55 protein-coding genes and 2 pseudogenes (1 of these 57 only partly in view) are annotated in these 55590 nt (G+C 66.2%); 30 read left to right on the top strand and 27 right to left on the bottom strand.

The annotated features are described in order from the left end of the window. From G3N96_RS09295 to G3N96_RS09285, 3 genes are all read right to left on the bottom strand, one after another. Positions 1-438, bottom strand: the 5' portion of a protein-coding gene (locus G3N96_RS09295; protein WP_124495879.1) for a TlpA disulfide reductase family protein. Its footprint begins 372 nt before the window's first position; 438 of the gene's 810 nt are visible here — the first part of the coding sequence; it begins with the start codon at positions 436-438; its stop codon lies off the left edge, out of view. Positions 439-1005: 567 nt separating this feature from the next. Then, positions 1006-1596, bottom strand: coding sequence for a DUF4410 domain-containing protein (locus tag G3N96_RS09290; protein WP_047851953.1), 591 nt, complete (start codon positions 1594-1596; stop codon positions 1006-1008). Positions 1597-1819: 223 nt separating this feature from the next. Next, positions 1820-2827 (bottom strand): hypothetical protein, encoded by a 1008-nt coding sequence (locus G3N96_RS09285; RefSeq protein WP_206137019.1) that lies wholly within the window; start codon positions 2825-2827, stop codon positions 1820-1822. 193 nt (positions 2828-3020) lie between these two features. Between G3N96_RS09285 and G3N96_RS09280 the strand changes: the two genes are divergently transcribed. Further along, positions 3021-3746 (top strand): class I SAM-dependent methyltransferase, encoded by a 726-nt coding sequence (locus G3N96_RS09280; protein WP_047851951.1) that lies wholly within the window; start codon positions 3021-3023, stop codon positions 3744-3746. Between the two features lie 158 nt (positions 3747-3904). Here the strand turns inward: G3N96_RS09280 and G3N96_RS09275 are convergent, their stop codons facing one another. From G3N96_RS09275 to G3N96_RS09265, 3 genes are all read right to left on the bottom strand, one after another. Continuing rightward, a complete protein-coding gene (locus tag G3N96_RS09275; protein WP_175866956.1) occupies positions 3905-4381 on the bottom strand; it encodes a GNAT family N-acetyltransferase in 477 nt (158 codons plus the stop codon). A gap of 286 nt (positions 4382-4667) precedes the next feature. After that, positions 4668-5669, bottom strand: coding sequence for a zinc-dependent alcohol dehydrogenase family protein (locus G3N96_RS09270; protein ID WP_175018803.1), 1002 nt, complete (start codon positions 5667-5669; stop codon positions 4668-4670). A 62-nt stretch (positions 5670-5731) separates the two neighbouring features. Next, positions 5732-6034, bottom strand: coding sequence for a metalloregulator ArsR/SmtB family transcription factor (locus G3N96_RS09265; protein WP_089428545.1), 303 nt, complete (start codon positions 6032-6034; stop codon positions 5732-5734). A 164-nt stretch (positions 6035-6198) separates the two neighbouring features. Between G3N96_RS09265 and G3N96_RS09260 the strand changes: the two genes are divergently transcribed. The 10 genes and pseudogenes from G3N96_RS09260 to G3N96_RS09215 all read left to right on the top strand — a co-directional run bounded on the left by G3N96_RS09260 (position 6199) and on the right by G3N96_RS09215 (position 17440). Next, positions 6199-7113, top strand: a complete 915-nt coding sequence (locus tag G3N96_RS09260) for an RES family NAD+ phosphorylase (RefSeq protein WP_206137018.1) — start codon at positions 6199-6201, stop codon at positions 7111-7113. A 287-nt stretch (positions 7114-7400) separates the two neighbouring features. Further along, a pseudogene (locus G3N96_RS09255) lies at positions 7401-7787 on the top strand (ShlB/FhaC/HecB family hemolysin secretion/activation protein); the annotation flags it as partial. A 274-nt stretch (positions 7788-8061) separates the two neighbouring features. Then, positions 8062-8361 carry a metalloregulator ArsR/SmtB family transcription factor gene (locus G3N96_RS09250; protein ID WP_034181860.1) on the top strand — a complete coding sequence of 100 codons (300 nt, stop codon included), beginning with the start codon at positions 8062-8064 and terminating at the stop codon, positions 8359-8361. A gap of 20 nt (positions 8362-8381) precedes the next feature. Continuing rightward, complete coding sequence (locus G3N96_RS09245; protein ID WP_206137017.1) at positions 8382-9734, top strand: pyridoxal-dependent decarboxylase; 1353 nt, start codon at positions 8382-8384, stop codon at positions 9732-9734. Positions 9735-9845: 111 nt separating this feature from the next. After that, positions 9846-10274, top strand: a complete 429-nt coding sequence (locus tag G3N96_RS09240) for a hypothetical protein (protein WP_206137016.1) — start codon at positions 9846-9848, stop codon at positions 10272-10274. Next, the gene (locus tag G3N96_RS09235; protein ID WP_206137015.1) at positions 10244-10711 is read left to right on the top strand and encodes a cupin domain-containing protein; all 468 of its coding nucleotides are present in this window, start codon (positions 10244-10246) and stop codon (positions 10709-10711) included. Before G3N96_RS09240 ends, G3N96_RS09235 begins: the two co-directional genes overlap by 31 nt. 328 nt (positions 10712-11039) lie before the next feature. Beyond that, positions 11040-13511, top strand: coding sequence for a GH92 family glycosyl hydrolase (locus G3N96_RS09230; protein WP_206137014.1), 2472 nt, complete (start codon positions 11040-11042; stop codon positions 13509-13511). A 67-nt stretch (positions 13512-13578) separates the two neighbouring features. Further along, entirely contained in the window at positions 13579-16245 is a 2667-nt protein-coding gene (locus tag G3N96_RS09225) for a GH92 family glycosyl hydrolase (protein ID WP_206137013.1), read from the top strand. Between the two features lie 188 nt (positions 16246-16433). Next, positions 16434-16604, top strand: a complete 171-nt coding sequence (locus G3N96_RS09220) for a hypothetical protein (RefSeq protein ID WP_206137012.1) — start codon at positions 16434-16436, stop codon at positions 16602-16604. 14 nt (positions 16605-16618) lie between these two features. Then, positions 16619-17440, top strand: a complete 822-nt coding sequence (locus tag G3N96_RS09215) for an SDR family oxidoreductase (RefSeq protein WP_206137011.1) — start codon at positions 16619-16621, stop codon at positions 17438-17440. Between the two features lie 222 nt (positions 17441-17662). On the opposite strand, the gene surE is transcribed toward G3N96_RS09215, so the two are convergent. From surE to G3N96_RS09200, 3 genes are all read right to left on the bottom strand, one after another. Continuing rightward, complete coding sequence (gene surE, locus G3N96_RS09210; protein WP_206137010.1) at positions 17663-18442, bottom strand: 5'/3'-nucleotidase SurE; 780 nt, start codon at positions 18440-18442, stop codon at positions 17663-17665. 180 nt (positions 18443-18622) lie between these two features. After that, the gene (locus tag G3N96_RS09205; RefSeq protein WP_175010822.1) at positions 18623-18931 is read right to left on the bottom strand and encodes an AzlD family protein; all 309 of its coding nucleotides are present in this window, start codon (positions 18929-18931) and stop codon (positions 18623-18625) included. Then, complete coding sequence (locus G3N96_RS09200) at positions 18924-19658, bottom strand: AzlC family ABC transporter permease (RefSeq protein ID WP_206137009.1); 735 nt, start codon at positions 19656-19658, stop codon at positions 18924-18926. Before G3N96_RS09200 ends, G3N96_RS09205 begins: the two co-directional genes overlap by 8 nt. 124 nt (positions 19659-19782) lie before the next feature. Here G3N96_RS09200 and G3N96_RS09195 point away from each other — a divergent pair, with 124 nt between their 5' ends. The 3 genes from G3N96_RS09195 (at position 19783) to G3N96_RS09185 (ending at position 21880) form a co-directional block, all read left to right on the top strand. Then, positions 19783-20241 carry an Lrp/AsnC family transcriptional regulator gene (locus G3N96_RS09195; protein ID WP_012365188.1) on the top strand — a complete coding sequence of 153 codons (459 nt, stop codon included), beginning with the start codon at positions 19783-19785 and terminating at the stop codon, positions 20239-20241. Between the two features lie 231 nt (positions 20242-20472). Next, on the top strand, positions 20473-21042 hold the full coding sequence (locus G3N96_RS09190; protein ID WP_069252831.1) for a hypothetical protein: 570 nt from the start codon (positions 20473-20475) through the stop codon (positions 21040-21042). Positions 21043-21178: 136 nt separating this feature from the next. Continuing rightward, the gene (locus G3N96_RS09185) at positions 21179-21880 is read left to right on the top strand and encodes a YebB family permuted papain-like enzyme (RefSeq protein ID WP_206137008.1); all 702 of its coding nucleotides are present in this window, start codon (positions 21179-21181) and stop codon (positions 21878-21880) included. A 103-nt stretch (positions 21881-21983) separates the two neighbouring features. On the opposite strand, the gene G3N96_RS39170 is transcribed toward G3N96_RS09185, so the two are convergent. The 5 genes from G3N96_RS39170 to G3N96_RS09160 all read right to left on the bottom strand — a co-directional run bounded on the left by G3N96_RS39170 (position 21984) and on the right by G3N96_RS09160 (position 25258). Continuing rightward, on the bottom strand, positions 21984-22220 hold the full coding sequence (locus G3N96_RS39170; protein ID WP_241022559.1) for a hypothetical protein: 237 nt from the start codon (positions 22218-22220) through the stop codon (positions 21984-21986). 2 nt (positions 22221-22222) lie between these two features. After that, positions 22223-22855, bottom strand: coding sequence for a LysE family translocator (locus G3N96_RS09175; protein WP_206137007.1), 633 nt, complete (start codon positions 22853-22855; stop codon positions 22223-22225). Between the two features lie 210 nt (positions 22856-23065). Next, positions 23066-23935: a hypothetical protein gene (locus G3N96_RS09170; protein ID WP_206137006.1), complete on the bottom strand. Its 870-nt coding sequence runs from the start codon at positions 23933-23935 to the stop codon at positions 23066-23068. 108 nt (positions 23936-24043) lie between these two features. Then, positions 24044-24376, bottom strand: a complete 333-nt coding sequence (locus G3N96_RS09165) for a DUF2322 family protein (protein WP_206137005.1) — start codon at positions 24374-24376, stop codon at positions 24044-24046. A 180-nt stretch (positions 24377-24556) separates the two neighbouring features. Then, the gene (locus G3N96_RS09160; protein ID WP_206137004.1) at positions 24557-25258 is read right to left on the bottom strand and encodes a flavin reductase family protein; all 702 of its coding nucleotides are present in this window, start codon (positions 25256-25258) and stop codon (positions 24557-24559) included. A 226-nt stretch (positions 25259-25484) separates the two neighbouring features. On the opposite strand from G3N96_RS09160, the gene G3N96_RS09155 reads away from it, so the two are divergent. After that, a complete protein-coding gene (locus G3N96_RS09155; protein ID WP_039369742.1) occupies positions 25485-25811 on the top strand; it encodes a thioredoxin family protein in 327 nt (108 codons plus the stop codon). A 10-nt stretch (positions 25812-25821) separates the two neighbouring features. After that, positions 25822-26241 (top strand): secondary thiamine-phosphate synthase enzyme YjbQ, encoded by a 420-nt coding sequence (locus tag G3N96_RS09150; RefSeq protein WP_124580541.1) that lies wholly within the window; start codon positions 25822-25824, stop codon positions 26239-26241. A 53-nt stretch (positions 26242-26294) separates the two neighbouring features. On the opposite strand, the gene atsR is transcribed toward G3N96_RS09150, so the two are convergent. Genes atsR through G3N96_RS09135 form a run of 3 tightly spaced genes read right to left on the bottom strand, consistent with a single transcriptional unit; the run spans position 26295 to position 29536 of the window. After that, positions 26295-28115, bottom strand: coding sequence for a hybrid sensor histidine kinase/response regulator AtsR (gene atsR / locus G3N96_RS09145; RefSeq protein WP_206137003.1), 1821 nt, complete (start codon positions 28113-28115; stop codon positions 26295-26297). Continuing rightward, positions 28112-28615, bottom strand: a complete 504-nt coding sequence (locus tag G3N96_RS09140) for a molybdopterin-dependent oxidoreductase (RefSeq protein WP_089446952.1) — start codon at positions 28613-28615, stop codon at positions 28112-28114. The genes atsR and G3N96_RS09140 overlap by 4 nt, the downstream gene beginning before the upstream one ends. Positions 28616-28657: 42 nt before the next feature. Next, positions 28658-29536, bottom strand: a complete 879-nt coding sequence (locus G3N96_RS09135; RefSeq protein WP_206137002.1) for a helix-turn-helix domain-containing protein — start codon at positions 29534-29536, stop codon at positions 28658-28660. Between the two features lie 360 nt (positions 29537-29896). Between G3N96_RS09135 and G3N96_RS09130 the strand changes: the two genes are divergently transcribed. The 3 genes and pseudogenes from G3N96_RS09130 to G3N96_RS09120 all read left to right on the top strand — a co-directional run. Next, entirely contained in the window at positions 29897-30484 is a 588-nt protein-coding gene (locus G3N96_RS09130) for an SEL1-like repeat protein (protein ID WP_089457440.1), read from the top strand. A gap of 121 nt (positions 30485-30605) precedes the next feature. Then, on the top strand, positions 30606-31433 hold the full coding sequence (locus tag G3N96_RS09125; RefSeq protein WP_124580549.1) for a hypothetical protein: 828 nt from the start codon (positions 30606-30608) through the stop codon (positions 31431-31433). 129 nt (positions 31434-31562) lie between these two features. Then, a pseudogene (locus tag G3N96_RS09120) lies at positions 31563-32051 on the top strand (hypothetical protein); the annotation flags it as partial. 526 nt (positions 32052-32577) lie between these two features. On the opposite strand, the gene G3N96_RS09115 reads toward G3N96_RS09120, so the two are convergent. Next, entirely contained in the window at positions 32578-33594 is a 1017-nt protein-coding gene (locus tag G3N96_RS09115; protein ID WP_124580583.1) for a 1-aminocyclopropane-1-carboxylate deaminase, read from the bottom strand. Positions 33595-33791: 197 nt separating this feature from the next. On the opposite strand from G3N96_RS09115, the gene G3N96_RS09110 reads away from it, so the two are divergent. The 8 genes from G3N96_RS09110 to G3N96_RS09075 all read left to right on the top strand — a co-directional run bounded on the left by G3N96_RS09110 (position 33792) and on the right by G3N96_RS09075 (position 41300). Continuing rightward, positions 33792-34292, top strand: coding sequence for an Lrp/AsnC family transcriptional regulator (locus G3N96_RS09110; RefSeq protein ID WP_124580585.1), 501 nt, complete (start codon positions 33792-33794; stop codon positions 34290-34292). A 243-nt stretch (positions 34293-34535) separates the two neighbouring features. Beyond that, positions 34536-36257 (top strand): ubiquinone-dependent pyruvate dehydrogenase, encoded by a 1722-nt coding sequence (gene poxB, locus G3N96_RS09105; RefSeq protein ID WP_089473991.1) that lies wholly within the window; start codon positions 34536-34538, stop codon positions 36255-36257. A gap of 105 nt (positions 36258-36362) precedes the next feature. Beyond that, on the top strand, positions 36363-36575 hold the full coding sequence (locus G3N96_RS09100; RefSeq protein ID WP_206137001.1) for a hypothetical protein: 213 nt from the start codon (positions 36363-36365) through the stop codon (positions 36573-36575). Then, complete coding sequence (locus G3N96_RS39685) at positions 36562-36690, top strand: hypothetical protein (protein ID WP_277399435.1); 129 nt, start codon at positions 36562-36564, stop codon at positions 36688-36690. The genes G3N96_RS09100 and G3N96_RS39685 overlap by 14 nt, the downstream gene beginning before the upstream one ends. A 230-nt stretch (positions 36691-36920) precedes the next feature. Then, a complete protein-coding gene (locus tag G3N96_RS09090) occupies positions 36921-37511 on the top strand; it encodes a methyltransferase domain-containing protein (protein ID WP_206137000.1) in 591 nt (196 codons plus the stop codon). Between the two features lie 154 nt (positions 37512-37665). Next, positions 37666-39099, top strand: a complete 1434-nt coding sequence (locus G3N96_RS09085) for an alkaline phosphatase (RefSeq protein WP_206136999.1) — start codon at positions 37666-37668, stop codon at positions 39097-39099. 32 nt (positions 39100-39131) lie between these two features. Next, a complete protein-coding gene (locus tag G3N96_RS09080; protein WP_206136998.1) occupies positions 39132-40523 on the top strand; it encodes an alkaline phosphatase in 1392 nt (463 codons plus the stop codon). A 33-nt stretch (positions 40524-40556) separates the two neighbouring features. Further along, complete coding sequence (locus G3N96_RS09075; RefSeq protein WP_206136997.1) at positions 40557-41300, top strand: hypothetical protein; 744 nt, start codon at positions 40557-40559, stop codon at positions 41298-41300. Positions 41301-41427: 127 nt separating this feature from the next. Here the strand turns inward: G3N96_RS09075 and G3N96_RS09070 are convergent, their stop codons facing one another. The 3 genes from G3N96_RS09070 to G3N96_RS09060 form a co-directional block, all read right to left on the bottom strand. Next, complete coding sequence (locus G3N96_RS09070) at positions 41428-42567, bottom strand: acyltransferase (protein ID WP_206136996.1); 1140 nt, start codon at positions 42565-42567, stop codon at positions 41428-41430. Further along, positions 42564-43373: an OXA-1043 family class D beta-lactamase gene (gene blaOXA, locus G3N96_RS09065; RefSeq protein ID WP_206136995.1), complete on the bottom strand. Its 810-nt coding sequence runs from the start codon at positions 43371-43373 to the stop codon at positions 42564-42566. Before blaOXA ends, G3N96_RS09070 begins: the two co-directional genes overlap by 4 nt. 319 nt (positions 43374-43692) lie before the next feature. After that, positions 43693-44844 (bottom strand): porin, encoded by a 1152-nt coding sequence (locus G3N96_RS09060; protein WP_206136994.1) that lies wholly within the window; start codon positions 44842-44844, stop codon positions 43693-43695. Positions 44845-45416: 572 nt separating this feature from the next. Here G3N96_RS09060 and G3N96_RS09055 point away from each other — a divergent pair. The 3 genes from G3N96_RS09055 to G3N96_RS09045 all read left to right on the top strand — a co-directional run bounded on the left by G3N96_RS09055 (position 45417) and on the right by G3N96_RS09045 (position 48326). Further along, positions 45417-46454 carry an ABC transporter substrate-binding protein gene (locus G3N96_RS09055; protein WP_089497872.1) on the top strand — a complete coding sequence of 346 codons (1038 nt, stop codon included), beginning with the start codon at positions 45417-45419 and terminating at the stop codon, positions 46452-46454. 70 nt (positions 46455-46524) lie between these two features. Then, entirely contained in the window at positions 46525-47490 is a 966-nt protein-coding gene (locus G3N96_RS09050) for a proline/glycine betaine ABC transporter permease (RefSeq protein WP_089457454.1), read from the top strand. A gap of 14 nt (positions 47491-47504) precedes the next feature. Then, a complete protein-coding gene (locus tag G3N96_RS09045) occupies positions 47505-48326 on the top strand; it encodes a betaine/proline/choline family ABC transporter ATP-binding protein (RefSeq protein ID WP_124580603.1) in 822 nt (273 codons plus the stop codon). Positions 48327-48471: 145 nt separating this feature from the next. On the opposite strand, the gene G3N96_RS09040 is transcribed toward G3N96_RS09045, so the two are convergent. The 6 genes from G3N96_RS09040 to G3N96_RS09015 all read right to left on the bottom strand — a co-directional run. Further along, on the bottom strand, positions 48472-49404 hold the full coding sequence (locus G3N96_RS09040; protein WP_089428486.1) for an MBL fold metallo-hydrolase: 933 nt from the start codon (positions 49402-49404) through the stop codon (positions 48472-48474). 261 nt (positions 49405-49665) lie between these two features. Continuing rightward, positions 49666-49872 (bottom strand): hypothetical protein, encoded by a 207-nt coding sequence (locus G3N96_RS09035; protein ID WP_206136993.1) that lies wholly within the window; start codon positions 49870-49872, stop codon positions 49666-49668. A 79-nt stretch (positions 49873-49951) separates the two neighbouring features. After that, positions 49952-51619 (bottom strand): GMC family oxidoreductase N-terminal domain-containing protein, encoded by a 1668-nt coding sequence (locus G3N96_RS09030; RefSeq protein WP_206136992.1) that lies wholly within the window; start codon positions 51617-51619, stop codon positions 49952-49954. Positions 51620-51634: 15 nt separating this feature from the next. Next, positions 51635-52852, bottom strand: a complete 1218-nt coding sequence (locus G3N96_RS09025; protein WP_124580609.1) for a mandelate racemase/muconate lactonizing enzyme family protein — start codon at positions 52850-52852, stop codon at positions 51635-51637. Then, positions 52849-54180: an MFS transporter gene (locus G3N96_RS09020; RefSeq protein ID WP_206136991.1), complete on the bottom strand. Its 1332-nt coding sequence runs from the start codon at positions 54178-54180 to the stop codon at positions 52849-52851. The genes G3N96_RS09025 and G3N96_RS09020 overlap by 4 nt, the downstream gene beginning before the upstream one ends. Before the next feature lie 134 nt (positions 54181-54314). After that, positions 54315-55590: aldehyde dehydrogenase (locus G3N96_RS09015; protein ID WP_206136990.1), on the bottom strand; the 1276-nt coding region annotated here is incomplete at its 5' end.

Genomic DNA, 55590 nt, shown 5'->3' with positions numbered 1-55590 from the left:
ATCGAGCGCTTCGAGCTGCAACGCGGCGAGCGGCGGCGCGCCATGCTGCAACGTGGCGAGCGTGCCTTGCGCGATCCCCCATGCGGCCACACCGGCGAGCATCCCGGCCATCACCGGGCGACGCAGCGCGGGCAGGCGGCGCAGGCGCCAGCCCGCGAACACGATTCCCGCTGCGAGGCCGATGCGCCAGTCGAAGCCGCCGTCGCCGAGCGCGATGATCGAGCGCGGCGCGGCGGCGTATTCGTGCCACCACTGCGCGACGTAGCCGATACGCGCGGCGAGCAGGCCGAACAGCAACGCATCGAGGATCAGGCTCGGTGCGGTCTTGTGATGTCCGTCCGGCGGGCGGCGCTGGATGAAGCGTGCGACGAGCCACGCCAACAGCGCGGCGACGGCTACCGCGACGACTCGGATCGAGAAGGGACCAATGCTCAGCATGAAAGGGGGAACGTGATCGAGCGGGGCTGGAGAGGGGATTGTCCGCCACGGCGATGAAGCCGTCGACGGTCGTGCGGCGATTCGACAGGTTGCCGCGGATGGGGGTTCCCGTCGAGAACGTAACGGCGCGTTGCGGATTCGATGGAGGAGGCAGGCTCAGGACGCCGCGATTTTCAGGCGGGCAGGCCGTCTGAAAATCAGACCAGTCTGATGGTCAGCGGAATGGCGTTCATCAACAATATTCAGGCCGGTGTGGTGTGGTGTCCTCCGGTATCCCGAACAGGGATCTCTCCTTGACGGCCGCTCTGCTCCCCCGGAGCGGCCGATTTTTTATCGTCGCGCGTGCGGGCGTGAATGCCCGGTGGCGGCCGGTGGGCGCGGCCGCGATCCGATCATATCGGCTGATTCAACGGAATAGGACCGCTGCCAGATGCGAGCACCGGGCATTCACTCGCGCATTGCATGACGCTTGGTTCGCGACCGACGAGACCATTCGCTGGCGGTGGCATGTGATTCACGGCCGTTGCCCGACGGACCGCGGATCCGTGATCCGTCGGGCGGCGGGTCTTACAGCTTCTTCGATGCTGCCGGTGCCGCGTCGGCCTGTGTGGCCGCGGCCGCCGGATCGAGCGTCGCGAGCGTCTTCTCGGTGAATTTCTCGTACAGCCAGTCCAGGCGCAGGCTGTCGATGCCGGCGATGCCGCCGAGCGCATACGACGCCGACACCTTGAAGCGGTCGACCGGGTGATTGTCGGCGTCGGTGAGCGTCACGGTGCCGTTAACGTGATCGTTGCCCGCCATGAAGCCGAACATTACCGCCGTGAAGCTCGAGCGCACGCGAATGTCGTTGACTTCGACGTTCAGGTGCATCGCATCGGTCGAACCGGCCGTTGCCAGCAGCTTGCGTGCCGCCAGTGCGCTTTCGATTTTCCCTTTCAGATTCTCGGGGCTGAATTTCAGATTGTCTTTCAGCGCTTCCTGGGCGGCATGGTCGAGCGTGACTTGCACGATCACGGGTTTCGAGCCGAATTTGGGCATCGATGCCGTCGCGATGGCCCCTGCCTGATCGCCGGCGTCGCGTGTCACGCTGCTCGCGCAGCCTGAGAGGAAGCCGATCGTCACCAATGCCAGAGCGGCATGACGGAATACAGATTTCATGATTTGGTCTTTTTTAGTTCGGGTTATTGGAGATGGCTCTGTGGCCGGGCGGAAATCTAACACCGGGCGCATCAATTCAAAACGTCGAATAAATCGGCGATCGAGTCGGCATGGCTTCATCGCCGCGTTTGGCGTGCATGAAATTAGCCGGCGACTGCGTGGCGAAAGATTTCTCACACCCGCGAGCGGGGCTTGCCGTCGCGGCGCGAGCCGCCGCGGCCACTCATTGCCCGGTACCGGACACCGCCCCGCCGAGCCGATAGGCAGTGAAGAACTCGTACCACGGCGAGCCTTGTGCAGCCGGCACGTCGAGCGCCGCTGTCCGCCGCTTCAACGCCCCGAACACGTCGTTGATCCGCGCCGTCTGCCCCGCATCGTTGAACGGATAAGGCCGCGCCCGGCCAGCCGCGAATGCGCCATACGCGATCGCGAGCAGGCGCGTGGTGTCGTCGGTCGACGCAATCGAGCCGTTGATCATTTCCGTGAAGCGCGGCCGGTCTTCGGCGCGTGATCCGGCGAGGCACAGGAACACGATCGCCGACAGCTCGTGCAGATCTTTCACCCGCAGCAGCCCCGGCAGCCTCGCGACGATTCGCTCTACCGGTTCATCGCGCAGTGCATCGCTTAAGTCGAGCACGGCGGTCATCGGATTCGCGTCCGCTTTCAGTCGATCGAGCGCCGACGATACGGCCGACGCGCTCGCCACGCCCGGCGACGCTGTCGGAGCCACCCGCAGCGCATCGGCCACCTGCTGCGTCCATTCCGGAAAGATCATCCGCACGTTGCCGAACTGCTCGCCGCCTTCCGCGGCCGGATTCCATCGATACACGATCGTGCCGCCGCGAATGAACGGCGAATACAGGTGCTCGGGCGTTTGCGGCAGCGGCCGCCGGTTGATCGGCAGCCACGCGAGCGTCAGCCAGTCGTAGCGGCCGGTGGCGGGCACGGAAGGGCTCGAACTCGCGACGACCTGCCACGTGCCGCGATTCACATAGCGGCGTCGCGCGTCGGGCACCGGGACGGCCTGGCCTTTCGCGGTGTCGAAGTAGGTCGTGCCGGTCACGTTCGTGCCGCTGTCCGCGGCCGGCGTGACGGTGGAGATGACCCACGACACGCCGTCTGCCGCACGGTAGTCGGACGGCTTCAGCGTCGCGACGTCATGCACCATGCGCGTTTCGGCCGCGACGGGGCTCGGGGGGAGGTTGGCGGGCGCGGCCAGGATGCTCGGCATGGGATGTCCTCGGAATCGGGTGCGCATCGTCGAGCGGCAGCGACGCGCGGCGGCGCGGATTGTTTTATGTCACTGTAGAACGTCGCCGCCGTAAACGGAAACCGGCCGCGCGGCGCACCCCGCTCACGCGTTTGGCCGCTTCGGCTTACCATGCGCATCCTGAGCCAACGACGCACACCGGGCGGGACCGCACATGACCGACACGAAAGCCATCACGGAGCACTGGACACAGGTCGCCGACCAATGGATCGGCTGGGCCGGCAAGCCGGGGCACGACGCGTTCTGGAAATACCGCGCGGGGCTCGCCGCCTATATCGGCCGCGACACCGGCCGCGCACTGGAAATCGGCTGCGGCGAAGGCCGCGTGAGCCGCGAGCTGAAGGCGCTCGGCTACGACGTGACCGCGACCGACGTGGTGCCCGCGATGCTCGACGCCGCGCGTCACGCGGATTCCGCGCATCGCTACGAGCTGGCCGATGCGGCGTCGCTGCCGTTCGACGCGGCCAGCTTCGATCTCGTGATGGCGTACAACGTGCTGATGGATCTCGACGACATGCAGCGTGCGTTGAACGAGGCGCGCCGCGTGCTGAAGCCGGGCGGGACGCTGTTCATCTCGCTCGTCCATCCGTTCCGCGATCGCGGCGGCTTCGCGGGGCCGCAACCCGATGCGCCGTTCGTGCTGAAGGGCAGCTATTTCGGGCGCGAGCATTTCGATGGCGTGGAAACGCGCGACGGGCTGTCGATGCACTTCGCGGGCTGGTCGCTGCCGCTGCAGGCATACATGGAGGCGCTGGAAGCGGCCGGGTTCGCGATCGTGTCGCTGCGCGAGCCCCCGCCTGACCAGGCCGATACGGACCAGTTGAAGCAGTGGGCGCGCGTGCCGCTGTTTCTTTGGATCAAGGCGCGGCCGGTAGCGTGAATTGGTCGCCCCGAGGACACACAAATCGACCGAAAGGATGAACTTGTATCCCCGGGGCTACCGGATTTGCCGAAACGGCTGTTCCCGAACGGGATCACGGCCTTCAATCGGGTAGCGCAATCCACGAGATGGCACTTGCCCGCCTCTCGCCGTTCCGCTCAGCGCGACAACTCCTTCCGATAAAGCACAGCCCCCGGCTTTGCCGCGACGGTGTCATAGAGCCGCATCGCCGTGTGGTTCGTCTCGTGAGTCTGCCAGTACACGCGTTCGGCGCGATGCGCGCGCGCGGCGTCGTACACGGCTTCGATCAGCGCGCGGCCGACGCCTTTGCCGCGCTCGCTGTCGAGCGTGAACAGGTCCTGCAGGTAGCAGGTCGGCCCGATATGTGTCGTGCTGCGGTGATACAGGAAATGCACGAGTCCGACGAGCCTGCCGGCGCGCTCCGCGACGAGCGCGTGCACGGGTTCGTAACCGTCGAAGAAGCGCGACCACGTGAGCTGCGTGACCCGCAGCGGCAGGGCCGTGTCGTCGAAGCGGCCGTAGAAGCGGTTGTAGCCGTCCCACAGCGGCAGCCACTGGTCGTAGTCGTTTTCCGTGACCGCGCGTACGGTCAGTCCGGTGTCGTTGGCATTCATGTTGGCGGACCTGTCGAGGAGAGGAGGGCGCGCCGCCGTTCCGGCCGGCGCGTCGCAGGTCTCCACGATAGGAAGCTCACGGCTCCATGGGTAGGCCCATGATGACGGCATTTCATGGTGCCACGATCAGCACGATTCTTGCGATGTTGACCGTCAGCCAAAGCCAGCGGCGAATCACGTCGGCTGCGCTCGGGTCTGTGAGGTTCAGCTCAGTGCATCCTTGAGCCGCGGGCCCATATCACCGCGAATTCCGCGCCACTCCCTACGGTCAACATGCAAGAAAAAGTCACGCCTCTTGGGAGCCGGCACCACGTTCGGAATGAGCCGACGGCTCGACCGCAATCGCGATTTTTCCTCGAACACCGTTGTTGGGACGCTCCAGCAGGGCATGCGCGAGCGGAACGTCGGCAAGGGAATAGACGGCACCAACGTGTGGCCGCAGCTGTCCACGCTCGATCAAGGCGCTCAATTCATCAAGCTTGCCGCGGTTTTGTCGCGTGAACACGAAGTGATAACTCGCGTTCTTGCCCCAGGCCTGAATGACGTTTTGCGGCTGGGCGATGTCCACGATCGTGACGACGCGGCCAAGCTGGGCGAGCGCATCGGGGCTGCGCGACAGGGTGTTGCCGCCGATGGTGTCGAACACGACATCGACGCCGCGGCCACCGGTGTCTCGCATGACGGCGTCGACGTAATCGTCCTTTTCGTAGTCGATGACCCTATCGGCACCCAGGCTTCGGGCGAACTCGGCGTTTGCTTCGCGCACGGTCGTGAACACCCTTGCGCCGATGGCTTTGGCGAGCTGGATCGCCACATGGCCGACGCCTCCCGCGCCGCCGTGTACCAGAATGCTCTCCCCCACGCGCAGCGCCGCACGCACGACCAGTGCTTCCCAAACGGTCCCGCCAACCAGCGTCAGGCTTGCCGCTTCGAGATGGCTCAGCGACGGTGGCTTCTTCCCGACGATGCTGTCGGCAGCCACGTGGTACTCGGCATAGCTGCCAGGCCCGTTGAAGATTTGCGGGGTGTACCAGACCTCGTCTCCTGGAGAGAAGGCCGTCACACCCGGCCCGACGGCTTCGACCACGCCGGATACGTCGTGTCCGGTAATGGCCGGAAGTGGCACCAGGTCCGGATAGTCGCCCCGTCGGACCTGGTAATCCAATGGGTTGATGGAGGTGGCATGTACCCGGACCAGGACTTGTCCCGCGTGTGGCACCGGCTTGGGCACGTCGCCCAGTTCGAATGATTCCGGGCCGCCAAATGACTTGAGCAACAGCGCTTTCATTGCAGATCCTTGTTTCGATAAAAAGGGATATCGGGAATTATCGATTTAATGGGGCAAAAAAATTACAGATCTTTCCCGATGGCCTTGGCCAGCGCACTGATGGCTGCTTCGTTACGCTTGTAGTAGGTCCACTGGCCGATACGCCTGACTTCCACCAGGCCGGCTCGTTGCAGCGTCGCAAGGTAGTCGGACACCGTGGACTGCGATAGCCCGACGCCTTCCTGAATACTGCTGACGCAGACGCCCACCGTGTGAACGTCCCCTTCATCCTGCGGCGGGAAGTTCTTCACGGGGTCCTTCAAACCCTGCAGGATTTCAAGGCGAGTCCGGTTCGAGAGGGCTTTGAAGATATCGAGCAATTCCATGGGGGGCGAGTATATCGAGATTTACCGATATGTCAATGTGATCGACCGCCGCCGTTTTGTCGAGTCTGGATGGTTCCGGGGCAACGCTCGAATTTGCAAGCCTCCCGTGAAAAGGGAGGCCGTCGGCGCTCAACGTTCCGGACAATGACCCGAATAAGGCCGCGTTGCAAAAGATTCAAAACGACGGCGCGCAGTACACGTACGAAAAAAATGTGCTGAAGAAAGCCGGTGCATTCGACGGCTATGGAGACCTGGACCGCTTATCCGATACCTACGATCGAAACCAGGTCTCCAATCGTCTTGTGGGTGCCGTTCAGGGCGTTGGAAGCGTGGCGGTTGCGGCAGGCGCAGTGACGGGCGGATGCGCGTCAGTGGCAGGCTGTGCGCTCGGTGCGGCCATTGCGGTAGGCGCGGTCGACTATGCAAAGTCAGGCTTCACCCAGATGATGTCGGTCAATTTGACGCCGACCTATGGCGAGCAAGCCTTGCAAAGCCTCGGTATGAGCCCGACGGGGGCAGCACTGGTCTATGGCGCGCTTAACCTCGGAGGCGCTGCGGTTCAAACGGTAATCGCTGGCCGTGCAATTGATGCAACTGCTGCCGCGAACGCTTGGGCGAAGGGGACGTATACTGGTTCAAGTAGCGCAGAATATTCGGGGCCTCTATATCGTTATCAGTTGCCAAAGTATGCTGATGATACATGGAATCTCTTTGATGGAAGCGTAGATTTAAATCACTGCTATTCACCTAAAGGGGTTGGTGCGGTTTATACATCGACTTCACAGCAGGCTGCATATAATGAGGTTGCTAGTTATGCCCCGCTAAATGGGAAGGTGCTTGTAACCAAGAATTTTGTAATTAACAACGTGCTGGATCTGACCGATCCAGCCGCACGTCAAGCATTAGGGGTGACCCTGGATCAGATTACGCAGCCGAGTCACGGAGGTACTTCTTATGATGCGACACAAGCTATCAGCAATTGGGCGCGGCAGCAAGGTTATCAGGCAATTTTGGCACCGTCTGCTCAAAATCCTGGGGGTGTCAACCTGGTTTCGTTCCAGTCGTTGGGAAAGCACTGAGATGGAAGATTTTCCGAAAGGATGGGAGGATGTCGTTAAGTTCATGAGGACCAAATGGATTGATAACGACATAACGAGAGAGCTTTCTCGTCGCGTTTCAGATCCGGAAATTGCAGTTGTTATTTGGGGGTGTATGGAAGACGATTCACTTCCGTGGTTGGATTACAAGATGCCAGCGGCAGGGCGAAAAAAGCCGATCGATCTTCTGAAATCGGAGAAAGGAAGGGCGGAGATTCGATGGATACTAATATCCAATCCATGGTGGCCGGCGTTGGGAAAGCGAAGCGACCTTCCACGGACAATACACGGGTAACACGCTGTACTACATCGACGACCTGACGATCGGCAGCCGTTACACGGTGCGCGGATTCGACGGGGAAACCATGCTGGCCGCCTCCCGCGGCTTTTACTGGCGCAACGAACTGCAGGCGCCGATCGGCCAAGCCGGGCAGGCGGTATATGCGGGCATCGACTACGGCCGCGTGTGGGGCCCGCAGCCGGTCACACTCGTCGGCACGCAACTGGCCGGTGCCGTGATCGGCGTGAAGGGCAGCGTCGCGACCCGATTGGGCGCCTACGGTTACGACCTGTTTGCCGGCACGCCGATCTACAAGCCATCGGGATTCCCGACGGTACGAGTGACAGTGGGTTTTCAGGTCACGGCACAGTTCTGATGACGGAGTAAACGCCGATACCCGGCCCGCTATCGGTTGAGATGGCACTGGCCGGGATCGTCGCGATCTTGATCTGCGTCGTTGCTTTTTTCAGGTAGCCTGCCTGGCACTGGAGTATCAGCGCCCCAGAACTGTCGTAGTCGCTGAAGCGTAAAAGAGTAACTATCGATGGCAGGGGGGCGTTGCGGCCGTCGTGAAAATCCCCCGCCAAACCGATTGCACACATTTCGTCATTTAGCTAATATTCGAAACGTTAATCGAGCTCCGCACTCTCATGGACGACGTCACCCGCATCAGCGCACTGGCCAACGAAAGCCGCCTGGCCGTGATGCGCTGGCTCAAGCAGCCGCGCAAGCATTTCCCGCCGCAGCCGCACGGCGATTTCGACGAACTCGGCGTGTGCTGCACGTACATCACCGAGAAGCTCGGCATCGCGCCGGCCACGACCACGCGCCACATGCGCATCCTCGCGGATGCCGGGCTCGTGCAGGCGACCCGCGTCGGCAAGTTCACGTACTACAAGCGGATCGACGGCGCGCTGCAGCAGCTCGGCCGCGATCTCTCGCAACTCTGATTCTCCACGAGGCAACCGACATGGACGAACTTGCATTGCTGGCCGACGCCGACCGGCGCGCGCACGCGTATCTGGCCGCGACGAACGAGCGGCGCGCGTTTCCCGACGCGGCGGCATTGGCCGGCCTGGCGGCGTTCGACGAGCCGCTGCCCGATACGGGCCGCCCGGCCGACGACGTGCTGCGCCTGCTCGACGAGCGCGGCACGCCTGCGACCGTCGCGTCGAACGGCCCGAACTACTTCGGCTTCGTGATCGGCGCCACGTTGCCGGCCGCGGCGGCGGCCGAGCGGTTGATGCTCGCGTGGGACCAGTGCGCGTCGTCATATGCGAATTCACCGGTGGCCGCGACGATCGAGCGCCAGGCCGCGCGCTGGGTCGTCGACGTGCTCGGGTTGCCCGAAGGCAGCGCGGTCGGTTTCGGTACGAGCGCGACGGCCTGCACGCTCGTCGCGCTGGTAGCTGCGCGTCGCGCGCTGCTTGCGCGCAAGGGCTGGGACATCGACGCGGATGGCCTGATCGGTGCACCCGAAGTGAAGGTCGTGATCTCCGAGCTGGCGCACATCACGGTGAAGAAGGCGCTGCGCGTGCTCGGTTTCGGGATGAAGCGCCTCATCGTCGCGCCGGTCGACGTGCACGGCCGGATCGACCCGGCGCAGTTGCCGCCGCTCGACGACATGACGATCCTCTGCGTGCAGGCCGGCGAAGTGAACACCGGCGAGTTCGATCCGTTCGCGGCGCTGATTCCGCCCGCGAAGGCGGCCGGTGCGTGGGTGCACGTCGACGGCGCGTTCGGCCTGTGGGCCCGCGCATCGTCGAAGCGCGCGCTGACGGACGGCATCGACGATGCGGACAGCTGGACCACCGACGGCCACAAGTGGCTCAACACGCCGTACGACGGCGCGATGGTGATCTGCCGCGACGCGGCCGCGCTCGCGACCGCGATGAACAGCGACGCCGTGTACCTGAGCGGCGCGCAGGACGCGCAGAAGAACCTGAACCTCGAGTTCTCGCGGCGTGCGCGCGGCATTCCCGTGTGGGCTGCATTGCGTTCGCTCGGCCGCGCCGGTGTGGCCACGATGGTCGAGCGGCATTGCGCGCAGGCGGCGCGGGTTGCGGACGGCCTGCGTGCCGCCGGCTACGACGTGCTGAACCGCGTCGTGCTGAACCAGGTGCTCGTGCGCGCCGGAACCGACGACGAAACGGCGGCGATCCTCGCGGCCGCGCAGGCGTCGGGTGACGTGTGGTTCGGCGCGACGGTGTGGCAGGGGCGGCCGGCGTTCCGGATCAGCGTGTCGTCGTGGCGCACCGAGGATGCGCACATCGATCGTCTCGTGGCCTTGCTGACGGAGCTACGCGGCGTGCACGTGCGCTGAGCGGAAACGGCAGCGGCAGCGGCAGCGGCGCGCGGAGGCTCACTCACGCGCGCCGCGTTCATCGGGAAGCCGCAGCCGGCGCGGATGATGCGGCGCGCGGCCGCGACCGGCGTGCTTACGGCCGCAAACGGCGTCGTGTTGCTGTACTGGGGGCGGTTGCTGGGCGGCCCGACCGCGATCACGTCGTCCGGCGGGACGCCGTTTCAGATGAACGGCGTGTTCGAACTGTTCTTCGCGGTGCTGCTGCTGTGGGGCGTGATGCGTGAGCGCCATGCGCTCGTCAAGGAGTGGAGCCTGTTCGCCGTGCTCTGCGTGCTGGCGACGTTCGAAGCAGAGGTGAAGAGCGGGCAACGTGGCGGTGCGTCCCGATCACGACGTACCGCCTGTCATTGTTCCGTCGAACCGCGCCCTTGCGCGCAGGAAAATATCGGACAATGGCGGGCACGTGCGCCACGCCGGCTTGGGTGGCTCGCTCGATCGAAGCATGACGCCAACGAGAGAACTCCCCCATGTCGACCTATTCCCCCCGGGAACTGCTGAAGGCCGCGGATATCGCGAAGATGGAACCGACGCGCGCGGTGCATTCGCTGAATCCCAATGCCGTTCGCTTCAAGCGACAACTCAGCGACCTGACCGGCCTGACGCAATTCGGTGTCCACCTGCTCACGCTGATGCCCGGTCACGAATCGGCCGAGTATCACCGTCACCTGTACGAAGAAGAGTTCGTGTACGTGCTGTCCGGCACGGGCGCGGTCACCATCGGCGAGTGCACCGAGGCAATCGGCCCCGGCGATTTCCTGGGCTTTCCGCGCGGCGGTGAAGCGCATACGGTGCAGAACACCGGCGATGCGCCGCTGGAGCTGCTCGTGGGCGGGCAGAGGCTCGAACACGACGTCTGCGAGTATCCGCGACTCGGCAAGCGCCTTTATGTCGCCGGTGAGCTTGAAGACTATGTCGATCTGCCGAAGCAGCCTTGATGGCCAATCGTGCATTCAGTACCCCCATTCCACATAAAAACCGAATCAATTGCATTTTGTTTAGATAAACAAAATAAAAATTCGTAAAAATACGGGGTAGAGAAAACGCGTTTATTTGGGCACGCTTGTGCCCATTATCGGGTCCTGGGCGCCGGTATTTCGACATGCCGGCGCGTCTTTTTCCAGGTGCGCGAATACGGAAATAAGTACACGCCCTCGGGATTTTCGACCGATCGGCCGGGCGCGCGGAATTCATCAAAAGCATCCTGACTAGAAGATCAGTAGTTCGAATCAACATCCTGATTCAAGAACGATACGGAGACAGGCGATGTCGAGGAACTGGGGGTGGAGAACGGCGCTGCTGGCGCTGTGCGTTGTCTTGTCTGCCTGCGGCGGGGATGGCGATTCGCCGTCGATGGCCGCGGCGAACATGTCGGCTGACGCGCAGTCGCAGGGCAATCAGAGCGGCAATGGCGGCAACGACAATAGCAAAGAAAACGACAACAGCAACGGCAACGAAGCGGCAAGGAAAAACGCCGACATTCGCGTCGTGCAATACGTCAATCCGCTGATCGGCACCGACTACGCGACCGACCAGCCGGCCGACCCGGTCGGCTCGGGTCTCGGCGGCGGCACGTTCCCGGGGCCGACGGTGCCGTTCGGGATGATGCAGTGGAGCCCGATGACACCGACCGCCCAATACGACAGCAGCAAGGGCGACGGCTCCGGTTTCTCCGGCGGCTACTGGTACGGCGACACGTCGATCAACGCATTCAGCATCCTGCACCTGAGCGGTACCGGCTGCTGGGCGAACGGCGGCTACCTGAACGTGATGCCGCAGCTCGCGCCTGGCGACGCCGGCGCGCCGGCCAGCTTCAGCCACGCGAACGAAACCGCGCAAGCCGGCTATTACGGCGTCACGCTCGGCAACGGCATCAAGGCGGAGCTGACGACGACGCTGCGCACCGGCTTCGCGCGCTTCACCTATCCGGTACTCGCGCAGGGCCAGCAGGCGACGATCGCGATCGATCCGACCGTGCTGAACAACCGTGCGCAGGGCACGACGAGCGACACGATCAGCCAGGTCGGCGACCGCGCGTTGTCGGGCACGATCGCGGGCGGCGGATTCTGTTGGGCCGGGCATGCGGTGCCCGTCTACTACTACGCGGAATTCAGCCAGCCGTTCGCGGCGAAGCCGGCGCTGTCGAACAACAGCCCGGTGACCGTCACGTTCAATGTCGACCGCAAGCATCCCGACGTGATGATGAAGCTCGGCATCTCGTTCGTCAGCGAAGCGAATGCGAAGGAGAACCTGCGCGCGGAGAATCCGGAAACGGATGCGCAAGGCAGCCGGAACTGGCGTTTCGACAAGGTGCGCGGCGCCGCGAGCGCCGCGTGGAATGCGCGCCTGAACGCGATCCAGGTCACGGGCGGCAGCGACGCCGACAAGACGAAGTTCTACACGGCGCTGTATCACGCGTCGCTGCACCCGAACGTGTTCAACGACGTGAACGGCCAGTACCCGGATTTCTATGCGTCGAACGGCGCAGCGGCCGCGCCGACGCGTCAGGTCGAGAAAGGCCGCACGATGTACGCGAATTTCTCCGGCTGGGACATCGACCGGTCGTTCATCCAGTTGCAGGCGCTGCTCGACCCGGTGCGGACCAGCGACATCGTGCAGTCGCTCGTGCTCGATGCGAAGGCGTGCGGCGCGTTCCCGCGCTGGGCGTACTTCAATACCGAGACGGCCGTGATGCCGGGCGACGCGGGCTCGATCATCGTCGCGAACGCGCATGCGTTCGGCGCGACGAACTTCGATACGCAGGCCGCGCTGTCGATCATGAAGAACAGCACCGCGCCGGGCGCCGCGTGCGCCGGCACGCCGGTGATGGGCAGCCGCGCGGACTACGACCGGCTCGGCTACGTGCCGTCGTCGGGCTCGGGCGACAACCAGACCGCGTCGAACACGCTCGAATACGCGGTGCGCGATTTCGCGGTGTCGCGCTTCGCGGCGGCCCTCGGCGACACGACGACGGCCGGCACGCTGCTGAAGTCGAGCGGCAACTGGCACAACCTGTTCGATCGGGGCGCGATTCAGCCGAAGACGTCGGCTGGTGCATGGGTCACCGACGGCACCGGCTTCATGGAGGGCAATTCCGAGCAGTACACGTGGTACGTGCCGCACGATCTCGCCGGCGTGGTCGCGCAGGCCGGTGGTGCCGCGCCGGTCGTCAAGCGGCTCGACACGTTCTTCACGCACCTGAACATCGGCACCGTGCAGCCGTATTTCTACGTCGGTAACGAGGTGACGATGGCCGTGCCGTGGGTCTATGCGTGGGCCGGCGCGCCGTCGCATACGCAGCGCGTGCTGCACGCGTCGCTCGCCAACGAATTCGGCACCGGCGCGGCCGGGCTGCCGGGCAACGACGATCTCGGCGCGATCTCGGGCTGGTACGTGTGGGCCGCGCTCGGTCTTTATCCGGTCGTGCCGGGCGTTGACGGCGTCGCGCTGTCGAGCCCGCAGTTCGAGAAGATCACGGTGCGCGTCGGGCAGAAGGACGGCAGCTACCGTCTGCTGCACATCGTCGCGCCCGGTGCAGGCTCGGGCGACAGCGCGTCGTTCTATGTGAAGTCGCTGAAGCTGAACGGCGCACCGTACGCGACCGCGTGGCTGCCGTTCAGGCAGATCGCGAAGGGCGGAAAGCTGTCGTACGCGATGACGGCCGACGCGAGCGCCACGACGTGGGGCACCGACGCATCCGCGATGCCGTCGTTCCCGCAAGCGGCCAGCGCGCCGTAGCAGCCAGGGAGATCAACGAGCGGTTCTTGCCGACAGGATCGACGCAGAGAGAGGGAGGGACGAACGGATGAAGCTACGTCATGTGGTGGGTATCGGGTGCCTTGCCGTGTTGTCGGGGTGCGGGGGCGATCAGGGTTCGACGGATGCGAGCGTGCTCGCGCAGCGGTCGAACGCGCAGGGCAACCAGAACGATCGAGGCAACCAGAACGACCAGGGCGATCAGAACGATCAAGGCGAAAACGGCGGCGCGACCAAACGGTCGGTGCTGCACAGCGTCGACCCGATGATCGGCACCGCGAATCTCGACATCAACGCGGACTGGAGCAGCGGCGTGCGGGGCCACGGCCACGTGTACCCGGGCGCGACCGTGCCGTTCGGGATGGTGCAGCTCGGGCCGGACACGACCGGCGGCGCGCACACGCTGCCGTGGAACTGGGATCGCACGTCGGGCTACCAGTACGACGATCCGTTCATCACCGGCTTCACGCATACGCACCTGTCGGGCACCGGCATCGGCTCGGGTGGCGAAGTGCGGTTCCTGCCGACGCTCGCGCCGGTCGATACCGCGACGCTGGCGAAGGTCGCCGCCGATTCGTCGATCACCTACAACGCGTCGTTCAGCCACGACGACGAAACCGCGAGCCCCGGCTATTACCGCGTGAAGATGGCGCCGGTCGGCAGCGGCAACACACCGTGGAACGTGCAGGGCGCGAAAATCCTTGCGGAGATGACGGCCACCGCGCATGCAGGCGTGCATCGCTACATGTATTTCCCGAGCGCGGCCGCGCAGAAGCGCAGCATGATCGTCAGCATCGACAACCCGATCGGCGGCTCGACCGCGAGCGGCAAGATCCAGGTCATCGACGCGCAGACGATCGCCGGCTGGGAGATCACGAACAACTGGGCCAACAACAAGCCGACGTATTTCGTCGCGCGTTTCTCGAAGCCGTTCGATACGAAGCACGTCGCGTTCAGCGCCGACGGCTTCAAGGCCTACCTGACGTTCGCCGACGGCAACGACAGCGGCGGCGCGGTCACCGTGAAGGTCGGCATCTCGCCGTCGAGCATCGCGGATGCGCAGGCCAATCTCGCCGCGGAAGTCGGCGCGAAGTCGTTCGACCAGGTGCGCGGCGCGGCCGAGCGCGTGTGGCGCGCCGCGCTCGACCGGATCCGGATCAAGGGCGGCAGCGCCGACCAGCGGACGATGTTCTACACGTCGCTGTACCGCACGATGCTCGCGCCGACCGTCTACAACAATGCGGACGGCAGCTACGTCGGCACCGATTCGACCAACGACGGCACGACGTCGCCGCCGACCACGAGCAAGCATGCGAATCCGGGCTTCGACTATTCGTCGACGTTCTCGCTGTGGGACACCTTCCGCGCCGAGTCACCGTTGATGACGCTGGTGCAGCCCGAGCGCGTCGACGGCTGGGTGAAGTCGCTGCTCACGCAGTTCAGGCAGAACGGCAAGGGCGAACTGCCGGTGTGGCCGCTCGCGCAGACGGAAACCTTCACGATGGCCGGCCACCCGTCGATCCCGCTGATCGCCGATGCATACCTGAAGCACTTGACGAGCGCGGCCATCGACGACATCTGGACTGCGTTGACGACCACGCAGAACGCGAGCGCGCACGGTTTCGACCAGTATCGGCAGAGCGGCTATGTGACCGCCGGCGACAACGCGTCGGTGTCGACGACGCAGGACTATTCGTTCGACGACTGGGCGACGGCGGCAGTCGGCAAGGCGGCGGGCAAGAGCGCGGCCGACTACCGGCCCTACCTGCAGCGCAGCCAGAACTACCGGAATGTATTCAACCCGGTGCCGAACAACGGCTGGAAGTTTGCGCAGCCGAAGGATGCGCAGGGCAACTGGGTCGCGGGCTTCGATCCGACCGCCGCCGAGAAGACGGACTTCTCCGAATCGAATTCGTGGGTCGATACGTGGAACATCTTCCACGACTTCCCCGGCCTCGTGGCGCTGCTCGGCGGCAAGAGCCAGTTCATCGCGCAGCTCGACCGCACGTTCGATCCGGCCAATCCGCTGACCTTCCTCAACAACCAGGGCTTTCCGGACCTGACCGGACGCAGCGGCCAGTTCTTCGCGGGGAACGAGCCGGCGAACCACTTGCCGTACCTGTACGACGTCGCGGGCATGCCGTCGAAGACGCAGGATCGTGTGCGCACGGTGATGGACGACATGTACTCGCTGACGCTGACGGCCGGCGATCGCGCGCTGCTGAGCGGTGACAGCCTGAAGGCCGCACTGGCCGACCCGCGCCGCGTTCGCGATTCGGCGATTCCCGGCAACGACGATTGCGGGCAGTTGTCCGCGTGGTACGTGCTGTCCGCGCTCGGCATCTATTCGCTGAATCCGGTGGGTGGCGTGTTCTACCTCGGCACGCCGCTGTTCGAGGAGGCGACGATCGACATTCCGGTGGCGTCGGGCGGCGGTGACGGCAAGAACCTGAAGTTCGGCGCGACGCGGCGCTTCAAGGTGAACGCGCATACGGCCGGCGGCGGCGCGCCGTCATCGGTCAATCGCTATGTCCAGTCGGTCAGCCTGAACGGCACGCCGCTGCATCGGCCGTACATCACGTACGACGAGATGAAGGCCGGCGGCACGCTCGATTTCGTGATGGGGTCGACGCCGAACGACGCATGGGTCGGCACCTGGAACGGGCAGGATCCGAACAGCGCGCTCGCGCCGTCGCTGGCGCTGGCAGGCAAGTAGCGGTCGCAAGCGGCCCGTGTGACGCGGGCCGCGTCTCCTTCCACTCATTTGACGGTGCGGGGCGCGGCCGCGAGACAGGAAGCGGCCTGCCCCGGGGATCTGTCCTTGGGCCGCGCGGCGGGGACCCCATGCACCAACGCGGTGACTGCTTCGGCGGCTCACATGCAAACGGGGCACGACAGCAGGCGATGGTCTCCGTCCCGGCCAGCAGATCGCTCGTCCCGCTCCGGCTCGGCATCGAATGGATCCGGCACCTGACGGCCGGCCGCTTCGGCTTGACCGATTCAATCCCGGTGGTGGTCGCCGTCACGGTCGTGTCATGGGGCGTCGTCGCGCTTATGATGCGGGAACGCCACTGACAGGGTTCCCCGATATGGACGCGCCGCTCCCGCCGATGTCTGCCCCGATTTCCGAAACGGAACCTGAAACCGAAACCGTCGCCGAGCCGCGCGCGTCGCGCGTGCATCGGCCGGTCGCGCTCGTCACCGGATCGACGTCGGGGATCGGCGCGGCGATCGCGCGCCGCCTGGCGGCGGACGGCTACGCGGTGATCCTGCATTCGCGCCGCTCGGCCGACGTGGGACGTGCGATGGCGCGCGAACTCGGCGGAGCTTATGTGCAGGCCGATCTCGCGGACGATACCGAGCGTGTGCGGTTGATCCGCGAGGCCGTTGCCGTGCATGGGCGGCTCGACGTGCTCGTCAACAATGCGGGCGTCAGCCGCGTGATTCCGCATGACGATCTCGCTGCGGCGACGCCCGACGTGTGGCGCGAGATGCACGAGATCAATGTGATCGCGCCGTTCCGGCTCGTCGCCGAGGCGGAGGCTGCGCTGCGCGAGGCGGCGTCGCACGGGCGGGCCGGGTGCGTGGTGAACGTCAGCTCGCATGCGGGCGTGCGGCCGAAAGGCGCGTCGATTCCGTATGCGGCGGCGAAGGCGGCGCTCAATCACACGACGCGGCTGCTCGCGAAAACGCTCGCACCGGCGATTCGCGTCAATGCGGTCGCGCCGGGGCTCGTCGATACGCCGCTCACGGCCGACTGGACCGACGCGCAGCAGCTCTGGCGCGAGCGCGCGCCGATGCGCCGTGCGGCGACACCGGACGACATCGCGCAGACGGTCGCGATGCTCGTCGCGTCCGACTATGTGACGGGCGAGATCGTGATGCTCGACGGGGGAATGAATCTGACGTGAAGCGGTGAAGCGCCGAAGCACCGAGGCACCGAGGCACCGAGGCACCGAGGCACCGAGGCACCGAAGCGCCGAAGCGCCGAAGCGCCGAGGCACCGAAGCACCGAAGCACCGAAGCACCGAAGCACCGAAGCGCCGAAGCGCCGAAGGCGGATGCGGCCGCGCACCCGCGCGCAGGTGTCACACGCGCGACTACCGCGGCCGCTTGCTTGCCGAGCGACGCGATCAGCCGAGGCGCGACCGCAGTTGCGCGAGTGCCTGATCGTGCGTGCGCTCGAACTTCAGCGGCGTGACGGCGACATACCCTTCGGCGAGCGCGACCGTTTCCGAATCCGCATCGTCGTCGCGCGGCGCGCGGGAGAGCTTCAGCCAGTGATACTCGAAGTCGCGCGGGTCACGCCCCGACACGATCTCGACGCCCTGCAGCGTGCCGGCGCCCTGGTTCGTCACCTTCAGGCCGCGCACGTCCTGCGCGGGCCGCGGCGGGAAATTCACGTTCAGGCACGCGTCGCTGTCCCAGCCGGCGGCCACGAGCCGGCGAATGACGTCCGGCGCAAGCGCGCGTGCCGTGTCCCACGGCACCGCGTTGCGATCGGTGAAGGCCTGGCTCAGCGCGATGGCCGGCACGCCGACCAGCATGCTCGTCATCGCGGCGCCCACCGTGCCGGAAAACACCGTTTCGGTGCCGAGGTTCCCGCCGCGATTCACGCCGGACAGCACGATGTCGGGCCGTGCGCCCTTCATCAGGTGGCTGGTCGCGATGGCGACGCAATCGCCGGGCGTGCCGCGCACCGCGAAGCGGCGTTCGCCCTTGCGATGCACGCGCAGCGGCTCGTGCAGGCTCAGCGAGTGCGACGTGCCGCTCTGGTCTTCCGCCGGTGCGACGATCCACACTTCGCGCGCCAGTTGCGTGGCGACCTGTTCGAGCACGTCAAGGCCGGGGGCGTCGATTCCGTCGTCGTTGGTGAGCAGGACGCGGTCGAACAGCGGGCGGGTTTCTTGCATCGGGACGATCCTCGCGGAGTTGGGCGATGAGAGGGGAGTGCAGCGTGGCGCAAGCCACAAGGCTAGCATTCCCGCGTGAGGATCGTCGTGTCGCGCGAAGGGCGAGGATGTGAAAACGGGCGCATCGCGCGCCCGTTCGTCGGTGGCCGTGCCGCGGCGTGCGCGGCGGGTCGGAACCGTTCAGCCGAGCAGGTGCCGCAGCAGGCCGGCCGACACGACGCCGACGATGACGGTCGGCAGGATCGACAGGCGCGTCGCCGCGATCAGCGTGATGGCCAGCGCGAGCAGGTCGGCCGGGCGCGTCGACACGAAGGCCGGCGCGATCACCGAGATCAGCACGCAGCCGGGCACGTTCTCCATCACCGACGCCATCCGCGGGCTCAGCGTGCGGTTGCGCAGCAGCACGTAGCCGAGGATGCGGGACAGATACGTCGTCGACGCCATCAGCACGATCGTCGCGACCGTGCTGAAATCCGGAAGCTCAGGCATCGCGCGGCTCCCACAGCAGCGCGGCAATCAGCCCCGCGCAGGCGCCGGCCGCGACGTACCATGCGCCGGGCACGGCCAGATGCGTGGCCGCTGCGACCACGAGGCTCACGAACCACGGGCGGCTCGCGCGCATCCCTTTCCACATCCCGCGCAGCAGCACCAGAAACACGGCCGTGAACGCCATGTCGAAGCCATATTGCTCGACGTTGCCGATCGTCGGGCCGACGGCCGCGCCGAGCGTGGTCATCGAGATCCACGTCAGGTAGAGCCCGATGCAGATGCCCGCGTAATAGGGCACGCTGATGTGCGTGGCCGAGCGGGCCCGGGCGTCGGCGAGCGACATCGCCCAGCTTTCGTCGCACATGAAGAACAGCGCGAAGAACGCGCGGCGGCGCGGCAGGCGGCGGATATACGGCTCGAATGCGGCGCCCATCAGGATGTGGCGCGAATTCACGAGGAACGACATCGCGACGATCAGCGCGATGTGCGGCGGCGATGACCACAGATGGATCGCCGCGAATTCGGAGCCGCCGCCGAAGTTCATGCCGGTCATCATCGGCACTTCGAACAGGCTCAGCCCTTTTTGCGCGGCCTGCGCACCCAGCACGAGCGCGAACGGCACGAAACCCAGCATGACGGGCAGCGCCGCGCGCAATCCGCGGCCCATCTCGGCGACATAGGCGGGCTTGTCGCGAAGCCCTGACGACGTTGAAACGCTACTGCTCATTACTCCTCCTTCGGGGGAGGAATTGTCTGCTTTTTTGACTCGAATCGGGTTGCGTTGTGGCCAGATTTTTCTCAGAATTTGGCATTGAACGCGTGATTTGAAAATTTTTTGGAATCGGATGCCAATGAAACTTGACGCCATCGACCGCCGGATCCTGAGCGCGCTCCAGCGCGACGGCCGCATGCAGAACGTGGAGCTCGCGCACGAGGTCGGGCTGTCGCCGTCGCCGTGCCTGCGGCGCGTGCGGCTCCTCGAGGAAGCCGGCGTGATCGAGAAATACGTGGCCGTGCTGAATCCCGCGAAAGTCGGCAAGGGGCTGACGATCTTCACGCGCGTGTGGCTGAAGGGGCAGGACGCGGAATCGGTGAACCGTTTCGCCGAGGCCGTCCAGCAGATGCCGGAAGTCGTCGAATGCCACCTGATGGCGGGCGACTGTGATTTCCTGCTGCGCGTCGTCGCGGCCGACATCGACGATTACCGGCGCTTCCAGATGGAAACCCTCACGCGCATTCCGGGTGTGCTGAGCGTGAAGACCGACATCCCGATGCAGAAGGTCAAGCTCACGTCGGCGCTACCGACCTAGCATGACGCAAGGGCGTGGCCACGCGACGACGACGGGTCGACGAACGGTCACGGCTCGGTGACAATCGTCCGATAGACTGACGAATCACGCCGCTTCGAACCGGTTGCCCGGGCAATTGCGCGACGTTCGATGCGCAAGCAACTAACGGTCGATGTCGGCGTGATCGGGCGGGCGGCGCTGCGCGCCGGGTCGTGCGCGGATGCGAATGCGTTTCTTCTTGTCGGGCCATTCATGCAGCCAATCAACACACCGTGGAATTCGCTGGAAATCGTCAAGCTCGTGCTGGGCGTGCTGACGCCGTTGTCGGTCGCGTGTCTCGGCTGGCTCGTCGCACGCCGGCTGAAGCGGCTCGAACTCGTGCAGTGGACCAACCAGCGATTGATCGAGAAGCGGCTCGCGCTGTACGACGCGGTCGCGCCGCAGCTCAATGCGCTGCTGTGCTTCTACACGTGGATCGGCTACTGGAAGGACATTTCGCCGGACGACGTGATCCGCGCGAAGCGTGACCTCGACCGCACGTTCCATATCTACCGCTACCTGTTCGACGACGACGTGTACGACGCGTATCACACGTACATCCACGCGCTGTTCGACGTGCATACGGGCCCGGGCCGCGATGCGCGGATCCGTTCGCTGGTCCAGGCGCCCGACGGCGATCGCAGCGTGCACGGCTCGTATGAATGGAAGCCGGCGTGGTCGGACCGTTTCGCGACCGCGAATGTCGTGCCGAAGGACGACGTGCTGCGGTACTACACGCAGTTGATGGAGCGGCTGCGCGTGGCGCTGGGCGCGACCCGCTGAAGGCCGCGCGGCGTTTGCGCACCGGTATCGAAATTCGCCACCCGGCGGCGCGGATACCCGCCCTTGCGCAAGAAGCGGGTGCGGTGCGCGGCTGCTGCTGACATGCTCGCGCCATCCCCACTCGCGCGAGGTCCGTATGGTTGTCGATACCGGCTGCCGGCCGCTCATGATCCGTTCGCCCGAAGCGGGCCGGCGGCGTCTCTTCTCCGTGGGTTCACACGATCCGCATGACATGCGGTGGCCGATCGAGCCGGAGATCGGCGACATCGTCTTCATCCGCGTGACCGTGCGGCCGTTTCTCGAAGTGGCGAGCGCGACGCGGTCGTGGACGAATCACGTCGGGATCGTGGTCGGCGAGCGCGGCGGCGAGCCGTTGATTGCGGAGAGCACGTTTCCGCTATCGCGCGTCACGACGATGTCGCGGTTTCTTGCGCGCTCCGATCGCGGCGCGTGCGTGATCGCGCGGCTGAAGCAGCCGCTCGATGCCGCGCAGCGGCGCCGGCTTGTTGACGCGGCGATGCGCCGGATCGGCGTGGTCTACGACACGGGGTTCAATCTTGCGTCGCGCAGGCAGTTTTGCTCGCGGTTCGTGCGCGAAGTCGTGCGCGATGCGACGCGGATCGTGCTCGGCGACGTCGAGACCTTCGACATGCTGCTGCGCCGGAATCCCGATCATCCGCTCGGCTTCTGGCGGATCTGGTACTTCGGCCGGATTCCGTGGCGCCGCCGCACGGTGACGCCGGCGAGTTTGCTGGGGAGCGGGGCGTTGCGGGTGGTGGCGGATACGCGCAAGCACGTTGAGAACGTGTCCGAAGGTGACGATCCGGACAGCGTCTGACTCAAGCGAGCGCGATCACGAACCTTTTGTCACCGCCCGATGCCTGCTTGAGCGGCGTATCGAGTGTTGGCGCACGCCGGCTCGCCACGAACGCGAGCCGGTGTTACTCCACAGTGGGCGCGCTCGTTTCCGTGCCTTCCACGATATCGGTCGGCGTTACGCCGGCTGCTCGACGAGCAGCAAGCGTTACGTCGAGCGTTGCAAATTCCTCGCGGTTCAGTCGATCGTATTCAGCACGCAACTCGGGGTCGGACAATGCGCGTTTGCGCAGATCTTCATACGTTCCCATATCAAACCTCATCAATTCGATTGCACCGGCGTGATTTGCCGGCAGGTTCACGACTACTGCCGCCCCGCCACCGCCAACCGCGCCGCCAGCCCCACGAACACCGACCCGAGCAGATACTGCGGCACCTTCGACGGGCGGCGGCGCGCGCCGATCCGCTGGCTCAGCCGGCTCGCGGACAGAATGACCGCGCCGTTCACGATGAGGCCGATCAGGTTCAGCACCGTCGCGAGCACGAGAATCTGCACGGCGATCGAACCGTGTTCGGGCCGCACGAATTGCGGAAACAGTGCGAGCACGAACAGCGCCATCTTCGGGTTCAGCAGGTTCGTCGTCAGCCCCTGGCGGAAAATCGCCGCGCTCGAGTGGCGACGCGGCGACGCGACGGGCGACAGCGCGGTCGCATCCGAACGGAACGTCTTCCACGCGAGATACAGCAGATAGGCCGCGCCCGCGAAGCGCACGACGTCATAGGCGAGCGGCACCGCGACGAACAGCTGCGACAGCCCGAGCGCGGCCGCCAGCGCGTGGCAGTAGGTGCCGGCCTGGATGCCCGCGAGTGTCGCGAAGCCGGCACGGCGGCCCTGGCTCACGCTGCGGGACGCGATCAGCAGCATGTCGGGGCCCGGCGTGGCGGTCAGCGCGAGACACGTGCCGGAGAACAGCGCGAGCGTGGAGAGGTCGATCATGGGCGTCCCTTTTGTAGATGAAGCGTAAAAGGGAGGTCAGTTTAGGAGGGCGCGCGAGGTGGGTCAATCGAACGAACGGACGATGGTCTGGCGGGCCGTCGAGGCCGATCGTCAACCCAGATGCGCTGCCTGCGGCACGCCGATCGTGCCCGACGCTGCATCAACGGCATACGCCCATGCAGCGCGTTGCGTGCGCGATCGCCGCACGGCTCAAGGCTTGCGGCAGGCCACCTGATAATCGATCACGGTGTTTGCCGACGGCTTGTCCGGCTCGCCGCCGACCGTCGTCACGCCGAGCACGCCGGCCGCACTCCGGTAGCGCAGCGCGCAATAGCCCATGCCGGTGCCCGAACAGGCTTCGGCTTCGATGATGCCGTTCTTCGCGAGCGTCGCCGCGCCGTCCATCGCATCCGGCTTCTCGCGCGGGCGCAGCGGTTGCCAGCCTTTCGCGATCAGGATGCGGCGCGCGACGTCGAGCGGCTTGCCGTACACGTTGGGCACGACCGCGCGGCCCTGGCAGTAAGCGCTTTCAGCAGCGACGCGGGTCAGGCGCAGGCCGCCGTTCTCTTCGTGAAGTTCGCCGACGGGCGGCGCCGGGCCGTCGCCGCCCCAGACCAGCAGCGCGCCGCTTTCCAGCCGATCGGCCGTGCCGAGTTGCCAGCCCGCCTTGCGCGCCGTGTAGCCGAGCGCGACGAGCGTCGTGCCGTCGAACACGCCGACGTTCCCGTTGCGTGCGAAACAGATCGCGCTCGTGCCGGCGCTGAATCCGCTCGCGAACGTGACGGCCGTGTAGCGGCCGAGCGGTGCTTCTGAAGTCACGATCCAGTCGCGTTTCGCGACTTCGCGGCCGGCCGCGGTGGTCGTCTTTGCGCGGTATTGCGTGCAGAACGGGGCGAGCGAACCGTTCTCCGGCGAGTGCGGCAGCACGCCGAGCGGTACCAGTGACGCGCCCGAGATATCGGAGGTCGTACGCAGCGTTTCGGCCGATGCCGTGCCGCCGAACGCGGCACATGCAACGGCCGCGATCGAAACGATCGAAGCAAGGCGGCGGGCAAACTGCAACGCAACGAAACGGCACACGCAGGCTGTCTCCGGAAAAAGGGATACGGGCGCGATGATCGCGGGTTTTCGCCCGCGTGTCACGATCGCGCGCACCGGCCGGCAGCGTACCCGCGTGCCGCCGACGCCTCAGCCCTTCGCGACGACGTCGATCCGCAGCGCTTCGCCGCCGTCGACGATCGCCAGCAGGCGATCGACGTTCGGATGCGCGCCCGGGCGGTTGCGTGCGTCGGCCGTATGTTCGGCGAACACCGCGAGGCCGTGCTCGGCCGCTTTCGCGTCGAGCGTGCCGAATGCCTGCTTCAGGTAGTGGTACACCGCGAGCGAGCCTTGCTTACCCGGCTGGTTCTCGATGGTCGCGACCACGTCGCCGTTCGCGCCGACGAGATCGATGTGCGCGACGCCGTCGATGGCCGGCAGTTGCGCGAGGTTGTCCTTGAATACTGGGGTCGGTTGAATCACTGAAAACACTCCGTCGGTTCGGTCAGGGGCCAATGAGCATGGCCGGCCGTATCTTATCCGATCGGCCTCTGCGCGCCGGCCGTGCGCCACGCCAGCGCCGCGCCATCGTCCGGCGGCAACGATGCGGTTCAGGCATACGCGGTCGTTGCCCCAACGTGCCGGCCATTGTGCTCCACGCCACTAACGCCCCGCGCCGGCCGTCACGCCCGCGTCGCGCGAGCGCTCGATATCGGGGCTGCGATACGCGCGCTCGGGAATCTCGGCCAGCCGCGATGCATGCACCTGATGCGGCGTAAGGCCGTAGAACTTCTGGAAACTCATGATCAGCGGCGACCACTTGTCCGGATCGATGCGGTCCGCATGCCCATCCATCAGCAGGTCGGGATGCACGTGCACGCGCTGGATGCGCAACTCGAACACGCGGATGTGGCCACGCACGTCGGGCGTTTCCTCACCGATCCCGTGCGTGGCCGCGACGACCGCTTCCATATGCACCGGGCATTCGAGCGCGCGCGGCGGCGCGACGGTTTGCGAGACCGCCTCGGTGAGCCCGGCCGTGCCGAACTTGTCGGGTTCGTACACGTAGCCCTTCGCGCGCTTGCCGTCCGGCACCGGGTAGGTGCCCGTCGTGCGCGCGATCCGGTCGACCGCGTGCGCCTGTGCCGACGACGGCAGGTTCAGTACGCACTCGCCGGAGCGCAGCAGGTTGCGGGTGGTCTGCGAACTGGCGGCGATGCCGATCACGCCGCGCCAGCCGAGCCAGAACGCGGACGAGATCGGCGCGAGATTGGCCGTGCCGTCTTCGTTCAGCGTGCTGACCAGCACGACGGGCGTGCCGAAATAGAGGATGTTCGGTTCGGTGACGCAATGCGGAGCGTTCATGATCGGTGCCTTCGTTGAGGGATCAGTCCGCATGCTGATCCTGTCGCGACGGCGTGGCGCTCCGATTCTTGTCGTGTCATTCCGGAGCGGCAGGAATGGCATTTGCGCCGGGCAGGAGCGCCCGGCATCGCGCGCGCTTTTCCGCTACAGTAAGAGATCGCAGGCCGCGCCCGCCGCGTCACACGGGCACGCGCGGCCCTGTTCCGCCAACGCACACGAGGGCCTGATGGATACCGAGCAACGCTACACCGCCAACGCGCCGACACGCGCGGAAGTCGACGCACTGGGCGGCCCGACCGTCATCGAATTCGGCGCGAACTGGTGCGGGATCTGCGCGGGCGCGCAACCGGCGATCGTCGCGTCGTTTTCCGCGCATCCCGCCGTGCGGCACCTGAAGATCGAGGATGGCCCGGGCCGCCCGCTCGGCCGCTCGTTCGGCGTGAAGCTGTGGCCCACCCTGGTGTTCCTGCGCGATGGTGTCGAAGTCGCGCGCGTCGTGCGCCCCGCCGACGCGAAGCAGATCGAAGCCGACGGCTTCGCCGCGCTGGCCTGAGGTCACGACGATGCAACAGGCGATCACGCATATCGGTATCGACACGCGCGGCAGCGGCCTCGTCGAATTCACGTCGCAGGTGCGCGCGTTCGTCGACCAGCAGGCCATCGGTACCGGCCTGCTCACCGTATTCTGTCGCCATACCTCGGCGTCGCTGCTGATCCAGGAGAATGCCGATGCGTCGGTGCAGCGCGACATCGAGCGCTACTTCGCGACGCTCGCGCCCGAGGACGCCACGCGCTACGAGCACGACACCGAAGGCACCGACGACATGCCGGCGCATCTGCGCACGGCGCTCACGCAGGTGCAATTGTCGATTCCGGTCGAGCAGGGGCGCATGGTGCTCGGCACGTGGCAGGGGATTTACCTGTTCGAGCATCGCCGCGCGGCGCACCGCCGCGACATCGTGCTGCACCTGATCGGCGAGTAAGCGGCAACCAGCGCAACAAGCGGCAACAAGCGGCGCATCGCCGGCACACCGGCTCAGGCGAGCAGCTTCTCGACGAGCGCGCCGAGTTCGCGCAGGTGGACGGGCTTCGGCAAGAATGCGTCGAATACCTGCTTGTTCTCGCGCAGCGCAGCCGATTCATATGCGCTGACGCCGAGGATCGCCGGATGCCGGCCGTGGTCGTCGGGTACCGCGACCGTGCGAATGCGCCGCGCGACTTCGAAGCCGCTCAAGTCCGGCAGTTCGAGATCGATCACGACGATGTCGTAATGGCCCGTGCCGAAGCGCGCGACGCCTTCCTGCCCGTTGCCGCACAGCTCGGCGTCGATGCCGAGCGCCGACAGCATCGCACCGAGCGTTTCGCGCGCGTTGTCGTCGTCGTCGACCACCAGCGCGCGCCAGTCGCGGTGCACGGATGCGTGCGGCAGCGCGAGCGCGTCGCCGGCCGCGTGGCCGGCGGTGTCGATGCCGGGCACTTCGGCCGGCAGCGTCACGACGAACTCGCTGCCTTCGCCCACGACGCTGCGCACGTCCACATGCCCGCGCAGCGTCGTCACGATTTCGCGCACGACGGCGAGCCCCATGCCGATCCCGTCCACATGCAGCCCGACCGCGTCGTTCGCGCGATAGAACGGCTCGAAGATCTTCGACAGGTGCGACTTCGCGATGCCGGTGCCCGTGTCGCGCACCGCGATCTTCAATTGCTGGCCGGCCGGCGCGTCGGCGAGTGTGATCGACACGTCGATCGACCCGCCGAGCGTGTACTTGACCGAGTTCTCGATCAGGTTCGACAGCACCTGGCGCAGCAGCTTGCGATCCGAACGGATCGTGAGGTCGTGCGGCTCGACCTGCTGCGCGATCGCGATCCGCTTGGCCGCGATCTTCTCGCGCAACGGGTCGAGCACCTCGGCGAGCAGCGACGCCATGCCGACGGTTTCCCGTTCGGCGAGGCGCTTCGTCGAGCGCAGCTTGATGTAGTCGGTCAGATCCTTGACGAGCGCCTCGAGCGACAACGCGGAATTCTGCAGCCGCCGGATCGTCTTCAGGTTCGCCTCCGACTGAGGGCGCGCGAGCAGGATCTCGACCGATCCGCAGATCGCCTGCAGCGGCGTGCGCAACTCGTGGCTGACCATCCCGAGGAACGCGTTCTTTGCCTCGATCATTTCGAACGCGCGGTCGGACGCCTTGCGTTCCGCGTCGAGCGCCGCGTCCTGCCGCTCGAGCAGGTCGTCACGCGTGCGCATCGTATAGAACAGCAGCAGGAACAGCGCGCACAGGATCACGCCGAGCACGATGCCGAGGATCAGGATCGCACGCTGCTTTTCCTTCAGCTGATGGAACGTGAAGTCGCGCTGCGCCATCTCGATCGCGCGGAAATAGTTCGCGAGGCCGTTGACCTTCGGCCAGTACGCATTGACCTCGTCGATGACCTGCTGCGCGCTTTGCGGCGAATCGCGCAGCAACGGGACTTCGCGCTTCAGGCGCGTCATGAATTCGCCGAGCGCGTCGATCTCGTTGCGCGCGCGCGGGATGCGCAGCCAGTATTCGGATACCTCCGACGGCCGCTGCAGAAAACCGAACGACACCGACAGACTGTCGAGCTGCATCTGCACGTGATTGAAGTCGTCGTCCTGGTGCGTCGCGTAGAGGATCAGTTGCCGGTCGAACCGCGTATAGACGTTGCGGTATTGCGCGGCGGTCCAGAACACGCCTTCGCGCGGCCCTTCGAGCACGCCCTCGTTGACCGAGGTGGCGAGGAGGTCCCACAGCAGGAACGCCCACGCGGCGAACCCCATGATCCACAGCGTGCCGAGGACCAGGATGATTTTTCTATTTTTCCATCGCCGGCGTTTCATTTCACCGTCAGGCCGATGATCTGCCACGCGAACTTGGCTTCGCCGAGCGGCGTCTTCAGTTCATCGGGATACTGGTCGCGCGGGTACATGATCCACAGCGGGCCGTAGTTGTCGTTGCCGAGCACCTTGCCGTTCATCGTCCGCGCGAGGATCACGCCGTAGCGATCGGCGTCGGACACCGGAATCGTGAACGTGTACTCGTCGATGCAGCGGAACTCGATCTGCGTGCCGTGCGCGCCGACGGTCTTCAGGATGTCGGACAGGCGCGGGCCGGTGAAGGCCGCTTTCGGCGTCCAGCTGGTCGACGTGACGATCGTGTGCTGCGGCAGCGCCATCAGCGCCTGCTCGGAAAACACGTACGCCGTCTTGCCTTGCTGGTTGTGCTTGTCGATCTTGCCGTCGACGGTGAACGTGAACGACGAAGCGGCCCAGGTCGCGGCGGCCATGCCGAGCAGGCAGGCCGTCAGCAGGCGCTTGGTCCAGATGGTCGAGATTCGCATGGGTTGCCCTCGGTCGTGCGGTGGTGATGTGTCGTCGTGGTCTCAGTTCGCGGCGGCGGCGGTGGCTGCCGGCAGCGTGATCTTCAGTTCGCGCGCCACTTCGGCGAACAGGATCGGCAGGCGCACCGGCTTTTCCTCGCAGCGCGCGTTGTAGTGCGACACGATATGCGCGATCTCGTCCTCGCTGGCTTCGCCGGTCGAGATCTTGCCGGTCAGCAGGAAGATCGGCGCGCCGCTGTTCTCGCTCGAGCGGATGCCGCGCACGAGTTCGGCGGCGGTCTGGTCGCCGAGCATCCAGTCGAGGATGTAGCCGTCGAAATCCTCCACCTCCAGTGCCTTGCGGAACGCCGCGCCGTCGAAGTACGGAATCGCGTTCACGCCTTTTTCGATGAAATATTCACATACCGTTTCGGCGACATCCTGCGAATCGTCGACCACGGCGATGCGCGCCGCATACACGTTCGGTTGGGCCGAGCGCAGCTCGATGACGTCGACCGGATACGTGCGGCCCTCGCGCGCGTGCTGACGCTCGGTGATCAGCCATTCGCCCTGCCACTGCAGCGCGACGAAATCCGTCTCGCTCTGGCTGCTGGCCTTGGTCGAGATCGCGGCGCGGCAGCGAAAGCGCCGCGACTCGATCACGAGCGTCGCGTCGATCATCTCGGCGGCGGGCGGCTGCGTGCCCTTGTCGTCGAGCAGGATCGCGGGCGGCACGCCGAAGTGCGTCGCGATGTCCTGCAACTGCGACAGGTTCCACGGGATCAGGCCTTTCATCTTACGCGTGACGACCGAGAAGCTCAGGCCGAGCACGTTCGCGATCGTCGTGTTGTGACTTCGCGGCGGAATCCCGTTCCGGTTCAGTAGGTCGCGCACCTTGTTGGCGGTGATCAGATCGACGTTGGCCTGCTCGCTGTTGGACATCTCGATGGGGTCTCCAGGGGTTTTTGGCGAGGGTGAGCATATCAAAACTGACGTGTCATGCAAGCTTTGAAAAAGCGAATGACCTTGACATGCCTTTTTTCTTCATTATTATTGCTCACCACGTCACTATTGTTTGTCGCGTCATGTTTGGAGATCGATACCGGCCCCAGCCGGAACAGCGAAAAGCGACAGCAAGAAAGCAGTGACGGAACGATTCGAAGAGAGAACCTGAGAGAGCCTTGGAGTGCGTGTCGGCGTCGGCGGATGGTATCCGTTGCGCCGCGCGCCGCCGGGTGCGAGCTCGCGGGGGTGGGATAGCTCGAAGAATTGCGGCGCCAATAAAACCTGAGGAAAGTAACAATGTACCGCCGTTTGATCGCACCGGGGCTGCTGTTGCTATTGGCCGCGTGCGCGCAGGATCCGTCCCTCACCAGCAACACGGTGCGGATCTGCGACGACACCGGCTGTTCCGATCGTCCTAAAGATCAGGTCTCCTATCAAAAGAGGGGCGATTCGGAAGACCAGGAAAGCCCGCGCATCGCTGCGCTGAAGCAGACCGCGAAGACCCAGCCGAAGGCCGCCTACGACCTCGGCCTGCGCTATTTCCGCGGTGACGGCGTGCGCCAGGACAGCTACCAGGCACTCAAGTGGATGCGCGAGGCCGCCGAGCGTGGCGACCTGCAGGCGCAGAAGGCGCTCGGCAGTTTCTACCTGTTCGGCCTCGAGGAAATGGGCTCCGATGCGCGCGAAGCGGAGAAGTGGCTGTCGATCGCGGCCGGCCGCGGCGACAAGGAGTCGAAGAAGCTGCTCGATCTGGCGCGCAAGGCCAAGAAGGAAGACGAAGAAGACTGGAAATGGCGCACGGAATGGCGTGACCGCTATTACGGCTACTGGTACTCGGGCTATCCGTACTACGGCGTCTGGCAGCAGACGTACTGGTACTACTGACCGGGCCTGAAGCAACGGGGGCAGCAGCGGGGAGACCACCATCGCGCGCCAGCCGGGGGGCTTATCGAAGTTCGCACGAACACATAAGCCGAACAACGACTCTAAATCGATCGACAACGACATGAAGACCAACCTTTCCCAACGTCTCACTCAAGGTGCGCTGGTGGCAGCGCTTTGCGCGTCCGTGGCAGGCTGCGGCGGCGTGGTGACGCCCGGCGGCCAGAACGCGGGCGTGACCGGTGCCGCCGCGGGCGGCGCGAGCGCCGGCGCCGATTCGCAGCTGCAGCGCTGCCCGTCGCCGCTGGGCACGATCGCCGTCGACGACGGCCGCAACGCCGACTGGTGGGGCCCGTTCGGCAGCGCGACCAAGATGACGACGATCGACCCGCTGCTGCGCCTGGCCGTGCAGCAGTCGAACTGCTTCGTGATCACGTCGATCGGCAACCAGAAGAGCGACGCGCGCCTGTCGCGCATCACGCAGTTGCAGCGCAACTCGGGCGAATACCGTGCGGGCTCGAAGCAGCAGAAGGGCCAGCGTGTCGCGGCCGACTATTACATGGAACCGCAGATCGTCATCAACGATTCGCCGATCGGCGGCATCGGCAGCATGATCGGCGGGCTGATCGGCAACAGCGCGGTCGCGGCGGTGGCCGGCCACCTGCAGACGAAGGCATCGGTCGTCACACTGACGCTGTTCGACGTGCGCTCGGCCGTGCAGATCGCGGCGTCGGAAGGCAGCTCGACGGCGACCAACTACGGCGCGGCGCTGGGCGGCTTCGGCGGCGGCGTGGGCGGCGCGCTCGCCGGCTTCTCGTCGACGCCGGAAGGCAAGGCGACCGTCGTCGCGTTCATCGACGCGTACAACAAGATGGTCGTTGCGCTGCGCAGCTACAAGGCGCAGGACGTCAAGGGCGGCCTCGGCCGCGGTGGCCAGCTCCAGGTCAACTGACGTTCGCGGGCCGGCGGTGCGCCGCCGGCCGCTTCGTGATTCCTGATTCGTGATGCTTGACTGTCCGTGCGCGCGGCGTGATCCGCGCGTGCCGGCGTCGTTCGTCCTTTTTGCACCGAGGTGAACCCGATGAAAGCCGTTGCCCTGATCGCATTGACCTGTCTCGCGCTGACCGCTTGCGGCGGCGACGACTCCTCGCCCGCGGCGTCCGGTGGATCGGGCACGAGCAACAACGGCGGCACCGGTGGAACCGGCGGCACGGGTTCGGGCGGGACGGGAAGCGGCGGCGGCGGTGGTTCGGGCGGTTCCGGCGGCTCGGGCGGCGGCACGCTGACGTGGCGTTACGAGGCTCAGCCCGTCGCGGCCGACAAGGCGAGCTTCCTGACGCTGGTCAACAACGAAGGCGCGAAGGGCTACCGCTATCTGGGCGACTACTACTACAGCGCGAGCAACGGCGGGACGCAATCGATCTTCGTGAACGACGGCACCGCGCAGACCTACACGTACCAGTTGCAGAACGCTCCGGCCGACATGACGTCCTTCGTCAACACGGCCAATGCGCAAGGGTCGAGCGGCTACCGCTACGAAGGGCCGCTCACGTACGGCGATCTCTATCGCGACGCGAAACCGCACGCTCGGCCGAAGCGGAGCGCGGCCGCTGTTTCCACTGCATGGGAAATGCCACCGGGGAAGGAGACGCTGCCTGGGGTGCCGGTCGACCTGATGCGCTGCAACGGGGCTATCCGCGCCTCGCGCGATGAAGGGCGAATGCTTGCGAAACGTTGCGGCCGACTCGACAGGGTCAATTTTCGGGAAGCGGGGGCCTGATTTAAATAGAACGCCTACTAAATGCCGTGCAAATGGATTAGTACGTGTACGAATCAGCCGGATTGCTGTCCGAATGGGCGATTGACGGAGTCGGACTCGTCTTTAGAAAGACGTGCAATGTTTCGACGTCGAGGCGAACGATTCGCCACAAGCGGAGAGGGGGGCTAGAAAGCGAGGGTTGGGGCAGCCGAAGAAATGGCGTGCGGGAGGGCGGGCGTGTAAGGGGCAACAGCAACGGCAACGGCGATCCGGGCGATCGCCGTGATCCAGGCGCCGGCGTGCGACCGTGGCGCACCGGCGTTTCATCTCGAATGCGTCAACCGTTCCGGAAAATCTCGCTATACGCACTCAACGCCGGCACGCCGCCGAGATGCGCATACAGCACCTTCGACCCCGGCTCGAATTCCCCGAGCCGTACCTTGTCGATCATCCCGTGCATCGACTTCCCTTCGTAGACCGGATCCGTCAGCATGCCCTCGAGCCGCGCGCACAGGCGAATCGCGTCGAGCGTGCCGTCGTTCGGCAGCCCGTATTCGGGGCCGGCGTAGCGCGTGTCGAGCACCACGTCCGCCGCGGTGATCGGCCGGCCGAGATCGACGAGTTCGGCGGTGTGCCGCGCGATGCGCGTGATCTGTTCGTGCGTGCGCTCGGGCGTGGCCGACGCGTCGATCCCGATCACGCGGTCGGCGCGCCCGTCGGCCGCGAAGCCGACGACCATCCCCGCCTGCGTGCTGCCCGTGACCGAGCACACGACGATGTAGTCGAACTTGAAGCCGAGTTGCGCCTCCTGCGCACGCACTTCTTCCGCGAAGCCGACGAAGCCGAGCCCGCCGAGCGGGTGCTCGGAACAGCCGGCCGGAATCGGGTAAGGCTTGCCGCCCGCCTGCCGCACGCTCTCCATCGCTTCTTCCCAGCTGCGGCGGATGCCGATGTCGAAGCCGTCGGACACGAGCCGCACGTCCGCGCCCATCATGCGCGACAGCTGGATGTTGCCGACCCGGTCGTACACCGGATCGTCGTAGTTGACCCAGTGCTCCTGCACGAGCACGCATTTCATCCCGAGATGCGCGGCGACGGCCGCGACCTGGCGCGTCTGGTTCGACTGCACGCCGCCGATCGACACGAGCGTATCCGCGCCTTGCGCGAGCGCATCCGGGACGAGGTATTCGAGCTTGCGCGTCTTGTTGCCGCCGAACGCGAGGCCGCTGTTGCAGTCCTCGCGCTTCGCATATAGCTCGACCTTGCCGCCGAGGTGTTCGCTCAGGCGCTTGAGCGGCTGGATCGGCGTCGGGCCGAACGTGAGCGGATAACGGGGGAAACGTTGCAGGTTCATCGGCGAGCTCCGGAAAGCGGTGGACAGGGCGGGAAACGGAATCGTTCGGGCGCGGCCGGGAGACCGTGTTCCGACCAGAAAAATGATAGGCAGAAGCGCGAGAAATGAGCTTGCGAAATCAATTGCGACGGCCTACGTTATCGACGATATGAGAATGCAATAAGCAATTTCGATTCGTGAAGAAGGAGAATGACGCAATGAAATTAGATCGAGGCGGCGTATCGCCCGCCGACGCCGCACCGGCGCTCGATCGCATCGACCGCGCGATCCTGCGGCAACTGCAGCAGGACGCGTCGATTTCCAACGTGAGCCTTGCGGCGAAGGTGAAGCTGAGCGCGCCGGCGTGCCTGCGGCGCGTCGAGCGGCTGAAGGAAATGGGGCTGATTCGCGGCATCGTCGCGTTGCTCGACCCGAAGCCGCTCGGTGCGGGGATGCTGGTCGTGATCGGCTTCGTGCTGGATCGCTCGACGCCCGAAGCGTTCGCCGCGTTCGAGAAGGCCGCGCAGAAAGTGTCGGGGTGCGTCGAGTGTCACGTCGTGACCGGCGAATTCGATTACTTCATGCTGGTGCGCACGCGCGACAACGACAGCTTCAACCGGCTGCACGCCGAACAGCTGCTGTACCTGCCGGGGGTGCGGCAGGTGCGCTCGTTCATGGTGCTCAAGGAGATTCTGTCGACGCATGCGCTGCCGTTGTAAATACGCGTGGTCGACGAGTGCGCGCCGGGCTTGCGCCTGGCATGCCGGTCAACCCGTCCATTTGCCGACGAAACGGCGCCAGTCGCCCGACACCGCCGAAAGGGACCGAACGACCCGCGCGCCAGCGCATCGCACCTTCACGACGCGGCGCGAAACGATCGCGTATGCTCGTCCGTTCGGTGGCGCAGGTGGCCACCGCAGCCGATTCATTCGTGTGACGACCCATCAACGAGCGAGGACAGCATGGCCAAACAGACGATGGCGGAATACCTGGCGAAGACGCTGGCGGCAGCCGGCGTCGAGCGCATCTGGGGCGTGACGGGCGACAGCCTGAACGGCCTCTCGTTCAGCCTGAGCCAGATCGGCTCGATCCGCTGGATGCATACGCGGCACGAGGAAAGCGCCGCGTTCGCGGCCGGCGCGGATGCCGCGTCGACCGGGCGGCTCGCGGTGTGCGCGGGCAGTTGCGGCCCCGGCAACCTGCACCTGATCAACGGGCTGTACGACTGCCACCGCAATCACCAGCCGGTGCTCGCGATCGCCGCGCACATTCCGTCGACCGAGATCGGCCTCGGCTATTTCCAGGAAACCCATCCGCAGGAGCTGTTCCGCGAATGCAGCCACTTCGCGGAGCTCGTGACGAACGCGTCGCAGTTCCCGCGCGTGCTCGCCCGCGCGATGCGCACCGCGATCGACGAGCGCGGCGTTGCTGTGATCGTGCTGCCGGGCGACATCGCGCTCGGCGACGGCCCGGAAGAGGCGCCGGCGTGGAGCGAAGCGGCGCCGCCGTCGATCCTGCCGGCCGATGCCGATCTCGACCGGCTCGCGGCGCTGCTCAATGCGTCCGACGCGGTCACGCTGCTGTGCGGCAGCGGCACGCAAGGCGCGCACGACGAGGTGGTCGCGCTGGCCGACACGCTCGGCGCGCCGGTCGTGCATGCGCTGCGCGGCAAGCAGTTCGTCGAGTGGGACAACCCGTTCGATGTCGGGATGACGGGGCTGATCGGCTTCAGCTCGGGCTATCACGCGATGGAATCGTGCGACACGCTGCTGATGCTCGGCACGGATTTCCCGTACCGGCCGTTCTATCCGTCGAACGCGAAGATTGCGCAGATCGACTGGAAGGGCTCGCAACTCGGCCATCGCGCGCCGCTCGCGCTCGGCCTCGTCGGCACCGTGAAGGAAACGATCGCGGCGCTGCTGCCGCGCTTGACGCGCAAGACGCAGCGGCGTTTCCTCGAGAATGCGTTGAAGCACTACGCGGCGGCGCGCAAGGGGCTCGACGATCTCGCGGTGGCCGAGCCGCCGGGCCGCGCGATCCATCCACAATACCTGACGAAGATCGTCGACGAAGTCGCGGCGGAAGACGCGATCTTCACGGCCGACGTCGGCACGCCGACGCTGTGGGCCGCGCGCTACCTGACGATGAACGGCAAGCGGCAGTTGCACGGCTCGTTCAATCACGGCTCGATGGCGAACGCGATGCCGCAGGCGCTCGGCGCGCAGGGCGCGCATCCAGGGCGGCAGGTGGTGTCGTTGTCAGGCGACGGCGGCTTGTCGATGCTGCTCGGCGATCTGCTGACCGCGCGCCAGCTCAAGCTGCCGATCAAGATCGTCGTGTACAACAACAGCCTGCTCGGCTTCGTGTCGATGGAGCTGAAGGCGGCCGGCTATCTCGACACGAACGTCGACCTGAGCCCGACCGACTTCGCGGCGATCGCGAAGGGCGCGGGTATCTTCAGCGTGCGCGTCGAGCACTCGGAGAACGTCGAGGAAGCGCTGCGCATGGCGTTCGCGCATGACGGGCCGGCGGTCGTCGACGTCGTCACGTCGAAGTACGAGCTCGCGATGCCGCCGAAGATCGAACTCGCGCATGCGAAGGGCTTCAGCCTGTTCATGCTGCGCGCGATCCTGAGCGGGCGCGGCGACGAGATCGTCGAGCTGGCAAGGACCAACCTGCGGTAATGCGGTGCCGCGCGCGATGCTGTGGGCAGCGCGCGCGGCGTAACGCATCGATGAACGTGCCGGGGTACGTTCGTCGGTGCGCTACGCGTTGAACAACACAAGAACATGGCAATCGAGATTCGCGCCTACGAGGCATCCGACCTGCGCACGCTGTCGGCTATCTGGTTCGATGCGTCGCTGCTCGATCTGGAGGTGTATGCCGACAATCGCGATGCCCGCGCGTTCTATTCACAGCCCGGCTTCGCCGAAATTTCGCGGCGCGACGAGGACGACGAAGGCCTGCCGTTCGCGAACGGCCTGATACGTGCGACGCGTTGAACGAGCGGGCCTGCCGACCGCCGGCGATCTCGCCGCGATCGAGACCGCACTGCAGCAAATCGGGATCGTCGGCGAGGGCTATCCGGCGCATTTCCAGCAGCGCATCGACCGCTGACCCGGCGCGTGCCAGCTGATCCGGCACGAATTGATCAGGCAAATCAGGGTCAATCTTCACGTCAGCTTAAGTTTGCGTTTCCTAGAATCGATTGACACGTCGCGTGTACAGCGACGGACCGATTCGCTTAGGAGGAGGATGCGCATGAACCTTACCCGTGTCGCCGTAGCCCCGTTCCGCGCGGTCATCGGCACGCCGCCGCTGACCGCGCAAGCGCCGGAGGGCCGCCGATGATGTGGCCGAACGCGTGGCGTGTCTCGGCACTGTTCGTGCGCGAGTGGGTCGGCCGTCCGGCCGCGGTGGGCGCGTTGTGCCCGAGTTCGCGGCAGCTGGCGCGCGAAATGGCCGGCGCGGTGCCGGACGGCGACGGGCTGGTCGTCGAGCTCGGCGGCGGCACCGGCGCGATCACCGCGGCGTTGCTCGAACGCGGTGTCGCGCCGCGGCGGCTCGTCGTGGTCGAGCGATCGCCGGCGTTCGTCCAGCATCTGCGGCGACGCTTTCCGGGCATCACGATCGTGTCGGGCGATGCGCGGCAGCTCGAGCGGCTGCTGCCGACCGATGCACGCGTCGACGCGATCGTGTCGTGCCTGCCGCTGCGCACGCTGCCGCGCCAGGACGTGGCGGCCATCATCGACCAGTGCCATCGCGTGCTGTCGGCCGACGGTGTGATGATCCAGTTCACGTACGACCTGCGGCCGCCCGGCCGTCATCCGCTCGGCGACTCGGCATTTGTTGCCTGCGACAGCCGGATCGTGTGGGCAAACATACCGCCCGCGCGCATCGTGACCGTGCGCAGCGTCGCCGCCGAACACGCGGAATGACGTCGCCTCACAAGGGGCGCTCGCTCGTGGCGCCTCGCTTTCGCCTTTCATAAATCCTTCTAATCCTTCCAATTTCCATTCATATTGCCGTCACATCAGGTTCCTACCATCGCCTTTCATTTCGAAAGCATCAATGGCGGGGGGAGCTGGCAACATGAATCGAATCAAACTGGCGGCGCTGCTGTGCGCGGGCGCCTTTGCACTGGCCGGATGCGGCAGCGACGACGGCCCGACCAGCACGGCGCCCGGCCCCGTGCAGGCGGCCGCGCGCAACGTGATCTTTTTCCTCGGCGACGGCATGGGGATCACGACGCTGACGGCCGCGCGCATCTACGCGGTCGGTGAAGACGGCGCGCTCACGATCGACACGCTGCCCGAAACCGCGTTCGTGAAGACCTATTCCAACGATGCGCAGGTGACGGACAGCGCACCGTCGATGTCGGCGTACATGACCGGCGTCAAGACCAACAACGAAGTGATCTCGATGTCGCCCGACACGAAGGCGATCGAGCCGACCGCGAGCCTCACCGGCAACTGCGGCGCGAACAACGGCAAATCGGCTGCAACGCTGCTCGAGATCGCAAAGGCGCAGGGGCTGGCCACCGGTGTCGTGACGACCACGCGCGTCACGCACGCCACGCCCGCGGCGACGTATGCGCACGTATGCCATCGTGACGCCGAGAACGACATCGCCGCGCAGCTCGTGCCGGGCGGCGCGGGCTACAACGGCGCGCTGGGCGACGGCGTCGACGTCGTGCTCGGCGGCGGCACGCAATTCTTCGTGCCGAAAGACGGCGGCGGCAAGCGCACCGACGGCCGCAACCTGGTCAACGAGCTGAAGGCGAAGGGCTATGCGGTCGCGCAGAACCGCGACGACCTGCTGGCCGCCGACGCGACGAAGGGCGGCAAGCTGGTCGGCCTGTTCTCGTCGAGCCACATGAGCTACGACCTCGATCGCGGCGCGACGAAGGAGCCGAGCCTCGCCGACATGGCGACGCGCGCGCTCGACGTGCTGCAGAAGAACCCGAACGGCTATTTCCTGATGGTCGAAGGCGGCCGGATCGACCACGCGCTGCACGACACCAATGCGAAGCGCGCGCTGCAGGACACGGTCGCGTTCGACAACGCGATCAAGGCCACGATCGACAAGGTGCGCAAGACCGATCCCGACCTGAAGAACACGCTGATCGTCGTCACGGCCGACCACGACCACACGCTGGTGCTGAACGGTTATGCGGCGCGCACCGGCAAGACCGAGGCGGGCAAGCCCGGCGTGCTCGGCGTGCTGCGCAGCTACCAGACCGGCGCGGTCGCGAAGGATGCGGACGGCGCGCCGTACACGATCATCGGCTTCGGCAACGGCGAGAACCGCGTGCAGGGCAGCCGCGCGGGCACGACGCTCACCGACGCGGTGACGGGTGCCGACGACTATCGCCAGGAGGCGGTCGTGCGCATGGACAAGGGCAACGAGACGCACGGCGGCACCGATGTGTTCCTCGGGGCGATCGGCCGCGGCGCGGATGCGTTCCACGGCGTGATCGAGAACAACAAGGTCTTCGAGCTGGTGCGCAACGCGGTGCAGCTGTGAGCGCCGACCATACGGGTACAGGGGAATACAGGATGTCGACCATCAAGTGCATCGCGGTGGCGCTGGCCGTCGCGGGTTTCGCGTGCGGCGCGGCGCAGGCCGCCGGCCAGGCGAAGAACGTGATTTTCTTTCTCGGCGACGGCATGGGGCCGACGACCGTGACGGCGAGCCGGATCTACAAGGTCGGCGAGTCGGGACAACTGACGATGGAGAAGCTGGCCCGCACCGCGCGCGTCAAGACCTTCTCGAACGACGCGCAGACGACCGACAGCGCACCGTCGATGGCCGCGTACATGACCGGCGTGAAGATGAACAACGAAGTGCTGTCGATGTCGTCCGACACGCGTGCGGTCGCGCCGGGCAACGACGCGAACGGCAACAAGACCGTCAACAACTGCGCGCCGGGCAACGGCCAGCCGGTCGCGACGCTGCTGGAACTCGCGAAGGCGCGCGGCAAGGCGGTGGGTGCGATCACGACGACCGAACTCACGCACGCGACGCCCGCCGCGACCTATTCGCACATCTGCCATCGCGATGCGCAGTACGACATCGCCGCGCAGGCGGCGCCGGGCGGCGCGGGCTACAACGCGGCGCTCGGCGACGGCGTCGACGTGCTGATGGGCGGCGGGCGCAACCACTGGACGCCGTTCGATCCGGTGGCGAACAAGCGCGGCCGCGCGGACGGGCGCAACCTGCTGGGCGAGATGAAGGCGAAGGGCTACACGGTCGTCGCGACCCGCGATCAGCTCGCGCAGGCCGGCAACGGCAAGCTGGTCGGTCTCTTCAGTTCGACGAGCCACCTCGAGTACGAACTCGACCGTGTGGCGGGCAAGGGTGAAGGGCCGACGCAGCCGAGCCTCGCCGAGATGACGTCGAAGGCGATCGACGTGCTGTCGAAGAATTCGAACGGCTATTTCCTGATGGTCGAGGGCGGCCGGATCGATCACGCGCTGCACGGCACCAACGCGAAGCGTGCGCTGGAGGACACGGCGGCGTTCGACGAAGCGATCCGCGTCGCGCTGTCGAAGGTCGACCTGTCGAACACGCTGATCGTCGTGACGGCCGACCACGACCACACGATGACGATCAACGGCTATTCGAAGCGCGGCAACCCGATTCTCGACATCAGCCGCAACTATCGCGACGGCCAGCCGAGCAAGGACGCCGACGGCAACACCTACACGACGCTCGTGTTCGGCAACGGCGCGAACCGGCCGAACGTGCGCGCGTCGGTCGATTCGGCCACCGCGACGAACGAGGCTTATTTGCAGGAAGTCGGTGTACGGATGGGCAGCGCGGGCTCGGAGACGCACGGCGGCGGCGACGTGATGCTGTTCGCCGATGGCGCGGACGCGAAGGCGTTCAAGGGCACGATCGACAACACGAAGGTGTTCGGTCTCGTGCGCTCGGCGTTCGGTTTCTGAATCCGTTGACTCCTTGAGGAACGGGAACGCCCGATGAAACGTCAGCTTCTCTGCGTGCTCGCCTGCGGGTGGGTTGCGCTGCCGGCCGTTGCAGCGGCCGATCTCGACGCGGTGCTGGTGCACGAGAGCCGCACGGTGTCGGCCGATGGCGTGACGCGCACGACGCTGTATCGCGAACGGATGGTGCGGCGCGACGCTCATGTGTGGGTCGAACGCGTGCTGCCCGACGCGGCGGCAGGCGGTCATGGCGACGATCACGACCATGATCACGACGCGGACGGTCGCGCCGGCGTGCAGCCGGCCGCCGCCCACGCCGCCCACGCGGGCCACAAGCACTTCAACTTCCAGGCAGCCGCGCGGCACGTGACGTACGACGGCAAGACGGCGCGCATCGAGTACGTGGACGCGGCGAACCGGACGGTCGTCGGCGTGCCGCCGGCCGAGTACGAAACCACGGGCTTCGACGGCTCGTGGGACAACGCGTACTACGTCACGCCGCCGTCGCAGTTGAAGCGGCTCGCGGTGGCGAAGCGCGGCGACGTGCCCGGCACCCGCTGGTACGAGCAGGCGGTCGATACGCCCGGCGCGCGCGGCGTGAACCGGATCCTGTGGAGCGAGACGCTGCAGGCGCCGCTGTCGGTCGAATACCGGAGCGCCGACGGCCGTGTCGTGCGCAAGCTGACGCTGACACCGGCGCCGGCCGCGCGGCGCGAGACGTTGCCGTGGCAGACGCTCGGCAGCTATACGCGCAAGGAATACGCGGATTATCTCGACTGATCGACGAGGTCGACCGTCTGTACGCGGGGCTTGCGGTCAGGCCGGCCGGTATCGTCGAGCGATGCGGGCCGGGCCCTGGCCGATTTTTTCTTGTCCCGGCTATCCGGCAGCGATTGCCGATGACACGCTAGAAGCGCGCGCCGTCCGGCACGCGCGTTGAAGGCCGCGACGCGACGCGCTTGATGAAGCGGTCGAGCGGTGTCGCATAGCCGCGCGCGATCGCCGCGCTCAGCGCCGCCGACAACACCAGATATGCCATCAGCAACAGCAGCTTCGTGTCGCCATGGGTGGCAGACGGCGGCCAGAACGTGCGCAGCCCGCCGAGCACGATCAGGTGGAACAGGTACAGCTCGTAGCTCAGCTTGCCGGCGCGGCCCAGCGGCGCGAGCAGGCGGCCCTGCGCGCGCTCGCCGTCGACGTGCGCGCCGATCAGCAGCACGGCCGTGCCGAGCGCCATCGCGGTGACGCCGACGACATGGCTTTCCGCGATCGGCCAGGCCAGATAGAGCGCGGCCATGGCCGCCGCGACGGGCCACTGCACGAACGGCGCGGCCAGCCGCTGCCCGTTCACGTGCTCGGCCAGCAGCGCGGTGCAGCATCCGATCGCGATGCCGTCGAACGACGCGAAGTACGCATACAGGAACCCGCCCTCGTCGCCGGCGTGCGTGAAGCGGTACACGGGCCCGATCGCGGCGATGACCACCCAGAACGCGACCAGCCGCGCATCGCGGCGCAACGCGATGCACAGCAGCGGAAACGACAGGTAGAACACCTCTTCGACCGACAGCGACCACAGCACGCCGAGTGCGTAGTTGACCCACCCGTACGCACCGATCAGCACGTTCATCCAGAACGTCAGCGACGCGAGATTCACGCGCCAGAACGACACGGCGATGCCTTCCGGCGCATGGTTCTGGAAGATCGGCACGCCGGCCGCCGCGAGCCCATTGACGAGCGCGAGCAGCAGGAGCAGGCACGGGACGATGCGCGCGATACGCGACACGTAGAACGCACGCACGTCGACCGCGCCGAGGCTGCCCCAGCGGCGGCGCGCATTCGACGTGATCAGGTAGCCGGAGATCACGAAGAACATCGTCACGCCGTAGTTGCCGTTGCGCGCGATCGCATGCACGGCATCCCAGCCGAATACGCGTGCGAGCGCCGTGTCGCGCAGCGAGTAGGGGATGTTGAAGTGGTGCAGCAGGACGAGCACGATCGACACACCGCGCAGCAGGTCGATCCGCGCGTTGCGCGGGCCGGTGCTCATTGCGGACTGCCCGGTTCGGCGAGGGCCGGCAGCGTCGCCAGGAACGTATCGCGTGCGCGCAGGCCGGCGTTCGGCGTCTGCCGCTCGTCGTCCTGGATCAGGTACGCGAACGCGACCTTGCGCGGCCCCTTGGCCGCCCAGCCGACGAACCAGCCGTACGCGTGCGACGCATCGTACTTGCGCCCCGGCGACCCGGTGCCCGTCTTGCCATGCACGATCCAGCCGTCGGGCTGCGTGTCGATCAGCGTGATGCGCTCGGTCATGTCGTACGCGTGCGCGCTGACAGGCAGCGTCCGGTTCGCGATCTTGCGCATGAAGGCGACCTGCTCGAGCGGCGAGATGCGCAGCGACGCGTTGACCCATGCGCCCATCACACCGTTCAGTTCGCCCTGCTGGCTGGTCACGTCCGCGTTGCCGTAGCCGAATGCGTTCGTGTACTGCTGGAAGCGCGCCTGCCCGAGCGCCTGCGTGACCTGCTGCGAGTACCAGAAGATCGACAGCTTCATCCAGCGCGCCGGGTCGGTCGGCGCGCGCCACGGTGCGCCGCCCCAGTCGGGGTAGCCGGCATGGAAGTCGAGCGTTGGGGAGTGCGCGTCCTTCAGGACGCCCGCATCGAAGCCCATCAGGCTGATGGCGACCTTGAACGTCGACGCCGGCGTCACGCGGATCGCGCAGTTGCCTTGCTGCACGAGCAGTTGGCCGGTGGCGGCGTCGGCGACGACGGTGCAGATCGGGCGGGCATGGGAAGCCGCGGCGGCCAGGAGGCCGGCGGCGAAGGTGAACAGCGCGCGGCGCCAGTGCTTCAAGTGACACTCCTTCGGGGATGGACGGCAAGCGCGCGGTGCGGGCGGCAGGCCGTGCGCAATGAAGGCGACTGCGGACATCGAGGATCATGGGGATGGCGGCCGTCGCGGAGGTTCACAGTGTATCGGCGGATGGTCGTTCGTTGACCTGTCACGGTTGACGGGACGAGCGGGCGCTTTTTGCCGATTCCGGCAACATCGGCGGGTCACGCTGACGGCGCCCATGAAAAAACCCGCCGGCAGGCTTGCGCTTGCGGGCGGGCAAAGACACCTCGGGCAGACCCGCGCGGGTGTCGCGTGAAGAACGGAGAACCGGGTTACATCAGAATTTGTGGCGCAGCGCGACGCGCACGGCCACCTGGTTCGACGTCGACGACGGCGCGTCGGTACCGGGGATGAACGCGTTGTCGAGGATCGAGTTGGTCTTGTCGCCGGCGATGTGCTGGTACGCGGCCTGCACGTACACGTCGGTGCGCTTCGACAGGTTGTAGTCGGCCATCAGCCCGGCCGAGTGGATCTTCGGCTTCGCGTTGCCGGTCGATGCGTCGTACTTCTCGAGCGACAGCACGTACTGCGCACCGACCATAAACGCCGGCGTGACCTGGTACGAACCGTTCACCTCGAAGTTCTGGTACTTGATCGCGCTGACCGTCGCGCCCGGGGCGATGATCGCGCCCGGCGTGCCGAGGTAGCCGTTGCCGGTCGGGTTCTTGTAGTTCGAGTTCGTGTACGCGAAGCCGACCGTCGCCGGGCCGAACGTGTAGTTGATGCCCGCGCCGAACACGCGCATGCGCTCGGCGATGTAGCTCGCGTCGTTCGCGGTGATCGCGCCGGCCGAGCCGTTGCCCGGATGGTTCGCCTGCAGGTACGCGGCACCGATCAGCAGGCCGTTGTTCTGGTACTGCGCGCCGAAGCTGTACGCGCGGTTGTCCGAGAAGTTCGTGCTGTTGCTGAAGCTGTATGCACCGCCGAACTGGAAGCCGCCGAAGTTCGGGCTCGCGTACTTCACCGTGTTGTCGAGGCGGAACGAGTTGTCGGTGTTGTCGTTGTCGAACGGGTGGGCAAGCAGGTAGCCGCCCCAGTTGCCGTTGGCCGTGGTCGGCGCGAGATAGTCGACGACGGAGTCGTACTGGCGGCCGAACGTCAGCGTGCCGTACTGCGCCTGGCTCAGGCCGACGTACGCCTGGCGGCCGAACATGCGGCCGCCCTGGTTGAGCCGGCCGCTGTTCACGTCGAAGCCGTTCTCGAGCTGGAAGATCGCCTTCATGCCGCCGCCGAGATCCTCGCTGCCCTTCAGGCCCCAGCGGCTGCCCTGCGCGTAGCCGCTCGCCATCTCGTAGACGTGGCCGGTGCCGACGTTGTTCGTGTAGTTCAGGCCTTCGTCGATCACGCCGTACAGCGTGACGCTGCTTTGCGCGAACACGGGGGCCGCGAAGGTTGCCGTTACGGCGAGCGCCGTCAGGGTCTTTTTCATTGAGAGATCTCCGGGATATCCAGCTGGTATCGGTTGTCGTGGGCGCGCCCGGCGTGGCGCGCCCCGTCATCCGGGGCGACCCGATGCAACGCGTGCGGCGCCGGTTCGCGCAACGCGCGGCGGCGCGGCAACCGGCAGCGTCGGGTCGTGTCTCCTCCGATGACACCGCGCATTCTTCCCAAGCCGAAAAGGAATCGAAAGCGAGTAATTTCGATGGATGGGATCGGGTTCGCCAATGGGGGCGCGACAGGCCGTTTCGACAGTCGAAACGGCCGGTGCGGCGTCGTGGTTCAACGCCGGTCCGGCAACGGCCGAACGGGGGCGCGACATAGCCCGAGCGGAGCCGCGACCGGACTCGGAAAATCGGCTGAAAGGCCCGTCCGGCGGGCCTGGCAGGGGTGCCGGAGGATCGATCGACGCCGCCGATTGCAATGATCGGAATTACTCGTTTCCCTAAACAAATTGGCGGCTGAAACATGCAGGCTGACCGGACGTGGATGCGTTCACGCTTCGCCGGTCGCCGCGCATGCCGCGACGCACAAACAACAGATTCGATTTGGAGACGACCCACCATGCAGATTCGACGACTGAAAACGGTCCTTCTCGCCGCCGCGGCGATCCTGTCCGCGCCCGCCGCCCATGCGGCCGGCGGCGCGTGCACCGACGGCAAGACGGTCCATTTCGCGGGCATCACATGGGAAAGCGGGTCGTTCGCGACCGAGGTGCTGCGGCAGATCATGGAGAAGGGCTACGGCTGCAAGACGGACGTCGTGCCGGGCAGCACGGCCGCCACCGAAACGGCGCTCGCGCGCAACGACCTGCAGATCTGGGCCGAGCAGTGGACGGGGCGCAGCGAGATCACCGCGAAGGCCGTGTCGTCGGGCGCCGTGAAGCTGATCGGCGACACGCTGCCGGGCGGCACGACGGAAGGCTGGTTCGTGCCCGACTACGTGGTGAAGGGCGATCCGGCGCGCAACATCAAGCCGGTCGCGCCGGGGCTCGTGTCGGTCGACGATCTGCCGAAGTACAAGCAGGTGTTCGCCGACGAGGAGGAACCCGACAAGGGCCGCTTCCTGAACTGCCCGACGGGCTGGGACTGCGAGCGCGTGAACACGCGCCTCTTGCGCGTGCTGAAGCTCGACCAGTCGTACACGAACTTCCACCCCGGCACCGGCGCGGCGCTCGACGCGGCGATCGCGTCCGCGTACCAGCGCGGCGCGCCGATCGTGTTCTATTACTGGGGCCCAGCCGCGCTGATGGCGAAATACAAGTTCACCGCGCTGAAGATGCCGGCCTATAACGAAGCCTGCTGGAAGACGTTGCGCGACGAGAGCAGCACGCACCAGTGCGCGTCGTCGTACATGGTGTCGCGGCTGACGGTCGGCGTGTCGAAGCCGTTCGCCGAGGCGAACCCCGATCTCGTCGGCGTGTTCGGCAAGGTGCGTTTCCCGATGGATTTCCTGAACCAGACGATCCTCGAGATGACCACGAAGAAGATCGACGGCGCGGCGATGGCCACGCAGTTCCTGAAGACCCGCCAGGACATGTGGAAGCAGTGGGTGCCGGCCGACGTCGCGCAGAAGATCGCCGGCAGCTTGAAGGGCGCGTAACCTGCGCGCGGCGGCGGGCCCGCGCCCGCCGCCGCCGTCACGCGCCTTCGCGGCGCGACGGAGAATCAACATGAACGGCTTCTTTCTGCACCTGTCGATCGCCGACTGGGTGAACAGCGCGCTCGAGACGTTCGTCGCGCAATACGGCGACGGCTTCCATCACTTCAGCGTGCTGGTGCTGCGCTACCTGCTCGTGCCGCTCGAAGGCGCGCTGCGCGTGGCGCCGCCGTGGCTCGTGCTGCTGGTCGTCGGCGCGATCGCGTGGAATGCGACGCGCCGCATCGGCCTCGGCGCGCTCTTCATGCTGCTGCTTTACGCGATCGGCTGCTTCGGCCTGTGGGACAAGCTGATGCAGACGCTCGCGCTGATGCTCGTCGCGACGGTGCTGTCGGTCGCGATCGGCGTGCCGGTCGGCATCCTCGCGTCGCGCAGCGCGTGGCTGCGGCGGATGCTGCTGCCCGTGCTCGACGTGATGCAGACGCTGCCGAGCTTCGTGTACCTGATCCCGGTGCTGATGCTGTTCGGCCTCGGCAAGGTGCCCGCGATCCTCGCGACGATCATCTATGCGCTGCCGCCGCTGATCCGCCTGACCGATCTCGGCATCCGCCAGGTCGATCCGGACGTGACGGAAGCCGCGCGCGCATTCGGCACGACGCGCTGGCAATTGCTCGTCAACGTGCAGTTGCCGCTCGCACGGCCGAGCATCATGGCCGGCATCAACCAGACGACGATGATGGCGCTGTCGATGGTCGTGATCGCGTCGATGATCGGCTCGCGCGGGCTCGGCGAGGACGTGCTCGCGGGCATCCAGACGCTCGACGTCGGCAAGGGCACGCAGGCCGGCCTCGCGATCGTGATTCTCGCGATCGTGATCGACCGGATCAGCCAGGGCTTCGGCCAGGAGCGCCGCGCCCGGCGGCGGCTCGCGCAGCAGCGCCGGCAGAAGGGCGCGTCGCGCGTGCCGTACCGGCTGCCGCGCAAGGCTCAGTCGGCGGGCGTCGATTCGAATCAGGCGACGCAGTCGTCGCGGGCATAGGAACGGAGACAGACATGGCGACCATCGACGTCAAACACGTGTACAAGCTGTTCGGGCCGCAGGCCGCGCATGCGCGCGTGCTCGACCTGCTGCGCTCGGGCAAGCGCAAGGCCGACGTGCTGGCCGAAACGGGCTGCAACGTCGGGCTCAACGACGTGAGCCTCGGCATCGAGTCGGGCGAGATCTTCGTGATCATGGGGCTGTCGGGTTCCGGGAAATCGACGCTCGTGCGGCACTTCAACCGGCTGATCGAGCCGACGGCCGGCGAGATCGTGATCGACGGCAACGACGTGATCAAGCTCGACGCGCACGGGCTGCGCGAGCTGCGCCGCTTCAAGGTCAGCATGGTGTTCCAGAACTTCGGGCTGCTGCCGCACCAGACCGTGCTCGACAACGCCGCGTATGCGCTGCGCACGCGCGGCGAGAAGCGGCACGATGCGGCCGAGGCCGCGCGCAACTGGCTGACGAAGGTCGGGCTCGACGGCTATGGCGATCATTACCCGGACGAGCTGTCGGGCGGGATGCGGCAGCGCGTGGGGCTCGCGCGCGCGCTGGCGGCCGATACCGACGTGCTGTTGATGGACGAGGCGTTTTCCGCGCTCGATCCGCTGATTCGTACCGAGATGCAGGATCAGCTACTCGAGCTGCAGGCGACGCTCGCGAAGACGATCGTGTTCATCACGCACGATCTCGACGAAGCGCTGCGGATCGGTGATCGCATCGCGATTTTGCGGGACGGCACGCTCGTGCAGGTCGGGACGCCGGACGATATCCTGTCGCGGCCGGCGGACGATTATGTCCGGCGGTTCGTGGAGAAGCGTACGAGCGTGAATTGACGGCAGCATGAAGAACGGCACGCCGCGACGGGCGGCGTGCTTTTTCCGGCGCCACGGCGATGACACTTTATCGTCCACGAAAAACCGCCGCGAGTCTCGTGGACACGCGGCGGTTTCGTCGTGATCGTCGAGCGCCGATCCGTGATCAGTAATCCCACAGAACCGGCACGAACCGGAATCCATCACCGTTCCTGGCGATATGACCGATGGACGGAAACGCGACGTGCGCGGCGGCCAGCAGCGCGCCGGTCTCGGCGGCTTCATTGAACAGCGCGATACGCACGGCGGCAGCCGTTTCAGGATCGTGCTCGAAGCCGTTTTGCCACTCGGGATGATCGAAGTTGACTTCGAAGATCGCATCGCCCGCGAACGTCAGCTTCTCGCCGTTCGACGCGATGTCCACGACGCAGTGCCCGGGCGTGTGCCCGCCCGTCACGCGCGCCGACACGCCTGCGGCGACTTCCACGGTCTGGTCGAACTGGACGATGTTTTCGCCGTAGAGCGTCACGAACTTCTCGGCCGCCTTGCGGAGGGCCGGCGGCACCGTTTCCGGCATCACCGTCTTGCTGAAGTCCGGATTTTTCCAGAACGCCACTTCCGCGGCCGACACGTGAATGCGCACGTCCGGGCGCAGCTTGGCCTTGACGCCGTCGACGTTCAGCCCGCCGACGTGATCCATGTGCATATGGGTAATCACGATATCGGTAAGCGCGGACAAGTCGATGCCGGCCGATTCCAGACGCATCACCGACTTCCCGGCGCGCGTGAAGTATTCGAAGCCGTCGCCCACGCCGGAGTCGATCAGGATCAGGCGTTCGCCGCTGCGCACGAGCGCGATGTTCAGCGCCCAGTCGAACATGTCGCGTTGCAGGAAACGGCCGTCGAACCAGGCATTGCGGTCCGCTTCGCTCACGTTGGTGGACATGGTGGAGGTCGGCAGCGGCAGAATGCCGTCGCTGATCAGCACGACGTCGACGTCACCCACGCGAACGGCGTAGCGGGACGGCACGAGTTCGCCTGAACCTGGCTTGCCGAGGTCGGAGATAACCGGCTGAACATTGCGGGTGGTTTCGCTCATCATCAATAGTCCTATTCATCAAGTGGGGTAAGTCGCACTGCAGGGTGCGGTGCACGAGCACGACCACGAATTTCGCGCGTTTCGCTTCGCTCGCCTTTCAACCGGGCGTAAGAAGGATTGTAGTCAGGGGGATGAAAGGCGGAAGCACCGGGCGCGCACACATCATGTTGTTCGACGGGCAACAATCGACGACGGGCGGGAAGCGACGGGCAATGCGAGGGGCGGATGGATCGATGCGCCGTTCATCGACCGCGATGCTGCCTATCCGCAGAAGGTTGCATGGCGGCTGCACGCTGCGTATGGGGTGATTGGGCCGAACCCGACTTCGCGTGCCCGCTCGCGGTCGCCGTTCGCGACCAGCGACAGCGTCCACGCGTTGTGCGGCCGGTTGTGGCGGCGCATGATGCGGCCGACGATCCACCCGGCGAGGCCGCGCGGCCGGCCGGGTTGCCCGAGATGCGTGGTCATCGCGTTCTCCTTCCGGTTTGCGTGCGAGCAAACGGCGTGCCGCATTCGCGGCACCCGGGAAAACACGGCGGCCACCGTTTCAGTGTGCGACGGTTTCCCGTTCGCCGGCCTGCGTGCCCATCATGTCGCCGCGCAGCGCATCCGCCAGGATCAGGTCCGCGCCTTTCTCCGCGACCATCATCGTCGGCGCGTTGATGTTGCCCGACGTGATGTTCGGGAACACCGACGCATCGACGATCCGCAGCGCCTGCAGCCCGTGCACGCGCAGCGACGCATCGACCACCGACGTCGCCGCGTCCGGCCCCATCGCGCACGAGCCGCACAGGTGGTAGATCGAACCCGACTGCTCGCGGAAGTACTGCAGCATCGCTGCGTCGGAATCGACCTGCGGCCCCGGCGAGATTTCCTCGACGGTCATCGACTTCAGCGCCGGCGCGCGCATCAGCGCACGGATCACCTTGCTGCCCTGCACGGCCTCGTCGAGATCCTTCTGCGTGGTCAGCGCGTTGATGTGGATCTTCGCGGCATCTTCCGCGCGGTTCGACGCGATCTCGATCGTGCCGCGGCTCGTCGGCCGGCACGGGTTGAACGCGATCAGGAAACCCGAATAAGGCTCGGGCTTGATGCTCGCGCGGTCGCTCTTCGGGATCCGGTACGACAACGGGTTGAAGTAGAGCTGGAGGTTCGGCTCCGGCGCTCCTTCCGTGCCGCGGAAGAAGCCGCCCGCCTGGTTCACGCTCATCGCGAGCGGGCCGCGCTTCGTCAGCAGGTAGCGCAAGCCGAGCTTCATCTTGCCGATGAGCGTGCCCATTTCGTCGTTCAGCGTCGGCCGGTTCGCCTTGAAGTAGAAGCTCACGCACAGGTGGTCCTGCAGGTTGCGGCCGACGGCCGGCAGCGCATGCACGAGCGGCACGCGCCGGCGCGCGAGCAGCGACGGATCGCCGACGCCCGACAGTTGCAGCAGCTTCGGCGTATCGACCGCGCCGGCCGCGAGGATCACCTCGCGCGCGGCGACGAGCGTCTCGTCGCCGTGTTCGCCCGCGACGACCACGCCGGTCGCGCGCGTGCCGTCGAACGTCACGCGCCGCACGAGCACGCCCGAGCGCAGCGTGAGGTTCGCGCGGCCCAGCGCGGGGCGCAGGTACGCGAAGCTGCTGGAGCAGCGCTCGCCGTTTTTCGTGTTCAGGTCGTAGATGCCCGCGCCTTCGAACCGCGCGCCGTTGAAATCGTCGGTGCGCGGCAGGTTCAGTTGCCCGCAGCCCTTCAGGAATTCGTGGACGATCGGATGCACGTCGGCCTTCATCGACGTGATGTGGATCGGCCCGGTCGAGCCATGATGCTGCGGATCGGTCGCGCCGGCCGCATGCGTTTCGAGCTTGCGGAAGTACGGCAGCACGTCGTCGTACGCCCAGCCCGGATTGCCGGCGTTCGCCCAGTCGTTGTAGTCGCTGCGCTGGCCGCGCACGTAGACCATCGCGTTGATCGAACCCGATCCGCCGACCACCTTGCCGCGCGGGCAGTACAGCTTGCGGTCGGCGAGCTGCGCCTCGGGCTCGCTGTAGTACATCCAGTTGTAGCGGCGGTTGTAGTAGGTCTTCGTGAAGCCGACCGGCACCTTGAACCAGAACGACGCGTCGCGTTCGCCCGCTTCGAGCAGCAGCACCGAGTGCCGGCCCGATTCGCTCAGGCGGTTCGCGAGGATGCAGCCGGCCGAGCCCGCGCCGACGATGATGTAGTCGTAGCTCATGTGTGTCCTTTGCGCTCAGCCCTTCGCGGGCGCGAGATCCTTCACGTCGACGGGGTGCTCGCCCATCTGCAGGTGCAGTCGTTCGCCGGTGTACGGCGTGTGGCGCTTCACGACGTCCATGTCGAGCTCGATGCCGAGGCCCGGTTCGTTCGACGGGATGATGTAGCCGTCTTCCCAGCGGATCGGCGTCTTCACGACCTCCGCGTGGAAACCGCCCCACGTCATGATGCTTTCCTGGATCAGGAAGTTCGGCGTGCAGGTCGCGAGCTGGATGCTCGCGGCCGCGCCCACCGGGCCGTTGTACAGGTGCGGCGCGATCTGCGCGTAGTGCACTTCGGCGAGCGTCGCGATCTTCTTCGCTTCGAGCAGGCCGCCCACGCGCGCGACGTTCAGTTGCAGGATCGATGCGCCGCCCGCCTGCAGCAGCTTGTGGAATTCGTACTTGGTCGTCAGGCGCTCGCCGGTCGCGATCGGAATCGACGTGTGCTTCGCGACTTGCGCGATCGCTTCTTCCTGGCCGGGAGGCACCGGCTCCTCGAACCACAGCGGGTCGTATTTCTCGAGCCGCTTCGCGAGCCGGATCGCCGACGACGGCACCATCTGCCCGTGCGTGCCGAACAGCAGATCGGCCTTGCTGCCGACGGCTTCGCGCACGCGGCGGCAGAACAGTTCGCAGCGATCGAGCACGTCGAGCGACAGCTGGTGGCCCGAGTAAGCGGTGTACGGGCCGGCCGGATCGAACTTGACGGCCGTGAAGCCGAGCTTCACGTTCTCGGCCGCGCATTCGGCGGCGAGGTCGGGATCGTCGTAGTCGTATTCGCCCTTCGCGTTCTTCGGGTACAGGTACGTGTACGAGCGCAGCCGCTCGTGGATCCTGCCGCCGAGCAGTTCGTACACGGGCTTGGCCGCAGCCTTGCCGATGATGTCCCAGCACGCCATCTCGAGGCCGCTGACGACGCCCATCATCGTGAGATCGGGCCGCTGCGTGAAGCCGCTCGAGTAAGCCTGGCGGAACAGCCGTTCGACGTGGTGCGGATCGCGGTTCAGCAGATGGCGTTCGAACACGTCGTCGATGATCGGCGCCATGGCCTTCGGGCCGAACGTCGCCGAGTAGATTTCGCCGACGCCTTCGATGCCGTCGTCGGTCTTCAGTTTCACGAAGATCCAGTACATCCCGCCGACATGCGGCGGCGGCACGGCGACGATATGGGTTTCGAGCGAAACGATCTTCATGCGGACTCCTGGATGCGGTTGAGGCGGTACTTGAGGAATGCGGCGGCGCCCGCGCCGCAGAGCGCGATGGCCGCGATATAGCCGAAATAGAGCTGGTAGCCGTGCGCGCCCGGGTAGGTCTGCGTCACGTAGCCGTTGATCAGCGGCACGAACACGTCGGGCGAATAGCCGAGCACCGAGATCAGGCCGATCGCGAGGCCCGCGCAATGCGTCGGCACCTTGCAGTCGTCGAGCAGCGACCAGTACAGGCCGCGGATCGCGTAGGTGAGGATGCCGATGAACAGCACGAGCACGACGAGCATCGCCTGCGGGCTGTGTGCCGGTGCCGCGATCAGCCCGACCAGCGACAGCGCGGCGAGCACCAGCGCCCAGAACAGCACGGACACCTTCGATACGCGGTCGCCGAGGAAGCCGCCGCCGATGCCGCCGACGGGGCGCATCCACAGCTTGAGCGTCGTGATGAAGCCGGCCGCCGTCGCGCTGAGCCCGAAGTTGCCTTCGTGCAGGTACGCGGAGAAGCTGTAGGTCGCCCAGAACACCTGGTAGCCGCAGAACACGATCGCGGCGACGAGCCACAGCTCGGGGATCGCCGCGAGCGTCTTCAGGTCGGTCAGCACGTTGCCGTGGGTGCGCTTCGTGGCCGCGGCACGGCCGCCCGTGTTCGACGGATCCTTCACCAGCGCGAGCAACACGCCGAGCGCGATGCAGAAGAACGCGTACAGGTGGACGACGAGCTTGAAGCCGGCTGCGTCAGTGCCGCCGCGCGCCTGTGTCACGTACGCGAACAGCGTGATCGCGATCGTCGCGAGCAGTGCCTCGACGAGGCCGCGGCCGCCGTCGAGCAGGCCGAAGAAGCGGCCCTGTTCGTCGGGGCCCGCGATCATGTTCACGCGCTTGATTACGGCGGCCCAGAACGTGAGGCCGGTGGTCAGCCCCCAGCCGCCGAAGATCAGCACCAGCAGGTCGAACGACGGCCCGGTCGCGTAGACGAGCCCGAGCGCGCCCGTTGCGAGCAGCGAGAAGCAGATCAGCCAGCGCGGCGACAGGCGGTCGGCGAGCCAGCCGCTCGGCAAATAGCTGATCAGGAAGATCGTGCCGAGCGACGAATACAGGTAGCCGAGCTGCACGTCGTCGATACGGAAGAACTGCAGCATCGTCGGCTGGTACACCTGACGCAGATACAGCATCGGGTAGATCGCGCCCGCGGCGATCACGAGCAGCAGCAGTTGCAGGTAGCGTTGCGCGCGGGAATGCTGCGACGCGCGGGCGTCAAGCGCTTGGTCCTGCAACGCGAGCGACGCGGCGGGTGTCGACGGTTGGGTCGGCATGATGTCTTCCTCCATCAGGCATCCTTAAGGCGGAGGCCTGCAGATTTTTTATGTTGTGGTTGAGTCAGGGGGCGGCGCGCGCGGCGTGGTGTCTGGGTGCGCGCGCCGGAAACGGTGCGTTTGGCGTGACGGCGTCAGTACTTCATGACGACGAGGCGCGTCTGCGTGAATTCGAGCATCCCGTGCTTGCCGTCGTCGCCGCCGAGGCCCGAGCGCTTCCAGCCGGCGTGGAAGCCCTGGTACGGATCGGCCGGCGTGCGGTTCACGTACAGCTCGCCGGCTTCGATCGCGTTCGCGACGGTCATCGCGGTGCGGTAGCGCTCGGTGTAGAGCACCGACGACAGGCCGAACTGATGGTCGTTCGCGAACCCGATCGCTTCGTCGATCGTCGTGTAGCGCAGCACGGGCATGATCGGGCCGAAGGTTTCCTCCTGCACGATCTCCATGTCCTGCCGGCAGTTCGTCAGCAGCGTGGCCGGATAGAAGAAGCCGGGGCCGGCCGGAATCGCACCGCCGGTTTCGAGCGTCGCGCCGGCCGCGATCGCGCATTCGACCATCCCGTGGATGTGCGCGCGCGCCGATGCGCTGACGAGCGGGCCCATCCGCGACGTGTCTTCCGCACGGTCGCCGATACGCACGGCCGCCATCTTCTCCTTCAGCAGCGCGACGAAGCGGTCGTGCACGCTGTCGTGCACGTACACGCGTTCGATGGCCGTGCAGAGCTGGCCGCAGTGCGTCGTCTTCGATGCGACGAGTGCGGCGGCCGCGCGTTCGAGGTCGGCGTCGGGCTCGATGATCGCGGGCGTCTTGCCGCCGAGTTCGAGCGACGGCTTCGCGATGTTCGCCTTGCAGTAGTCGAGCACCTTGCGGCCTGCGTTCACGCTGCCGGTCAGCGTGATCATGCCGACGGCCGGATGCGTGCACAGTGCTTCGGCCGTCGCGTGGTCCATCGTCAGGATGTTGACGACGCCCGGCGGGAAGCCGGCATCGTCGGCGGCTTTCGCGATCTCGAACGCGGACACCGGCGTGTGGTTGCTCGGCCGCACGACCACGGTGTTGCCGGCGATCAGCGCGGGCGCGACCTTGCGCAGCAGCGTGTAGACCGGGTAGTTGAACGGGATCAGGCACGCGACGACGCCGATCGGCTCGCGCTGCAGGAACAGGTTCTCGTCGGGCGTGTCGCTCGGGATGATCTCGCCCTCGATCCGGCGCGCCCACTCGGCGTGGTAGCGCGTGATCTGGCCCGCGTAGACGGCTTCGTTCGACGCGTCCTCGACGCTCTTGCCGGATTCCTGCGCGAGCGCCGCGCCGATCTCGGGCGCGCGCGCGGTCAGCGCGTCGGCGAAGCGGTGCAGGTAGGCGGCGCGTTCGGCGCTCGGCAGCGTGCGCCACGCCTTCTGCGCGGCGGCC

Origin of the sequence: Burkholderia sp. Se-20373 (assembly GCF_017104705.1) — a bacterium.
Taxonomy (GTDB): Bacteria; Pseudomonadota; Gammaproteobacteria; order Burkholderiales; family Burkholderiaceae; genus Burkholderia.
Note: the sequence above shows the minus strand (reverse complement) of the source record. Positions and strands in the feature narration are given on the sequence as shown.

What these genes read in the sequence shown, in the direction of transcription:
- G3N96_RS09290 (WP_047851953.1), bottom strand. Translation starts at nt 1,596, where the DNA reads ATGAAATCTGTATTCCGTCATGCCGCTCTGGCATTGGTGACGATCGGC.
- G3N96_RS09285 (WP_206137019.1), bottom strand. Translation starts at nt 2,827, where the DNA reads ATGCCGAGCATCCTGGCCGCGCCCGCCAACCTCCCCCCGAGCCCCGTC.
- G3N96_RS09280 (WP_047851951.1), top strand. Translation starts at nt 3,021, where the DNA reads ATGACCGACACGAAAGCCATCACGGAGCACTGGACACAGGTCGCCGAC.
- G3N96_RS09275 (WP_175866956.1), bottom strand. Translation starts at nt 4,381, where the DNA reads ATGAATGCCAACGACACCGGACTGACCGTACGCGCGGTCACGGAAAAC.
- G3N96_RS09270 (WP_175018803.1), bottom strand. Translation starts at nt 5,669, where the DNA reads ATGAAAGCGCTGTTGCTCAAGTCATTTGGCGGCCCGGAATCATTCGAA.
- G3N96_RS09265 (WP_089428545.1), bottom strand. Translation starts at nt 6,034, where the DNA reads ATGGAATTGCTCGATATCTTCAAAGCCCTCTCGAACCGGACTCGCCTT.
- G3N96_RS09250 (WP_034181860.1), top strand. Translation starts at nt 8,062, where the DNA reads ATGGACGACGTCACCCGCATCAGCGCACTGGCCAACGAAAGCCGCCTG.
- G3N96_RS09245 (WP_206137017.1), top strand. Translation starts at nt 8,382, where the DNA reads ATGGACGAACTTGCATTGCTGGCCGACGCCGACCGGCGCGCGCACGCG.
- G3N96_RS09235 (WP_206137015.1), top strand. Translation starts at nt 10,244, where the DNA reads ATGTCGACCTATTCCCCCCGGGAACTGCTGAAGGCCGCGGATATCGCG.
- G3N96_RS09230 (WP_206137014.1), top strand. Translation starts at nt 11,040, where the DNA reads ATGTCGAGGAACTGGGGGTGGAGAACGGCGCTGCTGGCGCTGTGCGTT.
- G3N96_RS09225 (WP_206137013.1), top strand. Translation starts at nt 13,579, where the DNA reads ATGAAGCTACGTCATGTGGTGGGTATCGGGTGCCTTGCCGTGTTGTCG.
- G3N96_RS09220 (WP_206137012.1), top strand. Translation starts at nt 16,434, where the DNA reads ATGGTCTCCGTCCCGGCCAGCAGATCGCTCGTCCCGCTCCGGCTCGGC.
- G3N96_RS09215 (WP_206137011.1), top strand. Translation starts at nt 16,619, where the DNA reads ATGGACGCGCCGCTCCCGCCGATGTCTGCCCCGATTTCCGAAACGGAA.
- surE (WP_206137010.1), bottom strand. Translation starts at nt 18,442, where the DNA reads ATGCAAGAAACCCGCCCGCTGTTCGACCGCGTCCTGCTCACCAACGAC.
- G3N96_RS09205 (WP_175010822.1), bottom strand. Translation starts at nt 18,931, where the DNA reads ATGCCTGAGCTTCCGGATTTCAGCACGGTCGCGACGATCGTGCTGATG.
- G3N96_RS09200 (WP_206137009.1), bottom strand. Translation starts at nt 19,658, where the DNA reads ATGAGCAGTAGCGTTTCAACGTCGTCAGGGCTTCGCGACAAGCCCGCC.
- G3N96_RS09195 (WP_012365188.1), top strand. Translation starts at nt 19,783, where the DNA reads ATGAAACTTGACGCCATCGACCGCCGGATCCTGAGCGCGCTCCAGCGC.
- G3N96_RS09190 (WP_069252831.1), top strand. Translation starts at nt 20,473, where the DNA reads ATGCAGCCAATCAACACACCGTGGAATTCGCTGGAAATCGTCAAGCTC.
- G3N96_RS09185 (WP_206137008.1), top strand. Translation starts at nt 21,179, where the DNA reads ATGGTTGTCGATACCGGCTGCCGGCCGCTCATGATCCGTTCGCCCGAA.
- G3N96_RS09175 (WP_206137007.1), bottom strand. Translation starts at nt 22,855, where the DNA reads ATGATCGACCTCTCCACGCTCGCGCTGTTCTCCGGCACGTGTCTCGCG.
- G3N96_RS09160 (WP_206137004.1), bottom strand. Translation starts at nt 25,258, where the DNA reads ATGAACGCTCCGCATTGCGTCACCGAACCGAACATCCTCTATTTCGGC.
- G3N96_RS09155 (WP_039369742.1), top strand. Translation starts at nt 25,485, where the DNA reads ATGGATACCGAGCAACGCTACACCGCCAACGCGCCGACACGCGCGGAA.
- G3N96_RS09150 (WP_124580541.1), top strand. Translation starts at nt 25,822, where the DNA reads ATGCAACAGGCGATCACGCATATCGGTATCGACACGCGCGGCAGCGGC.
- atsR (WP_206137003.1), bottom strand. Translation starts at nt 28,115, where the DNA reads ATGAAACGCCGGCGATGGAAAAATAGAAAAATCATCCTGGTCCTCGGC.
- G3N96_RS09140 (WP_089446952.1), bottom strand. Translation starts at nt 28,615, where the DNA reads ATGCGAATCTCGACCATCTGGACCAAGCGCCTGCTGACGGCCTGCCTG.
- G3N96_RS09135 (WP_206137002.1), bottom strand. Translation starts at nt 29,536, where the DNA reads ATGTCCAACAGCGAGCAGGCCAACGTCGATCTGATCACCGCCAACAAG.
- G3N96_RS09130 (WP_089457440.1), top strand. Translation starts at nt 29,897, where the DNA reads ATGTACCGCCGTTTGATCGCACCGGGGCTGCTGTTGCTATTGGCCGCG.
- G3N96_RS09125 (WP_124580549.1), top strand. Translation starts at nt 30,606, where the DNA reads ATGAAGACCAACCTTTCCCAACGTCTCACTCAAGGTGCGCTGGTGGCA.
- G3N96_RS09115 (WP_124580583.1), bottom strand. Translation starts at nt 33,594, where the DNA reads ATGAACCTGCAACGTTTCCCCCGTTATCCGCTCACGTTCGGCCCGACG.
- G3N96_RS09110 (WP_124580585.1), top strand. Translation starts at nt 33,792, where the DNA reads ATGAAATTAGATCGAGGCGGCGTATCGCCCGCCGACGCCGCACCGGCG.
- poxB (WP_089473991.1), top strand. Translation starts at nt 34,536, where the DNA reads ATGGCCAAACAGACGATGGCGGAATACCTGGCGAAGACGCTGGCGGCA.
- G3N96_RS09100 (WP_206137001.1), top strand. Translation starts at nt 36,363, where the DNA reads ATGGCAATCGAGATTCGCGCCTACGAGGCATCCGACCTGCGCACGCTG.
- G3N96_RS09090 (WP_206137000.1), top strand. Translation starts at nt 36,921, where the DNA reads ATGATGTGGCCGAACGCGTGGCGTGTCTCGGCACTGTTCGTGCGCGAG.
- G3N96_RS09085 (WP_206136999.1), top strand. Translation starts at nt 37,666, where the DNA reads ATGAATCGAATCAAACTGGCGGCGCTGCTGTGCGCGGGCGCCTTTGCA.
- G3N96_RS09080 (WP_206136998.1), top strand. Translation starts at nt 39,132, where the DNA reads ATGTCGACCATCAAGTGCATCGCGGTGGCGCTGGCCGTCGCGGGTTTC.
- G3N96_RS09075 (WP_206136997.1), top strand. Translation starts at nt 40,557, where the DNA reads ATGAAACGTCAGCTTCTCTGCGTGCTCGCCTGCGGGTGGGTTGCGCTG.
- G3N96_RS09070 (WP_206136996.1), bottom strand. Translation starts at nt 42,567, where the DNA reads ATGAGCACCGGCCCGCGCAACGCGCGGATCGACCTGCTGCGCGGTGTG.
- G3N96_RS09060 (WP_206136994.1), bottom strand. Translation starts at nt 44,844, where the DNA reads ATGAAAAAGACCCTGACGGCGCTCGCCGTAACGGCAACCTTCGCGGCC.
- G3N96_RS09055 (WP_089497872.1), top strand. Translation starts at nt 45,417, where the DNA reads ATGCAGATTCGACGACTGAAAACGGTCCTTCTCGCCGCCGCGGCGATC.
- G3N96_RS09050 (WP_089457454.1), top strand. Translation starts at nt 46,525, where the DNA reads ATGAACGGCTTCTTTCTGCACCTGTCGATCGCCGACTGGGTGAACAGC.
- G3N96_RS09045 (WP_124580603.1), top strand. Translation starts at nt 47,505, where the DNA reads ATGGCGACCATCGACGTCAAACACGTGTACAAGCTGTTCGGGCCGCAG.
- G3N96_RS09040 (WP_089428486.1), bottom strand. Translation starts at nt 49,404, where the DNA reads ATGAGCGAAACCACCCGCAATGTTCAGCCGGTTATCTCCGACCTCGGC.
- G3N96_RS09035 (WP_206136993.1), bottom strand. Translation starts at nt 49,872, where the DNA reads ATGACCACGCATCTCGGGCAACCCGGCCGGCCGCGCGGCCTCGCCGGG.
- G3N96_RS09030 (WP_206136992.1), bottom strand. Translation starts at nt 51,619, where the DNA reads ATGAGCTACGACTACATCATCGTCGGCGCGGGCTCGGCCGGCTGCATC.
- G3N96_RS09025 (WP_124580609.1), bottom strand. Translation starts at nt 52,852, where the DNA reads ATGAAGATCGTTTCGCTCGAAACCCATATCGTCGCCGTGCCGCCGCCG.
- G3N96_RS09020 (WP_206136991.1), bottom strand. Translation starts at nt 54,180, where the DNA reads ATGCCGACCCAACCGTCGACACCCGCCGCGTCGCTCGCGTTGCAGGAC.